This window comes from Moorena sp. SIO3I6 (assembly GCF_010672095.1).
Genome location: NZ_JAAHHU010000048.1, coordinates 1 through 43,714, shown reverse-complemented (window position 1 = coordinate 43,714; position 43,714 = coordinate 1). Strand labels below are relative to the sequence as shown.

Sequence of the window (43,714 nt, the reverse complement as noted above, 5' to 3'; positions counted from 1 at the left end):
CCTACACCCTTCCTCCTACTCCCTACTCCCTACTCCCTACTCCCTACTCCCTACTCCCTACTCCCTACTCCCTACTCCCTACTCCCTACTCCCTACTCCCTTGACTCTCCATTAACAACTGGTATAATCCTCAATAACCTACCATAATCAAGAAACCAAAACTCTTTTGCCTGGGTCTGCGATAATCAAAGGCACCGGAGTTTTTCCCATTCTTGAAGCAAAACCCGTCACCATCGATGACGAAACTAATTATTCAAATCCCCTGCTACAACGAAGAAAACAGCCTAGGGATTACCCTTTCGGTGCTTCCCCGTCAACTGAGGGGTGTAGATACCGTTGAGTGGCTAATTATCAATGATGGCAGTACAGACCGCACCGTAGACGTAGCCCGCTCTTATGGCGTAGACCACATTGTTAATTTTAAACACAATCAGGGACTAGCCAAAGCTTTCATGGCAGGAATCGAAGCTTGCTTGAAAGCAGATGCGGACATTATTGTCAATACCGATGCGGATAATCAGTACTGCGCTGATGACATTCCCAAACTCATACAACCTATTATATCAGGTCGAGCCGAAATAGTGATCGGGGCACGACCGATTCAGAAGATTAAGCACTTCTCCCCTATTAAAAAGTGTCTACAAAAATTCGGTAGTTGGGTAGTCCGAATTGCTAGCAATACTAATATCATTGATGCTCCCAGTGGATTCCGAGCCTTTAGCCGAGAAGCCGCCTTAAAGCTAAATGTCTTTAATGAATACACCTACACCCTAGAAACTATTATTCAAGCTGGACAAAAAGGCATCGCTATTACGTCTGTACCAATCCGCACCAATCGCTATTTACGCCCGTCCCGTCTAGTCAAGAGTATCAGTGCCTATGTTAAGCGATCGCTAATCACTATCCTGCGAATCTCCATGACCTACAACCCCCTGAGATTCTTTATCACCTTGGGGACAATTCCATTTACCCTAGGAACCTTACTGGGGATTCGTTGGTTAATCCTATACTTCGCTGGTACTCCCAAAGCTCACGTACCCAGCCTAGTTTTAGCTGCTATTCTGATTCTAATGGGCTTTCAACTGTGGATATTTGGTTTAGTGGCAGACCTAATGGCAGTCAATCGTCAACTTCTAGAAGACATCCAACTACGACTACGTCGATTGGAAGTTGACTCCAATCACACTCCCCATTTGCCATCAACCGGAAATCATCAACAGCGGGAAAACCGTGATGAGGGGGGAGAAGGAGAAGAATTTGTCAATAGTTTCTTGAATCGTTGACACTCCCATTGTTATAGTTGGAAGCTCTTAAGACTACTTGTTATAGTGGGAAGCTCTTAAGACTACTTTTGGCTGAAAAGAATTAATCACTCTCGGACTGAAGCACTGACACATTCAGCAGCAAATAATGACCAGAGACCTATTCGCCCGTCACGCCCTAAACCAAATCCCTAAAATCCTTACCCTCCTAGACCGAAATCCCCACAGCCCCACTTACGGGTGCTTCGACCGTAATTTCTGGCACTATAAAATCATTGATTTTCCTAGTGGGATGGCACAGGAATTTGTCTGGCCCCTAGCACTAGTTTATCATACCGACTTGCCAGATAACCCGTTCTACCAGCAACCAGTAATTCTCGATTGGGTCGAAGCAGGGATACTTTTTGCTGCATCCAGTTCCCATCCCGATGGCTCCTGTGATGATTATTTCCCTTTTGAGCGTGCTGCTGGAGCCGCCGCCTTTTCTTTATTGGCTAGCATCGAAAGTTACAAAGCCATGGGACTCCATAACCCCATTGCCTTACAATTCTTTGAAAAACGAGCAGATTGGCTAGCCCATCACATGGAAAGTGGACAGCTCAGCAACCACCAAGCCTTGATTGTCTTATGTTTAGACCTGCTATCGGAACTGTTGCATACCAATCAATGGGATAGAGCGCGATCGCAAAGACTAGAGCAAGTATTATCCTGGCAAAGTCCCGAAGGTTGGTTTATAGAATACGAAGGCTGCGACCCAGGCTACCACACCTTAACGATTTCCTGTCTAGCCAGGATTTATCTGTTGAGATTAGACCCACGCCTAAAAGAAGCTCTGATCAAAGCTGTCGAATTAGCCGCACAATTCATCCATCCCGATGGTTCCTATGGCGGAGAATACACTAGCCGTAACACTTACAACTTTTTTCCCCATGGCTTTGAATTAGTAGGACGCTGGTTTCCAGAAGCCCTAGAGATTAATGACCGCTTCTTGGTGGGATTAGCTAATGGTCTTGGTCCCTGTTACGCCGATGATCACATTATTGGTCACCATACATGGAATTATCTCCTATCTTGGCGGGATTTTGTCAGCAACCGACCCAAACCAACTCCCCGTCGCAGTGGTCGCGTATGGTTGAAAGACGCCAACATCCTAATTGAGCGCCGTCGAGGTACAGAACTTTATTTAGCTTTGAATAAAGGAGGCGTTTTTAAGATATTTCGAGACAATCAATTAATTGCTTCAGATACCCATTTTTCTATATTAGTACAAAACAGAGGTAAATTAAAAAATGCTGTTGGTCATCTGATTGATGACTATCAAGTTAAAGTCAGTGAAGATGAAATTCTGATTGAGGGAAACTTGGGATGGGCGAAACAGAAGCAAATGACTCCAATGAATTTACTAATTCTGCGGGGAGTGATGTTAACGATAGGACGCTTCTTTCCCAATTTAATTCGGAAATTATTGCAGAAATTATTAATTACTGGGAAAAAAGACGCTCCCTTCTGCTTTCGCCGATATTTTTATTGGCAAGGTGAGCGATGGTTAGTAATTGATGAATTACAAGCTAAGTCTTGGAAATCGGTACAAAGTGTCGGCATTGGTGGGGACCAGACATCGATTTATGTGGTCATGAGTCGTACTTTTCAAGCAGGACAATTACAAGCCTGGGTTGACCTCAGTGATGAGGTGCAAACCTTGGATGATTATGAATGGTTGAAGTTCGAGCAGCGTTTTTGAGATCAGATAACTGGGAAAATATTTTTGAGTGCCTCAGTGGTCAAGTGTTGTGTGATCAATGCTTATCCCAACTATAGCGCTATAAAATTTGTTGGTGATTAGATCATGTCTTATCAAAAAAATGGCGTTGCTGATTCTGGGTATGGTTTTGCCCCCCTAACCCCCCAATTCTGGGGGGAATAAGACGTTCAAAGTCCCCCGAGCGAGCAATCCCTCCCTCGGGGGATTTAGGGGGCTTTAACAAAACCAGATGATTGCGCATTCATTCCTTAATTCAGCAACGCCAAAAAAATTAGGGCTATATTTAATCCTCCCCAACCAAATTATTATACCGCTATAGTTTTGATAGGCTCCTACTCTTAAGTAAAGATAGCGCTATTTAATTAAGAGTATCCTTTGCCTCCGCCGGTCAAGTAATAGCGCTATAGTAATTGGGTTCAATTCAAGCTACTAAATATAGCGCTAATCTAATCAGCTTACTAACTTCCTAAAACTATAACGATAGCCAAGATATTAAATTATGTAACAATTACCAAAAAATACTAGCACTATTTAAAAATTTGTGTTAACCTCAGATAGAAACTATACAATAGCGCTATAGTAAAGAGGAAAAGACATGGTAGCAAAAGACATAGTGGAATTTTAGGAAGAATCTGAGGGTAATCTATATAGGCTAAGGTTTTTAGGTTAGTCTCTTTCGCGACTCAATCCGATCACAGAAACAGTTTCGATAGCAATGCCCACCTGCTGAGAGAGATGGTGTCAGCGTTTTGACAATGTCTTCAAATTGGGGCTATTTGGAATTTTATTCACAATTATAATTTAGCGCTGCCTTAGGCACTGCTTAATAGACCGGTTGTAAATCATAACATCACTAATTCTACAGAACTGCCCATAATTTTTATTAGATGATATGAACTATAAAAATTGGATGGAAAAATGGAGAAATCGAAATCTCTACTACTATAAAGACTTAGAAAAGTTTTTCCGCTTTTCAACACGTCCTGGCTATTCTGTCTTAGAGGTTGGTTCACGTTTGGGGTACTTATTAGCGGCTGTTAATCCAAGTTATGGCCTCGGAATTGATAGAAATTCCGAGGCCGTCGAAGATAGTCAGAAAAGTTTTCCAGGACTGGAGTTTCAGGTAGAGAATATAGAATATTTTCAACCCCTAGAGAAATTTGATTATATTTTATTGGCCAATACAATCAGCTACATAGAGGATATACAGAAGGCATTACATTCTATAGAAAAAGCCTGCCATAATAATAGCCGTTTGGTCATGACGTTTCAAAACCCTGTATGGGAACCTATTCTACAATTTGCCACCTTGATCGGGCAACGCATGCCCTTATCAGATCTCAACTGGTTGAGTCTGGAAGATATTCAAAATTTATTACAACTAACTGGTTTTGAAGTCCTTTATCACGGAAAAAGATTACTCTTTCCAAAGCGAGTGCCACTAATAAGCTATTTTATAAATCGGTTCCTAGCACCCTTGCCTTTTATCAACCAACTTTGTTTATGTGAGTATATTATTGCCAGATTACAGCCTAAAGATGCTGATGCTCAAACCCAAATTCAGCAAAGGACTTGTTCAGTGATTATTCCAGCACGAAACGAAGCAGGGAATATCGAAGCTTGCGTCACCCGGATGCCAAAATTGGGCCGACATACTGAAATCATCTTTGTAGAAGGAAACTCTAGAGATGACACCTGGTCAGAAATTCAACGGGTTCAGGAAAAGTACAAAGATCGATGGGATATAAAAGTTGCCCAACAATCAGGGATAGGCAAAGGAGACGCAGTTCGCCAAGGCTTTAACATGGCAACAGGAGACGTTTTTATTATCTTAGATTCCGATTTAACCGTTAAGCCAGAAGATTTAGTTTACTTTTTCGAGGCGATCGCTTCTGGATACTGTGAATTTGCTAACGGTTGCCGCCTCATCTACCCAGTAAATGCTACTACTATGCCCTGGTTGAACCGAATGGCTAACCGTTTCTTCGCCTGGCTACTATCCTATCTTCTTAATACTAAAATCAAAGACTCTCTCTGTGGAACCAAGGCAATTTCAAAAGAGAATTATTGCCGCATTGCGGAAAATCGGAGTTACTTTGGTGATTTTGACCCTTTTGGCGATTTTGATTTGTTATTCGGCGCTGCGAAGTTAGGATTAAAAATAAATGATATTCCCGTCCGTTATATGCCCAGAACCTATGGCGCTTCAAATATTCAGCACTTTAAGGAGGGGTTGGTACTTTTTAAAATGTGTGCTTATGCAGCCAAGAAGATAAAGTTTTCCTAATTATATAGCTGACTTCTGTGATTACTATGCTTAACTTATTAAGACTTCCTGAGTTATCTAAGATGACCAATCTAGATAATCCAAACAACATCCATGTATTAAGGGCAATAATTCAGCGCAAACCCTTTCTTATAAAAACTTATAATAGTTTTTATAATCAGTTATTAGTGAGAATTAAGACAATTCCACCAGATGGTAAAATTGTGGAGCTTGGTAGTGGTGCTAGTTTCTTAAAAGAATACAATTCTCAAATTATCACTTCAGATGTCTTACCCTATGATGGTGTTGATCTAGTTTTTTCTGCTTTAGATATGCCCTTTGAAGACAACGATCTTAGTGCCATCCTGATGATTGATGTATTGCACCATATTAAAGATTCGCGACAATTTTTTCGGGAAGCAGATCGTTGCCTTAAGCCTGGTGGAAAACTTGTCATGATCGAACCAGCAAATACTTGTTGGTCTAACTTTATTTATAAGAATTTTCACCATGAACCATTTAATCCACGGGGGTATTGGGGTTTTGAAGAAGGGGGACCATTGTCAGGAGCAAATATGGCTATTCCTTGGATTATTTTTAACCGAGATAGCGAACTTTTTCGGGAAGAATTTCCTCGTTTAAGAGTACGAAGTATAAAAAATCATACACCCTTAAGATATCTGATTAGTGGAGGATTGTCTATGAGACAACTTCTCCCATCAGCCCTTTTTAGTCTAGTGCAATTTATGGAATGGCTTCTATCACCCCTTAATCCTCACTTGGGAATGTTCATGACGATTGAACTAGAAAAAGTAATTTAAGTGATAGCTAATGCTTAAATTAATAATAAGGATAATTATATTAAAACAACTACGTTAATGCTTCTATGAACATCAGTCATTTCCGGCAGAAAGTATCTAAAAAAAAGCAATTTGTTTATTTATTTATTATCCCGGTTATCTTCGCTGTTATTTCTCTGATTATTAGACAGGAATTCGGTCCATATTGGCTTGGAATAAACTCTGATCCTGAGTATGCTTATCTCCTAAATTTTTTAAATATCATCCAATTCCAAACACCTGGTCATACCGATCATCCGGGCACTACTCTACAAGTTTTTGGTGCTATTGTTATTCAAATAACTTATTTTATTCAGTACCTGACGAATTCTGTTGTTTCTAATATTACAGAATCTGTACTGCAAAATCCTGAGTTTTATTTGATCACTGTCAACACCATCCTGCTTCTTATCATAACATCTTGCTTGTTGCTGGTGGGTTTAGTTGCTTTTGCATTCTCTCAGAATATTGCGTTGAGTTTACTATTACAGTTAGGACCTTTTTTGTGGACTCCCCTACAAGAATCCACCCGTGTGAGACCGGAAACCCTACTACTTTCTTTGACTCAAGTGTTGGTGATTCTGCTGCTATTTTATCTTTACTCAGAGAGAGCCCGATTGCCTAAATTTGCCCTAGCTATCGGTATAGTTTTGGGATTAGGGATATCCACAAAAGTCACATTTATCCCCATGATACTGGTGATTATGCTGCTTCCTGGTTGGTTTCAGAAAGGATTAGCAATTTTTACAACAATAGTCACGTTTTTTATTACAACATCTCCTATTTTTTCCCAATACCCTCGTCTTTTTAATTGGTTGACGTCGATTGCGACCCATACAGGACACTATGGCAGTGGTAATCCAGGTTTAGTTGATATTTCAAATTTACCAAGCACCTTTATTAACTTGATTCCCCAGGATAGATTTTTCTTTTATACTGTTGGCTTATCGGTATTAAATTTCTTCATTGTTACTGTTTGGTTTTGGTTGGCTAGACCGACCTTACAAAATTTCGATTTACAACACAAATACTCTCCTATCGTCCCCGTTCAAAAGCTTTATTTATTGTACTTATGTCTTTTGTTGATTATTGGGTTTCAAATAATGCTTACGTTAAAACACCCTGCTACTCATTATTTAATCCCATCTATGGGGTTATGTAGTCTGCTGATTTGGGTGCAAGTTACTCTATTTGAACAACAACTGACTACTCTTTTACAACCAAGTATTTATGCAAAACTAAGTCTACTTGTGTTAACGGTGTATGTGACAGCAAGTGCCGCAGTTACTTATCAGCTAATGTTACAGGATAAAAATAGTCATCAATCTTATAGGGGTGAAATTAAAACTATTAATCAGTTGATTAAGCAAAATTACAATAATTGTATTCACGTAAGATATTATCGGTCTAGCGATAGACAATATGCACTCAAGTTTGGTAACGATTTTGCTTCAAATCGGTTTTCTAAGGTCTTATAATATAGTTTTCCTGATGGATTTTTCTACAATATCTGGTCTCGTAAATATGAATCTTTTAATCAAGAATTAGATTTAAGTAATCTTATAGAGAAGAATTGCATTATTTTTCAGGGTAGCCCCTTGAACGAAGCACATTATTCACAATTCATGCCAAGCACAACAATAGAAATAATTTTTGAGGGTCAGAGCGAAAGCCTTTACAAGCTAATACAAAAGCCCAATGACGAAATAAAGTAGGTGGGCAGCTAGGGCAAACCCATCTAATCCTCATAACCCAGCTTAGAAAAGAGTTTGACTAACCCTAATTATTAATTACTGGTAAAAAAGACGCTCCCTTCTGCTTTCGCCGATATTTTTATTGGCAAGGTGAGCGATGGTTAGTAATTGATGAGTTACAAGCTAAGTCTTGGAAATCGGTACAAAGTGTCGGAATTGGTGGAGACCAGACATCGATTTATGTGGTGATGAGTCGTACCTTTCAACCAGGACAATTACAACCCTGGGTTGACCTAAGTGATGAGGTGCAAACCTTGGATGATTATGAATGGTTGAAGTTCGAGCAGCGTTTTTGAGATCAGGTAACTTGGAAAATATTTTTGAGTGCCTCAGTGGTCAAGTGTTGTGTGATCAATGCTTATCCCAACTATAGCGCTATAAAATTTGTTGGTAATTAGATCACCTTTGCTGTGAAATTAATAGCGCTATATGAATTGGAACAATAAACATAGCGCTATATAAAACCACTAACAACACTGAATAAAGCTAGCGCGCTTATTAAGCTAACGGCCAAGATACTATAACGCTACATTAATTCATTAGCTAACACTCTGATGATTAAACTATAGCGCTATTTAATTTCTTGCCAATACTGTTTAGATCACCTGTCCCACAAAGCAATAGCGCTATAGTAATTTGACTAATAAGATTAATCAAACTACATCAACGATCTAGTACTTTACTTCCCACTCTAAACTCAAACCTATAACACTATATAAACAACATGATATTAAGTTATGTAACAGATTTTTGGAAAACACTAGCGCTATTTAAAAATCTGTGTTATATTAAAATCATGATCAAACAATAGCGCTAGACTAAAAGGCAAAGACATGGCAGCACAACAGATAACTACAATTGGAACCACTCAAGCAGCTTATCTTTTAGGAATTTGTGTCCAACGAGTTCGCCAACTCCTCAAAAGCGGCAGAATTAAAGGCGCTCAAAAAGTTGGCAGATTTTGGCAAATTCCCCTATTTAACGGCATGCCCAGAGTCATTCCTGGTAAGCGTGGACCAAAAGGAACCTGGAAAAAAGTTGCTCAAAAGGTGGCGACTTACATCCACGTCAACCAGCAAATTATTAAGGAAAATAGAAAATACGATACTTACAAGCCTGTCCTGACCGTCAAACAAGGCAACCGCAACACCTACGGTCATTATGTAGAAATCAAAGGCCCATCTCGCTTAGTTTATCAACCCAATTGTCCTAAGCATTGTGGGGCTACGGTGTGGCTAGAAGTTGACCCAGCTGTTGAAATTCTGACTAAAGTTTTTGGTTAGCATCAGATGTTGAAGGTTGTTCGCCTTTGGCGTTCCCCTAGGGTAGATTGAAGGTTGACCGTTGCCGGTTGCCTTTTGCCTTTTGCCTTTTGCTGCTAATCCATGAAACGACTAATCTCCATTGCCATCAGCCTAATCATCCTAGGGGTAATTTATACCAAAATTGACTTTCCCGAACTGATCGCTGTATTTAAAGAATGCGATCGCATGTGGATGGCGATTAGTCTGGGCATGGTGATTCCGATCACCCTGTTTACGGCTTGGCGACTGCAACAACTAATGCCTACAGGTTCCCAACTCCGATTTTGGGAAGCCAATCGCCTGATTTTAGCTGCCAGTACCCTGAATATGGTCTTGCCCTCCAAAATGGGAGATATTGCTAAAGCCTACTTTATGAAGCAGCGGGGTAATTTAGCTGGGAGCTTGTCGTTAGCCATCGTGATTTTCGAAAAAGCTTGTGACATGCTGTCTCTACTGCTATGGTGTGTCTTTGGTTTATTACTATATCCGGGCAAAAATGACTTCTTTTGGCTGATGACCGCTGGGATAATTTTCGGGTTAATTCTAGGGCTATTCCTGCTAAGCTCCCGCAAATTTGCCCATTTATTTTTCTTGCTGACAAAAAAAATTGCACCCAAAAAATTCCGCTCAAAGCTAGAAAAAATGCAAACTTCTTGGGGGGAAATGCACGGCTACTTCTGGCATGACCCCAAGCAGTTATTCAAAATTACCCTAACTTCAATTTTTATCTGGTTCTTACACTTATTGCAAATTTGGTTATTTATCCTCGCCCTCAACGCCTGGACACCCTTTTTAACCAATCTCGCTCTGTCCCCCCTAGCCATTTTAGCGGGATTGTTACCACTAACCTTTGCGGGGGTTGGCACCCGTGACGCTGCGCTAATTTTCTTCTACCAACCCTATTTTCCGGCTGCTACAGCTGCCGCCTTAGGGTTGCTGTGTACTTCCCGCTACCTACTTCCCGCCATTGGTGGATTACCCTTTCTAGGACAATATTTGACTACAGTGCGTAACTTGGGAAAAAAACCTTCTTAATTTGACTGTTGTCAAGGGGAGATGTATGTTAAATTTATTTAAATTCGGAGCAGTTTAGTTAATATTTTTTTAAACAACCGCTCAGGGATGGCACAATTCCCCAACAGCAAATACTATAGTCTGTAGCGGAAACCCATCCTTCAACAGGCAGCTAAAATGCTCAATAGTAATGGTCGTGAGGGAAAAAGGTGAGGCAACAATCTATGTTAATCAGTCGCAGAACTTTACCCCCTAGCTCTGGCAAGCGGGTCAAACCTAATCCAACGGTTCATAAAAACTTCACCAAGTGGAAAACTAGTTGGCAACCTACCAATCAGACACTAGCTGAGCCAATAATTGACCGTAAAAGAGTGGAAAAATCTCTCTTAGCAGTCCAACAGAGATATCGGTCTCTATTTGAAAACTCCACTGATGGTATCTTTAAAATTACCCCTGATGGTTACTATATAGCCTGCAACCCATCACTAGCTAGACTATATGGCTATGAATCACCTAACCAATTCCTCAGTCATGTAACTGGTGTTGGGGAGTACCTTCACAAAGATCCCCAGCGACGCTATCAATTCCTTGAACTACTGCACTTGAGGGGTTTGGTAGAGGATTTTGAATCCCAGGTCTATCGCCAAGACGGCACCCTAATGTGGATTTGCGAAAGTGCTTGGGCAGTGCGTGATGCTACTGGTTACATTCTATACTACGAAGGTTTTGTAAAAGATATTACTAAACAAAAATTAACTGAAGCAGCTTTACAAGCAGCACAAGCAAAATTAGAAGCCCAAAGCCAGGAACTGGAGAATGTCTTAAAGAAGCTGCAACTGGCTCAAGAGCAGTTAAAGCAAAGTGAAACAATGTCCACCTTAGGACAGTTATGCGCTGGTGTTGTTCACGAAATCAACAATCCACTTAACTTTATCTGTGGAAATGTGACTCCAGCAAGGGACTATAGCGAAGATTTATTAAGACTGTTGGGATTATATGTCAAACACTATCCCCAGCCTGTAGCCGAAATTCAACAGTACGCCGATGCAATTGACCTAGATTTCCTAATCCAAGATTTTCCCAAAGCCCTATCATCCATGGGATTAGGTGCAGAACGCTTGCAACAGATTGTGCAGTCAGTGCGCCACTTTTCCCGACAGCAGACCGATGAAAAGCAGCGCGTGAATATTCATCAAGGGATTGATAGTACTCTGACTATCCTCCATAATCGCTTAAAGCCCAAAGGAAACAATCCCGGGATTACCGTGACCAAGGACTATGGAAAACTCCCTTTAGTGGAGTGCTACTCTGGTCCAATCAACCAAGTGTTGATGAACCTGCTGTGCAATGCCATTGATGCTCTAGAAGAGGCACAGGTTAATAGGTTCTTTGTTAGAGGTTCTTCACCTGTTCAGGTAGACAGGTTTAAGGTTCGAGTTTCCCCTCAGTCTTCTGATTCCCCGCAAGGTGTAAATCAAAAGACACCAGCACTGCCTAATATCACCATTCGGACAGAATTTATAGGCAGCAATGGTGATCTTGGGGACAGTTCTGGTGGACAGGTCGTGATCAGAATCATCGATAATGGTCCGGGAATGACAGAAGAGGTTAAACAGAAGATATTTGAACCATTCTTCACCACCAAATCAATCGACAAGGGAACTGGCTTAGGGCTAGATATCTGCCGGAAAATCGTTGTTGAACAGCATGGCGGTCAAATCCTATGTACCTCTAATCCCGGTAAGGGAACAGAATTTGCGATCGCAATTCCTGTAGGTTCATATCATAAAGGCTTGCAGGCAAAAGAGACGAACCAATCACCAATGACTAACGACCAATGACTAATGACTAATGACTAATTAAACTTTTGCCTCCAAAGACTTGAGATATTCAGTATTGACTCCCGATTCTCGGGTTAGGGCGATTTTGCCAGTCCGGGCAATTTCGCGGATACCAAACTTATTCAGCATTTGGGTCAGTGCTACCATTTTACCTGGGTCTCCCACAACTTCTAGAGTTAGTGACTCCTCAGATGTATCTACGACATGGGCACGAAACACCTGGGCTAATTCAATAATCTCGGAGCGGGTGGAACTAGTAGTGTTAACCTTGAGCAGCATCAACTCCCTTTCGACACAGGGAATTGTGGTAATATCCTGTACTTTGAGGACATTAATTAGCTTATAGAGTTGCTTAGTCAGCTGCTCAATGCTGCTGTCATCTCCAGGTACTACCATCGTAATTCGAGATATACCAACCTGCTCAGTTGGTCCAACGGCAAGACTTTCGATATTGAAGCCTCTACGGGCAAATAAACCAGCAATGCGAGTTAGAACACCGGCTTCATCTTCAACTAAAACGGAAAGGGTATGTTTCATAGTTTGACTTGGGAGTGGTGGGGGCGTGTGCTGCCTAAATTGCTATCAACGTGATTTATTGGTGAGACTGTTGAGTGGTTAAGTGTTGACTAGCCCGATACTTTTTAGCTACCAAAGTCTACCAAGATAGACTTTTGCCCGCCAATGCAAGATGCTTTCACATCCAGGGGGTATCTCCGCGCTTCTCTGACGGAATATCCCGCGAGCGCCATAAAAATGTCAAAAAAGCTGGTTCCACCGGGATAGAGAGCGCAACTATTAAACCCTTGGTTTTCGGCTTTAATTTAAGTTACATAATAATCCCTGTCGGTGTTACCCTAATTTAATTCTAACAAATAATAAGAGTTTTTGGGAGACTCTGCGACATTTTCTCTAGCTGTTTACTAACCCTTTTTTAAGGGGGGATAAGGGATGAGCAACGGTTAACTGTTAAGTTTTTTGAAGCTAAGCGTCAACGGTCAACGGTAAACCAACTACCATTTTATCCAGGTTTTGAGTAACCAAGAACTCTAGTAACAGTGTGCTGTATCTAAAGATATATTTTTTCTGAAACTAGGCAGCTAATTGCCAAATTCCTCGGTAACATAAAAATCGATAAAAACTGATTGGAGTGAAACACAATATTTATGGGTTGGTTACAACGACTTTTTGGATTTGGAAGCCCAGAGGAAGCTGCCGCAGCTAGTACCCCTTCAGAAGATGCACCAGCAGGAGATGACATTCCCCCAGAACGACTGGGGTTAAATGGAGAATACGACCAAAGCGGCCTTGCCAAGCGAGTTGTTTGGGCTTTTGACCAAGACAACGACCTGGATGACGAGGAGAGGCTCTGGGTTGCTCAAACTGGCGGTAAAGTTGTGCTGAAAGGAGAAGTAGCTAGCCAGGAGGTTCTAGATAAGATGGTTGATGTTGCCTCAGGTGTAGATGGTTGCACGGAGGTTGACACTGATCAAGTGAGCGTCGGCTAATAGGGATTTTGGGTATAATCAAACCTTAGCTCCTAGCCACTCTAACAGGATCAGATTCACCTGTTCCGGACATTCATCGTGGGGACAGTGACCAGCATGATCTAACTCCAATAGCTCTAAATTAGGATTGAGTTTAACAAACTTGCGAGCTAAGATGGGGGGAATCATTCGGTCTTTTAGTCCCCACATCAATAGCATAGGAATATCTAATGTAGGTAATAGGGATTTGACCGGTAGACTAAAGTTAGGAGCACTCATCCCTCTCAAAAGTCTACTAAAGGTTGCCGCAGCTCCGGGATCGGTGGCAGGTACACTCAGAATTTCTACTAAATCATCTGTAACTGCCTCTGGATTAGCATAAGCTAACCCTGCCCACTTACGAACAACCGTTGGACGTCGTACTACGTAAAATAGGGCTTTGAGTAGCACTGGTGATGCCACTAGATTCTCAACTGTTGAGACTATCGGTCCGAGCCAACTAGGAATGGCTTCTTCTCGGGCTTGGAAATCTGGTAAATTAATCATCACCAGACCTTTAACCATCTCTGGATGGGTTGCTGCTGCTCCTAGACCAACTAGGGAACCAATGGAGTTACCTACTAACACTACGGGTTTTTGGATAAATGTTTGCCAAAATTCATAAACCTGAGCTACCCAAAGGTCAATGGTGTAGTCAACCGCAGCTTTCCGGGATGCCCCAAAACCCAGCAGATCTAAAGCATAAACGGTATGATGTTGACCGATTACGTCTAGGTTATTACGCCAATGCCCGACCGAAGCACCAAACCCATGAAGCAGAATAACTGGTGTTGTCGGCTGGACAGTTAGGGGTTGGGGTGGGCGAAAATAGGTATAACGGATCGGCCAACCCCGCCAGACCCAATCCCTTTGACTACCAACTCGTTGCTGCCAATGCAAAGATTTGGTCACAAACTGCCTCAACTTCAAAAATATTTACAAAGCTTCTTGTGTCCATTATGCCTTCCCTATCAGGCAAAGGAGTAAGTTATAACTATTCCATCGGCCTTAGTTTCCTACGTGATGTTAATAATTTGAACAGAAACAAGAAAGGAATTAGTAAAATGGCAAGTGTATGTAGTAAGTCTATTTTTTGATTAATCCACTTAAGAAAATAAACAAACGCCTGTGAGTGATAATAGAAGACGCCAACGCGATCTACCCCAAATTAACGAAAGAATTAGGTTTCCCAAGATTAGAGCCATTGATACCGATGGGGCACAGCTGGGTATAATCACACCTCAAGATGCCCTGCGGATTGCTGAGGAAAAGGAGTTAGATCTTGTCCTGGTTAGTGACAAGGCAGATCCGCCAGTTTGTCGCATCATGGACTATGGCAAGTACAAATTTGAACAAGAGAAGAAAGCCCGTGAAGCCAAGAAGAAGCAGCACACGGCTGATGTCAAAGAAGTGAAGATGCGCTACAAAATAGAAGACCATGACTACAATGTGCGGGTCAATCAAGCGGAGCGCTTCCTGAAATCTGGCGATAAGGTCAAAGCTACCATTACCTTCCGAGGTCGAGAAATCCAACACAGTAATTTAGCTATGGCACTACTCGAGCGCATGGCTAATGATTTACAGGAATTGGCAGAAGTCCAGCAAGCCCCTAAGCGGGAAGGTCGCAACATGATGATGTTGCTCTCCCCCAAAAAATAGTGGTTATAGTGATTGGTCATCAGTGATTGGTCATTAGTGATTGGTCATTAGTGATTGGTCATTAGTCATTGGTCATTAGTCATTGGTAGCCACATGTGCAGGTGCCTGGAATTCATGTCTGAATACGTATGCACGGAGCAAGCAGCTTAAAATACCAAGGACTAGTGACGAAGGACTAGTGACGAAGGACGAAGGACTCTATGAAATTGCCATCTCCGACTCGCCTGAAGGGTGACTGGGTTAGAACAATCCTAGAGTGGGTGAATCTTCGCCCAGAAGAAGGCGAGCGGACATTGTTGATGTTCGCCTTCCATACCACCACTTCCATTGGACTGCTTTGGTTAGAGTACAGTGCCATTGCCTTGTTTCTAGAGAAATATGGCGCGAAGTGGTTACCGGTGATTTATATTGCTAGTTCCGTGATCTGCTCTGGGTTGGGAGTATTATACTCCTGGTTGCAGAGCATTTTACCCCTGAGGTCAGTCTTGGTAGCGATCGCAATCCTAGCTGCCTTACCCTTGTTAGTGTTCCGCCTAGGCTTGGAGATTGAGTATGGCTATATTACTGTAGTCACTATCTTTCTATTGCGATTGTGGATGGATGCGGTGTACATCCTCAATGACCTTAATTCCCAGGTAGCGGCTAATCAATTATTCAACATTCGGGAAATTAAGCGTACTTATCCCCTCATCTCCAGTGGACTTTTGGTAGCTGATGTCCTCTCTGGCTTCTCATTACCTCTATTATTGCTGTTAGTGGGACTCAACAATGTGGTGGCTTTTGGGTCTGGCATGATGCTCCTCGGAGCACTGATCTTGGTTTATCTATGTCAGCACTACCAGCAAGCCTTTCCTAACTCCCCAGCACGACAGTGGGAAGAAATGGAGCCAGACTTTGCTGTGCGTCAGCCGAGTCAATCCCTCAGACAGTATGTCATCCCTTTATTTGCCTTTTTTATCTTAGGGGAAGCCCTGTACCTCCTAATTGAATTTCAGTATATGGGTCAATTGGAGGACAAACTGGATAGTTCAGCCATTGCTGGTTTTCTGGGTATATTCAGTGGCACTTTGGGACTTTTTGAACTGGTGACCCAATGGTTTATCTCTAGTCGGGTGATTGATCGCTTTGGTCTTTTCCTAAGCGCTATGGTATTACCTGGTTCTTTATCTGTGATTGGCTTAGTTACCCTAGCTAACATGGCAAGTTGGCTAAATTTTAATATTGGGTTGTTGCCTAGCTGGATAACAGGGCTATTTATTAGTGTAGTCTTACTCCGATTCGTTGATGAACTATTGCGCTTTACTTTAATTGCTAGTGTTCAACCGGTACTCTTCCAAGCCTTACCATCAGGGTTACGCTCTGTGGTGCAGACTACTGTACAAGGGATTGCCAAACCCATGACTACTGGCATTACTGGTCTTGGGATTTTAGCTACCATTGGGCTGCTGGATTGGGCTTTCCCCAATTTTGAGCCATTGCGGCATTGGGTGTTTATTCTAATGGTAGTGATTTTTGCCCTATTATGGCTGCTGAGTACCTGGTTGATGCGGGCTAATTATGGTTCATTGCTGCTGATCAATGCTGAGCAAGGACGTTTGGGTTCTGCCAATACCAATTTGCTGGATACTAAGACCGTCTTTGAGGAAGCGGTAAAGCGACTGAAAACTGAGCCGAAGAACCGCTCTGCTTACATTCAACTGTTGTATCAAATGGCTCCGGAAAAAGCGAGTAAGGTTCTTTCTCCCTTGCTGGGAGAAATGTCTACAGATTTGCAGCGCCAGAGTTTAGAGGTGATGTTGCCCTATCCCAACCCAGATTGTCTAAAAGATGTGTCTGGGTTGATTGATCAAAGACCACCAGTAGAAGTCCTGGCCTTAGCATTGCGCTATCTTTGGCTGGCTCAGGAAGACCTGAATATTCGGACAATTAAGCCTTATCTACAACCGGCTGTTGACCCAACTGTAAGAGCTACAGCAGCTGCATTAATTATGGGTCGGGGTACACCAAAAGAGAAATTTGAAGCCGTCAAAACCCTGCGGCGGATGCTCACCTCAAAAAAAGAGCAAGAACGGTTGATGGGTACCCGAGCTTTGGCAGAGATGGATTACTTGGAATCCTTGGTGGTTTATATTGATGACCTGTTAAGGGATAAGTCATTAAAGGTACGCTGTGCTTGTTTAGAGGTGATTGCTGCTAAAAGATTTGAAAAGTACTATCCGTCTTTAGTCAAGGCACTCTACTACACCTCTACCCGCAATGCTGCTCGTATGGCTTTGGTCAAGCAAGGGGATGAAGCCATTCCTTTATTGAGGGTTTTGTCTGAAGATATTCACAAGCCAGACCCAGTCAGGCGGCAAGCTTGGATGGCTCTCGGTGAGATTGGCAGACTCCAGGCTATAACTCAGAAGGGTACTCCTGAAGCTATGAAGCATTTGGTACAACAGTTGATGAGTAGTTGGGGGACAACCCGTCGTAATATTCTCACGATCCTGCTGAAGATTCCAGGGGAAGTTGGGATTGAAGCGGTGATGAACGAGTTAGGGCGTAGGGTCGTAGAAGCCTTAATTGAGCAAGAATTGATGTTTTTGGGTCAAATTTATGGCGCACTGCTGGATTTGACCTCAAAGAAAATAGCTGGACTGGAGGCAGATTTGCTGCGGCAGGGGCTTAATGATCTTCAACAAGATCTGGTGGATGTGTGTTTCTTACTCATGAAGTTTCTTTATCCATCGAGTGCCATCAAAGCAGCTGAGTTTAATCTAGCATCCCATTCTCGGTCAAACATTGCCCTAGGGTTAGAAATTTTGGATAATACCCTAGATATTCCTAATAAGAAAGTATTTTTGTCAATTTTAGACCGGCGTTCTCTGAAAGAAAAATTAGCTGCCCTAGTGGATTTAGTGCCTTATCAACCCATGAGTGTAAGCGATCGCTTACGTCGGTTAATCGAGTTACGACATTTCTTGTCAGATTGGCCCCTAGCCTGTTGTTTTCATGTGGCCAGAGCAGCACACTGCTCCCTAGCACCAGCAGCGGCTCTGAGTTGCCTACGTCATCCTACCGGTTTTGTGCGGGAAGCGGTTGTGGCTTATCTCAAAGAGATGTCACCTCGTGCTTGTGCAGAGTTGTTGCCAGTGCTTAGGAATGACCCAGATCCCTTGGTAGCTGCTCAAGCACAAGAGATTATCGGATAGTTTGATCAGTATAGTTGCCTATTGTTTGTACACTTTGCTGGCATCATCTCTAATCTCTGATGGCAGTGGACAGTAGACCTAGGGGTGAAATAATGTCTGAAATTACCACAGTACAGTGGTTGAATCTTAATTCCACGTCTAGGTCTAGTTAACCATTAACTATCAACAATTAGCGGTATGGGTTAAACTTGTATTTTACTACACAACGGCTAATCCCTAGCAGCCAACCGCTAACCTAACCGCTAACCAATGTTATCTAGCATTGATCGTTTAATTTTTATCAGGGGTGTCCCAATTTTTCACGAATTGCGGGACGATTTTCTGATGCGACTAGCCTCTGTGATGGACGAGCTAGACTTTCCTTCTAACCATACCATCTTTGCTCAAGGGGAAGAGGGTAGGGAACTTTATATTGTAGTCTCAGGTTTGGTAAGAGTTCACATTGGTGAGCGGAATTTGGCACAGTTCAAGCAAGGAGCCTGCTTTGGGGAGATGTCCTTGTTTGATGCAGAACCTCGTTCCGCTTCTGTGACCACCATCGAACCTTGCCATTGTTTGATGTTGACACAGCTACAACTCTATGATGCCATTGATGAGACACCAGAATTTGCAATTAAGATTATTCGTATGCTGTCCCGCCGTATTCGCGAACTTAACAGAAATTTGAATGCTGATCAGGTTAAAAAAGCACCATCGGATTTGAGAAGGGTCGGAAGTCGTTTAACTGATTTCCGTGCTTAAGATAAGTCCTAGTTTTTTGATACTAGTTTTTTTGGGTACTAGACGTGGCTCGTAGGTCCGTTAATCATTAACTTAATCAGCAACATCGGTTTATAATTAACAGTAACTATGTCTTTTGTTGGTCTACACATTCACAGTGATTATAGCCTACTAGATGGAGCATCTCAGCTACCAGCACTGGTGGATCGAGCTGTTGAGTTGGGAATGCCTGCGATCGCACTGACAGATCATGGTGTGATGTATGGTGCTATTGAACTGATTAAAGTTTGCCTAAAAAAGGGCATTAAGCCGATAATCGGTAACGAAATGTATGTGATTAATGGGGATATTGAGGTCAAGAAGCGTTACCGAAAATATCATCAAGTAGTCTTAGCTAAAGATACCCAAGGCTACAAAAATTTAGTAAAAATAACAACTATTTCTAACCTGAAAGGGATGCAAGGAAAAGGAATTTTTGCTCGTCCCTGTATTAATAAAGAATTACTGGAGCAATATCACGAAGGGTTAATTGTTACTAGTGCTTGTTTGGGGGGTGAAGTTCCCCAAGCTATCCTAAAAGGTGACTTAGATCAAGCCCGTAAAGTAGCTAAGTGGTACCAAGATGTTTTTGGGGATGATTACTATTTAGAGATTCAAGACCACGGCTCTGTAGAAGACCGAGTGGTTAATGTTGCTATTGTCAAAATCGCTAATGAGTTAGGTATTAAAATTATTGCGACTAATGACTCCCACTTTATCTCCTGCTATGACGTAGAAGCTCATGACGCTTTGCTGTGTATTCAAACCGCTAAACTGGTTACGGAAGAGAAACGGATGCGCTATAGTGGCACGGAGTATCTCAAGTCAGCAGAGGAAATGAAACGGCTGTTTCGAGATCATTTACCGTCGCAGGTGATAGAGGATGCGATCGCAAATACCTTAGAAGTGGCAGATAAAGTCAAGCACTACAATATTATGGGGGAACCTCGCATCCCACACTACAAGGTATCCAAGGATTATACCCCTGACACCTATTTAGAAGAAATTACCTGGAACGGACTGATGAAGCGGCTAAAGTGTCGCTCTCGTAGTGAAATTGATCCAGTGTATAAAGCCCGGCTGGAGTATGAGTTAAAAATGCTCCAGCAGATGGGATTCTCTACCTACTTTTTAGTGGTTTGGGACTACATCAAATATGCCAGAGACAATGATATTCCCGTTGGTCCGGGTCGTGGTTCAGCAGCAGGTTCTCTAGTGGCTTATGCCTTAGAAATTACCAACATTGACCCCGTACATCATGGGCTACTGTTCGAGCGCTTTCTCAATCCAGAGCGGAAATCAATGCCAGATATTGACACAGATTTCTGCATTGAAAGACGGGATGAGGTGATTAAATATGTCACTCATCTTTATGGTGAAGACCGAGTAGCCCAGATTATTACATTTAACCGCATGACCTCTAAAGCGGTATTAAAAGATGTAGCGAGAGTGTTAGGAATTGCTTACCAAGACTCTAATCGTATGGCTAAGATGATTCCAGTGGCGCGAGGTAAGCCAGCCAAACTCTCAGTGATGATTTCTGATCAGACACCAACACCAGAGTTTAAAGAGGCTTACGATCAAGATCCGGAAGTTCGTCGCTGGGTGGATATGGCGATTCGGATTGAAGGGACAAATAAAACCTCTGGTGTCCATGCTGCTGGTGTGGTTATTTCAGCAGACCCTTTAGATGAAATTGTGCCATTACAGCTGAATAATGATGGTGCAGTGATCACCCAGTATTTTATGGAAGACCTGGAAGCTCTGGGACTCCTGAAAATGGATTTTTTGGGACTGAAGAACCTAACGACTATTCAGAAAACCAAAGAGTTAGTTAAAAAGACTAAAAATATTGAACTCGATTTAGATGAGATTCCCCTAGAAGAAATTAAATCTAGGAAAATTTTAGCCAAAGGTGAACAGAAGAAAAAACCCCCATATGTTCAAAAAACTTACGACCTTCTAGAAAAAGGCCAGTTAGAAGGAGTATTCCAATTAGAATCTTCGGGAATGCGTCAGGTGGTGCGAGACCTGAAACCTGACAGTATTGAAGATATTTCTTCAATTCTAGCTCTTTATCGCCCTGGTCCTCTGGATGCTGGTCTGATTCCTCAGTTTATTAATCGTAAACATGGTCGAGAAAAAGTAGAGTATCAACATCCTCTATTAGAGCCTATTTTAAGGGAGACTTATGGAATTCTATGTTTACCGAAAGGTACGTTAATTGATCAGCCCGATGGGTCTTATGTGCCCATTGAGGAAATTAAATCTGGCGACCTAGTATTAACCTCTGATGGTAAACAAGTTTGGCCAGCAAGGGTAGCCAAACAATGGCGCAGTGGTATCAAAGACATCCTGAAAATTACGTTATCTAGTGGTACAGTTATCTATTCCAGTAAAAACCATCGCTTTTTAACACCAGATGGAGACAAATTTGCCTATGAGCTGAAACCAGTAAACCCAGTCGTCAAGAATGCTAATGGTTTGGCTTCTCAAGTTTATGAAAAATTCCCTGGAGCTAGCAAGAGTTTAGACCCGGTGGTGCGTTACGGGACGGGCTGTTCCAAAGCTGGCTACGAGGCGGAAAATCAGGGCGACCCCGTCCCTAACGCACCCTACGGAACTCTACAGGCAACGCTAGCCAGACCGAAAGAGTCACATTACAAGACTTGGGATGTTCGGATAGTTTATGTTACTGCTGTTGAAGAGAGTGGGCAACAGGAGTGTTTTGATCTACAAATGGAGGAACAATCTTCCCCATACTTTCTGGCTCATGGCGTAGTAGTTCATAACTGCTTTCAGGAAAGCATCATGCGGATGGCCCAGGATTTGGCCGGTTATTCTCTAGGTCAAGCGGATTTACTGAGGCGGTGTTTGAGTGGATCAACTGAGATCGTGGATCCAGCAACCGGTCGTTTAGTTTCCCTGAGGGAGATTGCTTCTAAATCTAGTTACTGGTTGGGACGAAAGGTTTTTTCCCTGGATTTAAAGACCAAAAAAATTACCCAACGACCAATTATCGAAATTCATCCTAATGGGATTCGTGATGTTTGGGAGATTACTACCAAAACTAACCGCCACATTCGCGCAACGGATGATCATCTTTTCTACACCACTCTAGGATGGAAGCCTCTGAAGGAGTTTACCATAGGAAGCCCGATCGGTTTAGCGAAAACATTACCAATTAGCTATACTCGTGAACTATCGAATAGTAAAGGTAAGCTAACTGATAATATCATTAGACTTCTTTCAGAAGTTGGTAACAGGGAAAGGGTAACAGGGAACAGTGGACAAGAATTAACGCAAACAGTTGCGACTCGGAGTTTAGCACGTCACCAAGGCATTGCTGACTCAGATATTTTATGGGATGAGATTGTTGAACTGAAGTATCTTGGCCAAGAGGAGGTTTTTGATTTAAGTATTGCTGAAACTCATAACTTTATTGCCAATGACTTTATTGCTCACAATTGTATGGGTAAGAAGAAAGTGGCTGAGATGCAGAAGCATCGGGAAATTTTTATTGATGGTTCAACCAAAAATGGCGTGACTCAAGACATAGCTGAAGAGTTATTTGACCAAATGATTAAATTTGCTGAATATTGTCTCAGCTATGATACCGAAATTATAACAGTAGAGTATGGGCCGATGGCGATTGGTGAGATTGTCGAAAAAGGTATCCTATGTACTGTTTATAGCGTTGATAGTAATGGCTATGTTTATACCCAACCTATTGCTCAGTGGCATAACCGGGGAGAGCAAGAGGTGTTTGAATATATTCTCGAAGATGGCTCAGTGATTCGAGCCACAAACGATCATAAATTTATGACGATTGATGGTCAAATGTTGGCAATTGATCAGATATTTGAGGGAGGATTGGAGTTGAAACAGTTAGGGGAGTTGCCTTTAGGGTTAGTTGAGAAAGTTAGTTAATGTTTATGTAGTTTTGTGTAAGCATTCAGCTTATGCGCATTGCGCATTGGCGCACGCTACGCGAACGGCGCACCCTAGGCAAACGGGAACAGTCTACATAGGTAAGCATTCGTTTAATCTCTATTACAGAAAGCTGATGGCTGATAGCTGAATGCTTAGATAACTACTAACTATTAATACTGAAAATCACATCGTTACCGCCACCACCAAGAATATCATCACCATCTCCGCCATCTAGATAATTATTACCTTCTGTTGTCGAGGAAGACGAAAATGCAATGGCGATCATATCATTTTTAGGGTTGATAGTAATAGCTAATTCTCCGTAAAGGCTATCATCGCCACTACCACCAATTAGTCTATCATCTCCACGCTCACCAGCGATCGCATCATTACCTGCGTTGCCGTTAAGCAAATCATTGCCATTTTTGCCATCAATTAGATCATTACCATCCCCACCGTTAATAGTATCGTTACTATCCCCACCGGTCAGAGTATCAGTAACCGTTGAGGGAATCGTGGAAGCAGAAAAAGACGATTAAAAATCGATAGAAAAATCTCTAGAAAACAAAAAAAAGTATTCTCTGGGGTAGCATACTCCGGTAAAATGAAAAGTATAATACCAAAACTGAAGAATTGTAAACTAATATTAAGTAAAGCCATACATCGATTGAGTGTTTTTTCCTCTATGACCACCCAGTTTTTTGCTTCCCAGTGTGTGGAAATGACTGTGCCACAGGAATCTGTGCCGATTCAGCACTACTTGCGTCAGCCGGAACGGATAGTTTATGCGATCGCAGACCTGAATCGCATCCAACAACTGACTCAGAAGCGTTTTCGCCTGAAAATGAATCCATTACACTTTATGTCCTTGACATTTCAGCCCACGGTAGATCTAGAAGTGTGGGCAGAATCTGACGCTACTGTTCATCTGAGGTCTGTCGGTTGTGAAATTATAGGATTGGACTACATCAATCAACGCTTTGCACTGCAATTAACCGGAAAACTGCATCCTTGGGAAGATGACGGAGTGACTAAGCTCACCGGCAGAGCGGATTTAACTGTCAAGGTTGATGTGCCCTTACCTTTTTCCCTTACTCCCAAGCCAATCTTAGAAACCACTGGCAATGGTTTGCTCAAAAGCGTTTTGGTCAGGATTAAGCAAACGTTGATGAACCAGCTGTTATTGGATTATCGTCAATGGGCTCGCAATGGCACCCAAACCAATATTTATACTCAGCACCAACCACCAGGAGCTCCCGCCATCTGATCTAGCAATCGCTGTGGGAGTGGTGAGGGTGGGGAGATGGGAAGATGGGGAGATGGGGAGATGGGGAGATGGGGAGATGGGGAGATGGGGAGATGGGGAGATGGGGAGATGGGGAGATGGGGAGATGGGGAGTTTCTCGGTAATTTTTGCCTATTGCCTATTGCCTATTGCCTTTCCTTAAGGGAGTATGTTCAAAATAACCCTTAACCCTTCATCCTTGATAATTCCTTGTGACAAAGAGTATTACTAATCTCCCAATTAAAGCTGGTATAGTTGGTACTGGGTTTGCGGCTAAGCTACGAGCGCAGACATTGCAAACGGATTCGCGATCGCATTTAGTGGCTGTCTGTGGTCATACCCCTGCCAAAACCCAAGAGTTTGCTGAAACCCACGGCACTACAGTGGTTGATTCTTGGCAGCAATTGGTAGAACACCCGGAGCTTGATCTAGTATTTATTAGCACGATTAATCGGGATCATGGCAAAATTGCCCGTGCTGCTCTTAATGCTGGGAAACATGTTGTCACTGAATATCCCCTTTCCCTTGACCCCAAAGATGCCGAATCCCTGATTACCCTTGCCAACGCTAAGGGTAAGCTCCTCCATGTAGAACATATTGAGCTTTTAGGGGGCTTGCATCAAGCCTTGCGCCAATCCTTGCCCAAAATTGGTCAACCGGTTTATGCCCGTTACGTAACTATTGCGCCCAAACACCCTGCACCCCGCAGCTGGACATACAATCTGGAACTATTTGGCTTTCCCTTCATTGGTGCTCTTTCTCGCATTCACCGCTTTACAGACTTGTTTGGTGAGGTCGCTTCTGTGTACTGTCAATCCCAGTTTTGGGATGCTGGTGATCAGTACTTTACTGCCTGTCTATGTAATGCCCAACTGCGCTTTACTAGTGGTCTAATCGCAGATATTACTTATGGTAAAGGGGAAATGTTCTGGCAGAGGTTACGGAATTTTGAGGTCCATGGAGACCAAGGCACACTGCTGTTTGAGGGAGACCAAGGTAATCTGATTAAGGGAGAGGAAAGCAAACCAATTGAAGTAGCAGGGCGACGGGGTTTGTTTCTGAAAGATACCGCTATGGTAATTGACCATCTAGTTAAAGGAACACCCCTGTATGTCTCGACCGTAGATAGTTGTTATACTCTCAAAGTGGCAGATGCATTACGTCAGTCCGCAGCTACAGGTAATGCGATCGCGTAGCGTGGCCTACGGCCAATCGCTTTATTGTAGTGCTAAGTAATCAGCGATCAGCTATCAGCTTATAGATCACAGGCTAGAAGCCTGTGCCGCTAGAAGCCTGTGCCACAGTACTTGAGGTGCTTTTGAATCAAATCAGCTGACGGCTTACACTTATCATTTTAAATAATTTATACCTAAAGATATATACCATAAAATTTAACTCAATCTTGTATAAATTACCTAAACTATATAAAACTTAACAAATATTTTAAACTTCATTACAAAATCAGATATGCCGTTGGGATACCATGATATCTTCTGTAACATACATCGAGTCGCGGTTCCTATGGGCTGATTGGACACGCAGCTTTCCCGCTCTCGAACTACCTAATGGTTAAGTTAGACAAGGAGGACACTTTGGATTTGCATTCTACTCAACCCCACAATGATCATGCTTGTGAAGGCATTAGCGATTATGTCGCGGAGCTTCAGTTTCACATGGCACTCCACGCCCGCAAATTAGTTCCTAACCTCACTAAAGCAGCAGATAGTAGAGAGCAACTATTGCAGCAAACCCAAGCTAATTTTGAAAAACTAGTTTCCCGACAATCCCGTTCACAGTGATAAAGCCTTAGCTCGATTTGCAGCAATCAACGATTCTGTATACTGTAGCGCCTCTTGCCAAACCTGATAGCCAAGAGGCGTTAAGTGTATGCCATCGGTTGTCAAGTTGTGCTGCATCTGACCTTTACTATCAGTAAATAACTTGTGAAGATTGAGATAAGCTGCTCCTTCTTGTTGAGCAATCTTAGCAATTTGTTGATTAAGATTACGAATGCGCTGATTAGAAATAGCAGTAGCTCGTGTCGGTAAAATCGATTGGATAATCAGTTGAGCTTGTGGGTGATTTTGCCGCAATTGACGAGTAATCTGGCGCAGGTTGTTGAGAATAACTTGATCGGTTTTCCCCTGACGCAAATCATTGATACCTGCCATCACATAAATTGTATCAGGACGAGTCTGGGAAAATGCCGATAATCGACTCAAAATTTGACTGGTATTCTCACCAGAAATGCCTTGATTGAGCCACAGTTGATATTTAGGTAATCCCTGTGCCGGTAACCACAAACTTAGGGAATCTCCCACTACCATAGACAGACGATTGTTACCCTGTCCGTAGGTAACAGCTCTGGCTTCCTGTGCCAAGAGTTGTTTCCATTGCTGATAGGTAGGTTTTGTGAGAGGGACTCCTTTGTGATTTAATCCCTTTGCCCAAAACGATGAGAAACTATGAGCAGGTAAGCGAGTATAAAGTTTGCCAGCTCTGAGGGCAGCTAATCGTTGGTAATATAGTTCCGTTCCCGATTTTGGTGAAGGAGTAGCAGGTCGATAGTTGGGTAAACGTTGCTGATACTTTATTTGCTGATACTTTAATACTTTAGCAGGGCTACGTTTCTGCCATTGACTACTAAATTGAGGAGAGGAGTTTTCTACAGTGGTTTCTACAGTAGGGACAATCTTATGACTAACCCCAGCCTGCAATGCTTTATTAGCTGTTGAAACTAACAGGCTTGAGAGGCTATCTGAGGGATTGGCAGGTAGGGGTGGTGGTGGTGGAGCAGACATTGCTCCTCCAGTCAATAGACTTGTTGTTAACAGATATAAATTGCTCATAATTTGCCCACTTTCCTCTCTATACTCTTTTCACATCAAGCAATGGAGGAAATCCGGACAAATTTAAAGCGTTTCTAATATTGTGTCAGGATAATGGCGTTGCTGAATGTTTGAATGAATATGAGTAGAGTGGGCATCCTGCCCGCCCGGAAATATATTGAAACTGGCAAGATGCCAGTTCCACGCAAGATGCCCATTCCACAAAACTCTTAAAATCATTCCATTATTCAGCAACGCCAACATAATTACCCTTAATCAAATCTCCCCATCTCCCCATCTCCCCATCTCCCCATCTCCCCATCTCCCCATCTTCCCATCTCCCCATCTCCCCATCTCCCCATCTCCCCATCTCCCCATCTCCTTAATGATGGGTATTCAAAGAAATCCCCATCATTCATTAAGGAAGGGATAGCTTAACGGGCACCGATCCGAATCACGTCTCCATCGAAGGTTGGCAGAGACAGCACAAAGGGATCAGTGGAATAGGTCAATGCTTGTTCTTCTAACATACCGATGGCAATTTCTTCACCCATGCGCAAACTATCATAGTAGTCAGTAAAATAGTGAACGCCAGCCATATTGCGACCAATGGAAATATTGGCAGCCAGCTTGTTCAACTCACCCTCCAGAGTCAAAAAATCCCTCGTACGCTCTGAAACAAGTGTCGCCTCACCTTTCTTATAGGCAGACAGATCAGGGGCACGGAACACAATTCCCTGATCTTTGGGGCTATAGCGTTTAAATCTGATCTGTGTCCTTGGTTGTCCCGGTTTTGAGTTTTTGACTGGTGTTTCTACTAAAACTGCACTGGTATCAAAGAATGCCTTAAGCATGGTCACACATGCCCCAGCAACAGCGGCATGTCCTGCACCATAGGCAGGGTGCATGGGAGACCCTTCAGGAAATGCCATTGGTAGTAGATAAGTCTGTGATCTAGAGCGATTTTGATTGGCTAGTTCCAAAATCGACTTGAGAGTACCGTTACTTTCTAGTTCACGTTCAAACCTTCTAATGTACTTGATTAATGCTCTGGGTACACTAGCTTTAGCTTCATTAGGTAGCTCTTGAAATCGCCGTAATAGTTCAATCCGGGCTGCCAATGCCTCTGGTCGCAGGCGAATATGGTTATTGAACTTCTGGAAGCGAACAGCTTTGAGTGCTCGTGTGGCTACTTCAGTAACCAAAGTTAAGATGTGTGGACCGCCGTAGAGGGCAAAACCAGCGGCATTGCGACGGGTTGCTGGATTACCTGCTGCCACACCACCCCCAGAAAGATGATCAAAACCAGGATCGAAGGGTGTTTGCATCCCCAGGAGAATGATGCAAGCGTTGAGATACGCTTCATAGAGAGCATCGTAATGAACATAAGTAGCTAAATCTCGGGGAGTGGAGATAAACCGACGAGCTGGACGATCTGGTAGCTTAGGGTTTTGATCATTCTCTAAAACATAGCTTTCTCTGTCTTGCTTAATCCCACGCTGAACCAAGACATAGTCTTCCATGTTGGTCATGTAATCTAGGTTAGGTGTTGCAATGGGAACCTTTTGATCAATTTGCAAAGCACCATAGGTAATTTTCCCTTCTGCAACGTTGCCACCACCATTGAGATCAACATTACCTATCAGTAGAAACTGAGAGAGATAGGGACCGACTTCCACTCCTGGAGAAGAGCCTCGGAATACGGTTTGCTCATCAAGCCTGCCTTTGGAATTCACCTTCCGAGGTCGTCCAGTTTGGTTGCGAATATAGTCGAGGGCATTGAGACGATTGATTGAACTCTCGATTTTGCTATTCGCTCCTCTTTTCTCAAAGTCATTGAGGGGCTGATCCCGCAGTATGGCTAATTCGTAGACTTCTGCTATCTCAAAAATTAGCTCTGGGTTAGCCTTACCGTTAGCATCGATTAACGGTGGTGCCGGAGGCATGGTAACTGCTTGTGGATCTGGTCCGTTTAGCTCAAAGACAACCCCTGCAGTTGGTGCTTCCCATTGTCTAAATTGCTCAAGCAGATCAGGGTCAGTCTCAGGCTTAATAGTGTAGTCTTGACCTGTAAATACTACCTCAAATTTGGCACCATGACGTACCCGATCAGAGAAGGGATCAATAAAGCCATCATCCACTGCACGGCGAAACTTGACAAAATCCAGTGGGTCTTGTAGTAGCCCTGTATCAGGGTTGTGAGGTAGCCCTTTGGTAAAGGACATAAAATACTGATCATCAGCGTGTCGCTGTTCATCCCCATTGGCTTTATGGGTAGGATAGTCTCGACTTCTGGCTAATTTTGCAGCGTCGAGGCGAACGTCAAAAGACTTCTCTGAACGATTTGCCATGGGAACTCCTTAGGAAAAAGAATTTTGATATGTTTTGAAGATGTCTATTCAAATGTACAAAGTAATTTATGACTCTGGCAGTACCCACAAGGGTACTTTTTTCACCAAAAAAAATGGGTTGGTTTGTAAGTATTTAGCCCTTAGCTGACAGCATGATAGCTGACAGCTAAGGGCTGAAAATAAACCTCTTGCGAGAGAATTTTATACTTCGAGATTTTATAGAATTGAAAGTCTAGAGAAAAGCCCAAGGCCAACGGCTGAGGGGTGACTGCACCTCAAGTAGCGTGCGTGGCACAGGCTTCTAGCCTGTGAAGTAGGGCATATGCTTACGCAGAATATAGGCAGTAAAAGGCTTTGAAGAGTATGTTGAATGGGTTTTCCCTGACCTTAGGATAAATGTTATAACGGGCTTATTTGACAGAATTTACGATAAACTAACCTGGGCGATCGCAATATTTCCTGACAAACACACATCAACGTCTGTTCCTGAATCAGATTTGCGGTTGATGTCATCTCCCACATAAAGATATCCGTCCTCTTGCTTTACAAATTCTGTCAGTAGAGGACGGGTACAGAGGGAACAAAAGACTATCTCTGGCTCGGGTGCGTCTGGTTCTAGGTGGGGAAAGTTGACGCTCCAGAAGGTGCCAGGGTCAGACGGTTGGTCTAATAACTTGTGCAATACCTGCACCGTCCATGGTGTTGCTCTTTCCCAGTCAAGTTCCCAGTCAGTTCTCTTAAAATGAGAAAAGGCAATCGCCCGAAGGCCGTGTATTGTCGCCTCTCTAGCCGCCGCTATGGTTCCTGAGGGATAAATGTCTGAGCCCAGATTGCAGCCCCCATTAATCCCAGAGACAACAAACTCGATATCGTCGTAGAGATAGTTGACCCCCAAACGCACACAATCAGCGGGCGTACTGTCTACACTCACCTCAGTCTGCGATCGCCATTCCACTGGAATCACTGTGCGAATATTGACCTGATGGCCACAGCCGGACTGGTGGTGTTTAGGCGCAACCACCGCTATGCGATCGCTTGTTACTTGGAATAATGCTTTGTGCAATGCGTGAATGCCGGGAGCATCAATCCCATCATCATTGGTTACTAAAAAAGCCATAATCCCAGCTCCACCGATAAACAAAATGAGGATAGCAGATCAGTGAGAGCAAATACCATCTCTACTGACCTACTAACCACTTAAAGTATCAAGAAGCTACAAAAGCTAGAGTCTGGTTGCGTCTAACCACATCACCCCAAATAGGTCATGACCCACACCATAGCCTGGTTGCTGAGTTGCCTCCAATTTCCGCAACACTTGAGCTAGCATAGACTCGACCTTCTGTCGGTACAGGTGTTTGTCAGAAATCTGTTGTAATTCTTGCTGGGCGGCTGCCTTAAATCCTTGAACTTCAGGGGGCAACTCAACGGTCGCGACCGCCAAAGGCTCACCCAATAGCTCTGTGGCGTCACTCACCAAACGGTTCCACCAACTAGAGAATTTCCTGAAGAAATCTAAGATGTGCTCTGGTGCCGCTCCTAACTCGACTTGGAAGATCAGTTGGCTCAAGTCTGTCTGTTGTGAGGGTGAGAGCAAACTATTGACTAGGTCGCGATAGTTGGGCAACCCTGGGTTAAACTGCCTTGTTGAGGTATGGCGACCAACCATAATCGAGCGATCGAAAAACTGAAACTTCTCAACAGGACAGCCTACGGCATTCGCTGCCTGCTGCATAATTTCTTGCAAGTGTTGATGGGAGTAAAAACTCATCCATGTTGGTTCTGTATCCCCTTCGGTCTGGAAAAAGCTCATCGAGTAATTCCAACGGCTGTTCTGCCATTGGGCTGTCCACTCGATACTGTAGCGCCCCAAAACATCCACAATCACAGCACACCGGGAGCGATTCTCGCAAACATTGGTCACAATCATCTTTAAGGCTTGGTCAAGCTCCTTGTGAGTCAGATGAGAGTAGGGAACGCCGCAAGAAAGATATAAATCGAAGGGTCGAGCCAGCTTGCTAGTCCGAATATCCGCACATTCAAACCCAACGTTACTGTGGTTACCATATAAATTTATGGCAGTTTCCACCATTTGGGTACTAATATCAACTCCCAAGTACTCTAGCTCATAGCTACCACTTAGTTCTGGGTCTTTTAACAATAGCGTTGACAGCAAAACATATCCATCACCTGTGCCTGCACCAATATCAACAACCCGTAGTTTCTCCCCCTTATTTTTGCTCACTGGGGCGATTGCTTGCTTAAACACTGAACGAGAGAACGGCTCCTCCCAATCAACTTTTACACCGTCACGGCGACTTTTAGATAAGTAATGTTGAACAGCATTGCTTTGGTCGTATACAGTCTTAATCTGCTCTGGAGTTACTTTCATAACCAATGTAGGTTTCTACTAGAACTTCAAACGTCTATCGACTCAACTCTGTCACTTCAATCAACTGCTAAGTCTCTCTGGAGCAGGCTTGTAATGAATTTAAAATTCGTTCCTAAAGCATTGTATCATAAAAAATCGTAACAACAAAAAAATGTATCAAAAGAAAGCGCGACAGCTATAGCAATCCTCAATTATTTGTAAAATATTTAAAATCGTAAATCATTGCTGGGCAAGGGTTATAGCGATATATTTCGCCACTATTCGGCTACTAGATTTGACGAATCAGATAGGATTGCTATAATCTTCAACAAAATACCAGTAGCTCAATTCTTCCAAAGAAATATCATTTTCTGGCTGTGGATCATGGAAATAGGAATGGAGCGGAAGTAACTCAGCAGCAGGATTTGCTGATGGTTTAGAAACAATTTGTTTGATTCGGCTCAAGTAGTTTAAAGCGGTGCTATCCCAGGTGTAATATTCCAAAACATACTGCTGACAACGTTTCTGTAACCTTTGCCACAAGTGTTGATCACAAAGTATTTCCCTGATGCCTCTAGCAATATCTGCTGGATCACTGGGATCGACTAACATACCATAGTCTTCATCTCCTACTTTTAGACTTTCACCAACACCACTATTTTTTGTTACCACTATCGGTAATCCAGCTGCTGCTGCTTCTAAAGGAGCAAGACCAAAGGGTTCAAACAAAGAGGTAAGAGTAAACACGGAACCACGCTGAGCAAAATAGCGATAGGAAGCGGCTAGTGCTGGTTGATCGGGTACTGAAAAAGCGCTAATTTTACCCCACAAATTTTTTTCTCGTACTATTTCCCGGATGGGACCGATTACTAGTTTTTCGGTCTGTTGATCGTGGACTTTTTCTTGCAAAGGGTTATCCAAGCCACCAGTAATCAGCACCACATTGGCTTTCTGTTGGACGATCACATCGTCAGCAAATCCTTGCACTAAACCTAGGAGGTTTTTCTTGGGATCTAAACGGCTGGATGCCAAGATAGCCGGTAGACTCCGCCTTGACTCACTGATGTCCCGCTGCAATCGCTCTTCAATCAGTTGATAAGTCGCTTCTTCATTATGAGCGATCGCATCGGAACCAAACACAGAGGCATTGACTCCCGGTGCAATCACGGCAAATCGATGATCAGCTTCTACATCTACTGCTCCACGATAAGCATGATGACTGTACTGTTGGAACCGCTCTTGTGCCGTATTAGTAATATTGAGGGCTGAGTGATTCATGCTCAACCGTTCCGCTAGGATCCGGTATCGGAAATTGTAATACTGATCAATTTCAGCCAGATTCTCAGGAGTGACGTGGAGTTTATCCATTTTTTGAGCCCCCAGGGAATGACCTGTGAATGTAAAGGGTATCCCTGTCTGTTGCTCAATCAGCACTCCACACACTCCCCCATCACTGTAGTGGGTAGTCATGATATCAGGGAATTTACCTTCCTCTCGATAAAATTCCAGGATGTTTGGTACCCAGTCTTGGACGAGATAGGGCCACAACAATTCTTTGCGCAGGAACTGTTTTGGTCCGGCTGGCAATCGGATAATCCGGAGGTTGTCTACACTCCCATAGCAATCAAATGTCTCGGCAAATTCTGGCCAATCCGGATCAATGATGTGGCGGGTGAGAATATCTATTTGGTGACCTTGTTTTGCGATCGCATCTGCGACTTGCCTGACATAGACCAACTGACCACCGAAATCGGGATGTTCGCTAATGTAGCTATTTTTATGGTCAAAATTACCGTGAGGGTTGAGAAATCCAATGTGCATCACACTGACTCGAATAACAACCAACTGTTACCAAACCCTTACAATTCCTAGGATTTACAATCCAGGTTTAGCTTGTTTTGGGGATCTTATGTTAGTTAAAAATTAAACTTATCATTATATTATGAAATTGGGTGGTTTTTACGACACAGTTAATAGTTTTTAATGTTAAATTATATTAAGAAGCCTCGGGAAAGACGAGACCTCTTGCGTAAATAGACAACAACAGCGTGATAACTACGATAGTTACCTCCTAATAAATGACTTTTGCAAAAGGTCTACGGTTAAGGCAGGGACGTTATTCGTAATCAATCGTAAACAAAATCAATCGTAAATAAATTCAGGAGAGGTAAGACGTTCTATGGTTAGTTCTACGGTTAGTTCTATAGTTAGTGAAGCAAAGACCACTACTCCTCACCATGTGGTCATTGTTGGTGGCGGATTTGGTGGACTCTATGCTGCTCAGGCTCTGAGAAAGGCACCAGTGAAAGTAACTCTAATCGATAAACGGAACTTTCATTTGTTCCAGCCCCTACTCTACCAAGTTGCTACAGGGGGCTTATCCGCTGGTGATATTTCCTCACCCCTGCGGGCAATCCTGAGTCACCAGAAAAATACTCAAGTGCTGATGGGGAAAGTAATTGGTCTTGACCCGAACCAGAAAACCGTTCAACTAGCAGACAAAGAACTATCTTACGACTCCCTGATCGTGGCCACTGGCGTTAGCCACCACTACTTCGGTAATGATCAATGGGCAAAAGACGCTCCTGGTTTGAAAACCATTGAAGATGCCCTAGACATTAGACGTCGCATTTATTCTGCCTTTGAAGCCGCAGAAAAAGAAACTGACCCCGAGAAACGTCGCGCTTGGTTGACCTTTGTGTTGGTAGGAGGCGGACCAACTGGAGTGGAATTAGCAGGGGCCATGGCAGAATTGGCTTACGACACCTTAAAAGATGACTTCCGCGACATTGATACTTCCGAGGCGAGGATTTTGCTCTTGGAAGGGATGGATCGGATTTTGCCTCCTTACCCACCGGAGTTATCAGTAAAAGCCCAAAATTCTCTGGAACGGTTAGGAGTAACAGTACAGACAAAGACTCTAGTTACTAATATTGATGACGATATAGTTACCATGCGTCGAGGGGAGCAGGTAGAGGAAATTAACGCCAAAACTGTTCTGTGGGCAGCAGGGATGAAAGCGTCTGCTATGGGCAAGGCGCTAGCAAACGCTACTGGTGTGGAGTTAGACCGGGCTGGACGGGTGATAGTACAACCGGATATGAGCTTGGCAGGACATCCCGATATTTTTGTGATTGGTGATTTGGCGAATTTCTCTCATCAAACTGGTAAACCCCTACCAGGAGTTGCGCCAGTGGCGATGCAACAAGGCAAGTATGTCTCTACTCTGATTCAGAAGCGCCTCAAGGAGGAGACAGTAGCGGATTTCCATTATCAGGATTATGGCAATTTAGCGGTGATTGGACGGAATGCCGCAGTAGTGGATTTGGGGTTTGTTAAGTTCTCTGGTTTCCCCGCTTGGCTAGCCTGGATTTTTATCCACATCTTCTTCCTGATTGAGTTTGATAATAAGTTGCTGGTCATGATTCAGTGGGCATGGCATTACCTTACCTTTAAGCGCGGGGTTCGTTTAATTACTAACCTTGAGGAAGAACCAGCAGGCAATTTCGAGGAGAGAAGAGATTATCGGACGCCGGTACAGGTGTAGGGCTTTAGGGATTAGGGATAGTGTGGGGAGGGTGGGAAGTGTGGGGAGGGTGGGGAGATGGGGAGATGGGGAGATTTTTAGTAAGGGTAATTATCCTGAGATGATATAAGTACTGAAACCATTAACCATTACTCTAACCCCTAATCCCTAATACTATTAACCTGATCTATGAGTCAGATTTCCTCTAAAGCATCTACTCCTTCCTCGATTAATCTATTGGAGCAACCAGCCGCTTGGCTGTACAGTTTCTGGAAATTTTCTCGTCCCCATACGATTATTGGGACGAGTTTTAGTGTTTTTGCCCTCTATGTCATTGCCGTGTCCATGACTAACAGTGGTTGGACTTGGCAAGGGTTCGGTCAACTGCTGGGAGCTTGGATTGCTTGTTTGTGCGGTAATGTCTATATCGTAGGACTAAATCAAGTCCACGATGTGGAGATTGACCGGATTAATAAACCCCATCTTCCCATCGCTGCAGGGGAGTTTTCTCTGCAACTAGGTCAGGGGATTGTGGCGGTAACTGGTATCCTAGCGCTACTGTTGGCTTGGTTATTCGGGCCGTGGTTGTTGTTGATGGTCAGTATTAGTTTGGCAATTGGTACATGCTATTCCTTGCCACCGGTCCGGCTGAAGCGGTTTCCCTTTTGGGCAGCACTATGTATTTTTTCAGTACGGGGAGCAATCGTTAATGTAGGTCTGTTTTTACACTTTAGTTGGGCATTGCAACAGGGACAAGTGATGATGCCTACCGCAGCAGTGTGGGCATTGACCTGGTTTATCTTAGTGTTTTCCGTTGCGATCGCAATATTCAAAGATGTCCCAGATATCAATGGGGATAAGCTTTTCAATATCACTACCTTTACCATCCGCCTCGGTAAATTAGCGGTATTTAATATAGCACGGGGAGTGATTACTGCTTGCTATCTCGCCATGGTGCTAGCTAGTGTGCTGCTCCTCGGTTCAGTAAATATCCTCTTCTTGGTAGGAACCCATCTGGTAGCATTGGCAGTAATGTGGTGGCGCTCTTACCAGGTAGACTTGGAGGATAAAAATGCGATCGCTAGTTTTTATCAGTTTATCTGGAAACTGTTTTTCCTGGAATATTTGATTTTCCCAGCAGCTTGTCTTTTTAGACTATAGGGTTTCTCAATTAATCGAATCAACAGCACTACCAAAACTAAAAAAAATAGCCGTGGATAGTATTTCCACGGCTATTTAAACTCCACAATAAGTCCGTTGAAATTGTTGTTAGGTGCGCTGCATCGCTATGTCACTCAGTTACCAAACCTAACCTGATGTGATCCTATGTTAGCAGACCGGAACCTTTGACTGGGGGGAAACCCCCCAGAAATTTAAGGTGTTATGGCAACAGCCAATACTTGTTTAGTGTAGTCATCACTTCGCCTGGAACGTCAGTCGGCTCCAGAGGAGTCCATTCGCAAATCTCCGCATACCCTAGGGCATACATCCTCTGCATACTATAAATTACTGCTTCCCGAGACCCTTTCAGAGTGTGCTGAGCAGGTTGTTTTTTGAAGTTTTGAGTAAATCCTTGTCGCATAATTTAACAATTGAACTCATTGTGTTGATTTAATGATTATTGTAATGATTATAATCATACTTGTCAAGGGTTTTTTAAAAGTTTTTTTGGGGAGTTTTAGGATTAATAAAAAACAGCGATATTCTGAAATAGATGCTATATACACGCTAATTAATTATTAACTAGTATTTATTAAAATAATTCGCTCCTAAAACGTAAGTATTAAACTATCCTATAAATTTAGATTTGCTATAATAACTACTATAGTTACAGCGGTTTGCATAACTATCAGGTACACAAGATTGTCTTCCCTGCTCCCTGCTCCCTGCTCCCTGCTCCCTGCTCCCTGCTCCCTATTCCCTATTCCCTATTCCCTATTCCCTATTCCCTTTGCTCATGACACAATCAATCTTGAGGATGCCAGAAAATGCCAGACTAACATCCCAACAGTTTTACGACCTGTGTTGTGCTAATCCCGACTGGAAAGTAGAGCGAACCGTACAAGGAGATTTGGGAATTATCGCTCCAACCGGTGGAGAAACAGGAGCAAGAAATGCTAATCTCCTGATTCGTTTGGGAATCTGGAATGAACAATCTCAACTGGGAATAGTGTTTGATTCATCCACAGGATTTCATCTACCTAACGGAGCTGATCGTTCACCAGATGTAGCTTGGGTTAAGCGGGAAAGATGGGAGGCTCTGACACTGGCACAACGGGAAAAATTTCCACCCCTAGCACCAGATTTTGTGATCGAATTAATGTCTCCCACCGCCTGAAACAAGCCCAACTAAAAATGCAGGAATACTTAGATAATGGGGTAAAATTGGGTTGGTTATTCAACCGATTAGCCAAGCAAGTGGAGATTTATCAGTGTGGGAAAACTAAAGTAGTATTAGAGCAGCCTAATAAATTATTGGGAGAACCAATTTTGCCTAATTTTATTCTAACACTTGATGGTTTTTGGTAATAAATTGGTAAGCTATCAGCGAACAGCGATTAGCGCTACGCGCACGCTACGCGAACAACTATCAGCTAATGCGCTATCACAGGCTAGAAGCCTGTGCCACGCACGGGTTTTGAATAACAAAAGCTGTTCGCGCAGCGTGAGCGAAAAGCTCACGGCTGACCACTGATGGCTGAATACTGACAGAAAAACACCCCGACCAGACCTAAATTACTAGAATCTACCGGGGCTTTGATATTTTAGGTTATTACCTTGTACTCCTTGGCTAACAGATAGCGTGGAGTGGTTAAGCGTTGTAACATATTGAGCGGCGATACCTTAGATAATCAATTTCTAAGGGTTTGGTTATTTCAGGTAAAAATTAGCTGAAATAATTGATTACCTCGTGTACCGGCTTGCTGCTTTTATCATTCGCACTCAAAGTCCACTGGTCCGTCTCCTTCCTTTAGAGAGAAGACACCAGACTCAGGCAGGGGCAGGACTATATACTCATTTGGTAATATGACGGTTGGGTGGCCTGTAGCTGAGTCTCGTACTTTTACTTGCTTGGAAGATTCGTTATGTAGTTTAGCAAGCTGATAGTCATAATCAGAAGTAACTTCGACATCGCATTGCATCTCATCTGGATACCTCAGGTAAGTGACATCTCCTCCACAGCAATACCCGGCAAGTGCTTCCCCGGGATTAAGCGCGAAGGTGATGATTACTGTTAGTGCTACTACGGCTAAAGTTAACACTTTGCTGAGGCTAGTTTTGATTGTATTCATGTTTTTTTTGATTGCTGTTTATTGTTGCTATTTTATGCAAGTTAAAGTTGGTGGGTTTGTCTGGAAATCCTATTATACCATTGGTTTGAGCGATCGCGTTTTTACCCAATCCATCGGGCAAGTATTGCTATCGGTGAGCGTAATTGATGGGGGATTAGGAGCTTTTTTAATAGAGATTACCTTTGCTGCAACAGATTCTTGCTCTACCAGTGACGTTATTTCCTCTGCCGTTGTCTGTAATTTGATCTCCGAATAATTACCCTCTTTTCTACAAGCTTTTCTGGGGTATCGAATTCAGTAACTAAGCCATTCCCTTCTGCCACTGCGATCGCCTTTGGCGGAAGCTTCGCTTCATCGCTTCCAGGTTTTCTACTCCTATTGCCCCAGAGTAATTTTCTCGATGGCAGTCTATACAGCAGTTATGGGCAAATTTAGTCAGCCATCCCTTGAGATTGGTAATCTTTGCGGCAAATTTGGGCAATTTTTCCCAAGCCTTGAGCATAATCTCAGAAAGAGCATCTTGGGCTTGAGACCGATTACCCCCCATCCAGGTGCAGCAGCGATGGTAAAGATAGTCTTGATACTGTTCCCATAGCGGCCAAAAGGCCGTGCGGTCTCCAGTAGACAGTTTTTCCAGGAGGGGCTCCACCGAAGCAGCGGTAGATTCGTTTTCGGCATTTTCGCGCCATTGGCCATGAAAACCTTGGTTTGTTGCCTGCATAAGTCCTGTTGATCCACCGAAAACCAGTTTGACCTATTCGCCCAAGTTATACAAGTGACGTTCGTTAACTTAAGCCGTCAAGTCCAGTCAGCCCTTGAGTTAGGATTTTTGTAAATTTTATTGAAGCCTTTTCTTTATCTTTTTTTAACTTTATTTAAGGTAATAATTAATTATACCACATCCGCTGGTAATAAGCAAAATGTATTGGATGCAAGGCAAAAGGCAAAAGGCAGAAGGCAGAAGGCAAAAGGCAGAAGTAAAAAGGCAACAGTATAAAATGTAAAATGCAAAAGGTAACAGGATAAAATGTAAAAAAGTCAAAAAAACATATCAGATAATGAAATATTATATCTAGAGCATATAAAAGTATTTAAAATCCTCTCAATAAAAATTAACTTGGTATCGAATAAAGCCTGATAAAAACCTCTATTTTAGGCATCAAACTATCTTATTTAGTTTTAATAGCGCTACTGAAATATATAATATAAGCTTTCATAAGCTCTAAAAGTAACAGAATCTTTATTTGTGACGTTTGTCAGCTAAGCACAGTCAACCCTAGAGGTCAACCATAAAACTACCTAAAAACAGCAATACTTTCAGGTCGAGATTATTAGTATTTTTTCCTTACAGTTGGGAACTCTTATAGATAAGCCTTAGGTTTATTTAAATGTTATGACAAATCTCAACAGTGTTCTTCAACGAGACCCATTTGCCGACAGCACATTAGTTGTAAACGATGAAGGGATTACCATTCGCCTGATCGACGGCAGTAGGAATAATTTAGACCAAGTCTCTTTGGGTATCCCTAATACGCCTTTGCTGCGTTTGAGTCCAATTGAGTATGAAGACGGAATCCAGTCACCGGCGGGTATAGCATTTGATGCAGAAGGCAATGCTCTGATCGGTATAGATGGCAATACTGTTACGCGCCAACCCATTCCCATATTTACCCAAGCCGAAGCAGACCGATTAAATGGATTGGGATTGAATGTCATATCCAATACAGAGGGCTTAAGCAATGTATCTGATGCGCCCTTTGTATTGCTTAACCCACCCGATCGCCCTAGTACCCGAGTGATCAGCAATGCTACCTCTAACTTAGAAGAAGGAGAGTCTGATCCCAATGGTAATGGCTTAAGCGCTTTCATTTGGGCTTTTGGTCAGTTCGTCAACCACGACACTGATTTAGCAGCGAATGGGTCAAAAGAACAGAACCAAAACCGGTTAGAATTGCTCAATTTCCCCATTGACATTCCCGCCGATGACCCTAATTTTCCACCAAACACTCCTCCCACTCAAGAAATTTCTACACAGGCAGATGGTGGCTTGGAGTTTGACTTTGAACGGGATGCGTTTTTCAGCGGTACTGGAGTCTCTGGGAGCCCAGGAAAAGCAATTAATATTGTTACCTCTTGGCTTGATCTTTCTGTAGTTTATGGGTCTACTGAAGAAGAATATCAAGCAATTCGTGCTTTTTCAGAAGGTCGCCTCAACGTCTTCTCGGATGAAACAGTTACCACTAATGACGACTTGTTACCCCTTAACATCACAGGTGCTGATGGAGAACTGATCAGTGGTAAAGGCGCTTTTATGGATGTGGGTTTTCTAGCGGGGGATACACGGGTTAACGAGAATGATAGTTTGGCATCCCAGCATACCCTCTGGATGCGTAACCATAACCGCCTTGCCCAAGAACTTTATCGGTTTCATCCTGACTGGACAGATGAGCAGATATTTCAACGCTCTCGCCAGATTAATATTGCCCAATATCAAGCTATTGTTCTCTACGAGTGGCTCCCCCTGATGGTGGGTAATGTGATCACTGACTACAGCAGCTATAACTCTAATCAAACTCCAGAAATCACTAGTGAGTTTGCTGCTGCTGGTCTTCGTGTTGGTCATACCCAAACTAATAACCGTATAGACACTATTGATGCTGATGGTAATCTCACAAGTTTGCAATTATTAAGGACATTTAGTTCACCCAATATTAATGATAGTAGCGATATAGATAATATCTTGCGCGGTGCGAGTCAAACGATTACTGAAGACGTTGATACTAATGTAGTCTTTGACCTGCGCAACGCTTTAATACCAGGAGCTATCGGATTTGACCTTTACTCTGCTAATCAGCAACGGGGAAGGGATCATGGCTTGGCTGACTATAACCAAGTGCGAGCAAGTCTCGGTCTACCACGGGTAACGACTTTTGCGGAAATTACTTCTAATTCAGAGTTGGCAAATACTCTCGAAAACCTCTACCAGACTGTAGAAGATATCGACTTATTGATTGGGCTGTTTGCAGAAGATGCTGTTGCTCCATCGAGTGCGGGAGAAACTATTCAAGCAATGCTATGGGAGCAATACGAGCGCATAAGGGATGCTGACCGCTTCTGGTTCGAGAGACCGATTGAGGATGGCGGTTTCTTTACCCAAGAGGAAATTGCAGCCATTAAGGAAGTGACTTTTGCTGACATTATCAAGCTCAACACTGAAATTACTACAATTCAAGACAATGCCTTCGTGATCAGCTCTGATAACAATCCCTCCTCTGATGGACTGCTAGATTTAACCGGCTTTTCGGGACAAGCTACAGCAACTGTGACTAGAGAGGCGGATTATGACAATTTAATTGGCTTTTATCTAATTGCTGATCAACAGGGAACGATAATTGATCCAATCACGGGTCAATCTCTTACTCCTGGCCAAGACGGTTATGCAGAAGCTGCTATTAATGCCAGCGTGGCTGAATTCAAGGTAGAAGAAAACTTGACCACGGTGAATTTTGATGTTACTCTTCCAGGAGGCTCTATCCTAGCTCCCTACTTAGTTACAGATGGGGATTTGGATGATTTTGAAAATGGTGATGCTGAGGTATTCTTTGCTTTCACAGCTGCTAACAGTGATGGCATGAGCCACATCCTTGAACTTGGAAATAGCAGTGACAACAAATTCACATTCGCCTTTGAAGATTTAAGTGGTAATGACAGTGAAAATAGCGATGCTCTAACAGAGCCGCTACGCGATCGCGACTTTAACGATCTAGTGATTGATCTTACTCTTTTATAATAGTTCATCTTCCAGTAGGGTGGGCAAAGTAATCTAATCATGAATACTCATTTAAACCAAACGGTTTTTGCCCACCCTACAAGCTGGCGTGAAAAAAAATCCCAATTAAAGTAGGGTGGGCAAAGTAATCTAATCATGAATACTGATTTGAACCAAACGCTTTTTGCCCACCCTACAAGCTCCCCATCTCCCTATCTCCCCATCTCCCCCTCTCCCCACCCTCCCCACACTTCCTCTAGTTATAGATTTACAACAAAAAGATGCACCACTGATCTACTGAGCAGCTAAGCTAAAACTCCTCTGTACAACAGCACCACGTTCCCCGAGGGATTTTGGTTGCTGTTGATCCACAGTATACAAAACACCTCCCGCATTCCCTGACCTCACAGTCAGTTTTTGTTTAGCAATCCAGGTTTTCTGATATCCCTTGGGTAAGGTTTCTTCCAACTCGATTTTGCCATCAACTACCACTCGTACCCAAGTTTGCTCTGTAATACTCAAGCGTACTTTAATTAATGGATTAGATGGGACAGGTTTGGGTTTGGGGGGTGGTTTAGGTTCGGGCTTAGGGGCTGGTGCTGGTTGTTCTGGTTTATCGGGGATTGTCTGGTCCTGGGCAACTGATGAGTTTTCGATCTGTCGATTAGTGATATAGGTGAACACGGTGTTGAGTAGATAAATTAGTCCACCAGCAACACTGACCAAGCTTACTATTATGATGTAAGGATAATAGGGTTGTATGCTTTTGGCTACAGTTTTAACAGTCTTGCTTTTGGCTACAATCCTAGGAATCTTTTGAGGAGAGGTTGGAGTCTCAGAGTTCTCTTCTGAGGAGATATTGGTATACAAGACTAACCCACCAGACTCGGTGTTCTCGGTGTTCTCGGTTTTCTCAGTTTTCTCGGTGTTCTCGGTTTTCAAGGACAATCCAGAATTAACTGGAAACGTTTTGGCTATTCCTGGACCATCTAGACCGAGAAACTCTGCATAGCGACGAATAAAGCCTTGAATATAAACTGGCTCGGGCAACGGCTCGGATTGCCCTGCTTCAAGGGCTTGCAATATATGCAATCGAATAAAGGTGTTGTTAGCGACTTCCTCAATAGGTATAGATTTCTCCTGCCTGACTTGGCTGAGATAGGTCCCTATTTTCTGGAGTTGCT

The 43,714-nt window shown here is 43.1% G+C and carries 37 protein-coding genes and 1 pseudogene; 24 read left to right on the top strand and 14 right to left on the bottom strand.

Features of this window, described 5'->3' with window-relative positions:
• The first annotated feature begins 236 nt into the window (after window positions 1–236).
• The 8 genes from F6K49_RS16010 (at window position 237) to F6K49_RS15975 (ending at window position 12,042) form a co-directional block, all read left to right on the top strand.
• Window positions 237–1,283: a glycosyltransferase family 2 protein gene (locus F6K49_RS16010; RefSeq protein ID WP_293023494.1), complete on the top strand. Its 1,047-nt coding sequence runs from the start codon at window positions 237–239 to the stop codon at window positions 1,281–1,283.
• A gap of 127 nt (window positions 1,284–1,410) precedes the next feature.
• Entirely contained in the window at window positions 1,411–3,003 is a 1,593-nt protein-coding gene (locus F6K49_RS16005; RefSeq protein WP_293098201.1) for a hypothetical protein, read from the top strand.
• Window positions 3,004–3,916: 913 nt separating this feature from the next.
• Window positions 3,917–5,311, top strand: a complete 1,395-nt coding sequence (locus F6K49_RS16000; RefSeq protein ID WP_075901089.1) for a glycosyltransferase — start codon at window positions 3,917–3,919, stop codon at window positions 5,309–5,311.
• Window positions 5,312–5,373: 62 nt separating this feature from the next.
• Window positions 5,374–6,111: a class I SAM-dependent methyltransferase gene (locus F6K49_RS15995; protein ID WP_081431501.1), complete on the top strand. Its 738-nt coding sequence runs from the start codon at window positions 5,374–5,376 to the stop codon at window positions 6,109–6,111.
• A gap of 65 nt (window positions 6,112–6,176) precedes the next feature.
• Window positions 6,177–7,607, top strand: a complete 1,431-nt coding sequence (locus F6K49_RS15990) for a hypothetical protein (protein WP_293098197.1) — start codon at window positions 6,177–6,179, stop codon at window positions 7,605–7,607.
• A 1,109-nt stretch (window positions 7,608–8,716) separates the two neighbouring features.
• Complete coding sequence (locus F6K49_RS15985; protein WP_075901083.1) at window positions 8,717–9,166, top strand: helix-turn-helix domain-containing protein; 450 nt, start codon at window positions 8,717–8,719, stop codon at window positions 9,164–9,166.
• Window positions 9,167–9,268: 102 nt separating this feature from the next.
• On the top strand, window positions 9,269–10,222 hold the full coding sequence (locus F6K49_RS15980) for a lysylphosphatidylglycerol synthase transmembrane domain-containing protein (protein WP_075901081.1): 954 nt from the start codon (window positions 9,269–9,271) through the stop codon (window positions 10,220–10,222).
• A gap of 203 nt (window positions 10,223–10,425) precedes the next feature.
• Window positions 10,426–12,042: an ATP-binding protein gene (locus tag F6K49_RS15975; RefSeq protein ID WP_075901079.1), complete on the top strand. Its 1,617-nt coding sequence runs from the start codon at window positions 10,426–10,428 to the stop codon at window positions 12,040–12,042.
• 18 nt (window positions 12,043–12,060) lie between these two features.
• Here the strand turns inward: F6K49_RS15975 and ilvN are convergent, their stop codons facing one another.
• Window positions 12,061–12,579 carry an acetolactate synthase small subunit gene (gene ilvN, locus F6K49_RS15970; protein WP_293058011.1) on the bottom strand — a complete coding sequence of 173 codons (519 nt, stop codon included), beginning with the start codon at window positions 12,577–12,579 and terminating at the stop codon, window positions 12,061–12,063.
• Window positions 12,580–13,205: 626 nt separating this feature from the next.
• On the opposite strand from ilvN, the gene F6K49_RS15965 reads away from it, so the two are divergent.
• Window positions 13,206–13,547, top strand: a complete 342-nt coding sequence (locus tag F6K49_RS15965; RefSeq protein ID WP_075901075.1) for a BON domain-containing protein — start codon at window positions 13,206–13,208, stop codon at window positions 13,545–13,547.
• Window positions 13,548–13,565: 18 nt separating this feature from the next.
• On the opposite strand, the gene F6K49_RS15960 is transcribed toward F6K49_RS15965, so the two are convergent.
• Entirely contained in the window at window positions 13,566–14,477 is a 912-nt protein-coding gene (locus F6K49_RS15960; protein ID WP_075901073.1) for an alpha/beta fold hydrolase, read from the bottom strand.
• Between the two features lie 216 nt (window positions 14,478–14,693).
• Between F6K49_RS15960 and infC the strand changes: the two genes are divergently transcribed.
• The 4 genes from infC (at window position 14,694) to dnaE (ending at window position 23,107) form a co-directional block, all read left to right on the top strand.
• Window positions 14,694–15,224, top strand: coding sequence for a translation initiation factor IF-3 (infC, locus tag F6K49_RS15955; protein ID WP_075901071.1), 531 nt, complete (start codon window positions 14,694–14,696; stop codon window positions 15,222–15,224).
• A 200-nt stretch (window positions 15,225–15,424) separates the two neighbouring features.
• A complete protein-coding gene (locus F6K49_RS15950) occupies window positions 15,425–18,418 on the top strand; it encodes an MFS transporter (RefSeq protein ID WP_293098194.1) in 2,994 nt (997 codons plus the stop codon).
• Window positions 18,419–18,667: 249 nt separating this feature from the next.
• Window positions 18,668–19,159, top strand: coding sequence for a cyclic nucleotide-binding domain-containing protein (locus F6K49_RS15945; protein WP_293023467.1), 492 nt, complete (start codon window positions 18,668–18,670; stop codon window positions 19,157–19,159).
• Between the two features lie 108 nt (window positions 19,160–19,267).
• Window positions 19,268–23,107 (top strand): DNA polymerase III subunit alpha, encoded by a 3,840-nt coding sequence (dnaE, locus tag F6K49_RS15940; protein ID WP_293098192.1) that lies wholly within the window; start codon window positions 19,268–19,270, stop codon window positions 23,105–23,107.
• 166 nt (window positions 23,108–23,273) lie between these two features.
• Here dnaE and F6K49_RS15935 read toward each other — a convergent pair whose 3' ends face one another.
• Together F6K49_RS15935 and F6K49_RS53405 are read right to left on the bottom strand one after the other, a co-directional pair.
• Complete coding sequence (locus F6K49_RS15935; RefSeq protein ID WP_293037844.1) at window positions 23,274–23,522, bottom strand: hypothetical protein; 249 nt, start codon at window positions 23,520–23,522, stop codon at window positions 23,274–23,276.
• Between the two features lie 6 nt (window positions 23,523–23,528).
• Window positions 23,529–23,600 (bottom strand): annotated as a pseudogene (locus tag F6K49_RS53405) (calcium-binding protein); the annotation flags it as partial.
• A 195-nt stretch (window positions 23,601–23,795) separates the two neighbouring features.
• Between F6K49_RS53405 and F6K49_RS15930 the strand changes: the two are divergent.
• From F6K49_RS15930 to F6K49_RS15915, 4 genes are all read left to right on the top strand, one after another.
• Window positions 23,796–24,377 (top strand): DUF1997 domain-containing protein, encoded by a 582-nt coding sequence (locus F6K49_RS15930; RefSeq protein WP_293098204.1) that lies wholly within the window; start codon window positions 23,796–23,798, stop codon window positions 24,375–24,377.
• 60 nt (window positions 24,378–24,437) lie between these two features.
• Window positions 24,438–24,584: a hypothetical protein gene (locus F6K49_RS15925; RefSeq protein WP_293098190.1), complete on the top strand. Its 147-nt coding sequence runs from the start codon at window positions 24,438–24,440 to the stop codon at window positions 24,582–24,584.
• A 23-nt stretch (window positions 24,585–24,607) separates the two neighbouring features.
• Window positions 24,608–25,591, top strand: a complete 984-nt coding sequence (locus F6K49_RS15920; protein ID WP_293098188.1) for a Gfo/Idh/MocA family oxidoreductase — start codon at window positions 24,608–24,610, stop codon at window positions 25,589–25,591.
• A gap of 396 nt (window positions 25,592–25,987) precedes the next feature.
• Window positions 25,988–26,194, top strand: coding sequence for a hypothetical protein (locus F6K49_RS15915; protein WP_293037829.1), 207 nt, complete (start codon window positions 25,988–25,990; stop codon window positions 26,192–26,194).
• Here the strand turns inward: F6K49_RS15915 and F6K49_RS15910 are convergent.
• The 6 genes from F6K49_RS15910 to F6K49_RS15885 form a co-directional block, all read right to left on the bottom strand.
• Complete coding sequence (locus tag F6K49_RS15910) at window positions 26,186–27,244, bottom strand: GDSL-type esterase/lipase family protein (protein ID WP_293023453.1); 1,059 nt, start codon at window positions 27,242–27,244, stop codon at window positions 26,186–26,188. The two genes, F6K49_RS15915 and F6K49_RS15910, sit on opposite strands and share 9 nt — an antisense overlap.
• 223 nt (window positions 27,245–27,467) lie before the next feature.
• A complete protein-coding gene (locus tag F6K49_RS15905) occupies window positions 27,468–27,593 on the bottom strand; it encodes a hypothetical protein (protein WP_269087049.1) in 126 nt (41 codons plus the stop codon).
• Window positions 27,594–27,657: 64 nt separating this feature from the next.
• Window positions 27,658–29,574, bottom strand: a complete 1,917-nt coding sequence (locus F6K49_RS15900) for a bromoperoxidase (protein ID WP_293098186.1) — start codon at window positions 29,572–29,574, stop codon at window positions 27,658–27,660.
• A 424-nt stretch (window positions 29,575–29,998) separates the two neighbouring features.
• Window positions 29,999–30,691, bottom strand: a complete 693-nt coding sequence (surE, locus tag F6K49_RS15895; RefSeq protein WP_293098184.1) for a 5'/3'-nucleotidase SurE — start codon at window positions 30,689–30,691, stop codon at window positions 29,999–30,001.
• A gap of 105 nt (window positions 30,692–30,796) precedes the next feature.
• Complete coding sequence (locus tag F6K49_RS15890; RefSeq protein WP_293028138.1) at window positions 30,797–31,963, bottom strand: class I SAM-dependent methyltransferase; 1,167 nt, start codon at window positions 31,961–31,963, stop codon at window positions 30,797–30,799.
• Window positions 31,964–32,245: 282 nt separating this feature from the next.
• Entirely contained in the window at window positions 32,246–33,787 is a 1,542-nt protein-coding gene (locus F6K49_RS15885; protein WP_293098182.1) for a glycosyltransferase, read from the bottom strand.
• A gap of 334 nt (window positions 33,788–34,121) precedes the next feature.
• On the opposite strand from F6K49_RS15885, the gene F6K49_RS15880 reads away from it, so the two are divergent.
• Both F6K49_RS15880 and F6K49_RS15875 read left to right on the top strand, forming a co-directional pair.
• Window positions 34,122–35,489, top strand: coding sequence for an NAD(P)/FAD-dependent oxidoreductase (locus F6K49_RS15880; RefSeq protein ID WP_293098180.1), 1,368 nt, complete (start codon window positions 34,122–34,124; stop codon window positions 35,487–35,489).
• Window positions 35,490–35,657: 168 nt separating this feature from the next.
• A complete protein-coding gene (locus F6K49_RS15875; protein WP_293028130.1) occupies window positions 35,658–36,629 on the top strand; it encodes a homogentisate phytyltransferase in 972 nt (323 codons plus the stop codon).
• Between the two features lie 220 nt (window positions 36,630–36,849).
• On the opposite strand, the gene F6K49_RS15870 is transcribed toward F6K49_RS15875, so the two are convergent.
• Window positions 36,850–37,050 (bottom strand): hypothetical protein, encoded by a 201-nt coding sequence (locus F6K49_RS15870; RefSeq protein WP_293028127.1) that lies wholly within the window; start codon window positions 37,048–37,050, stop codon window positions 36,850–36,852.
• Window positions 37,051–37,306: 256 nt separating this feature from the next.
• Here F6K49_RS15870 and F6K49_RS53400 point away from each other — a divergent pair, with 256 nt between their 5' ends.
• From F6K49_RS53400 to F6K49_RS53390, 3 genes are read left to right on the top strand one after another with little or no spacing between them, the layout of a single operon-like run.
• Complete coding sequence (locus F6K49_RS53400; protein ID WP_293028124.1) at window positions 37,307–37,429, top strand: hypothetical protein; 123 nt, start codon at window positions 37,307–37,309, stop codon at window positions 37,427–37,429.
• The gene (locus tag F6K49_RS53395) at window positions 37,426–37,806 is read left to right on the top strand and encodes a Uma2 family endonuclease (protein WP_366514193.1); all 381 of its coding nucleotides are present in this window, start codon (window positions 37,426–37,428) and stop codon (window positions 37,804–37,806) included. Before F6K49_RS53400 ends, F6K49_RS53395 begins: the two co-directional genes overlap by 4 nt.
• Before the next feature lie 17 nt (window positions 37,807–37,823).
• Window positions 37,824–37,997, top strand: coding sequence for a Uma2 family endonuclease (locus tag F6K49_RS53390; protein WP_364304820.1), 174 nt, complete (start codon window positions 37,824–37,826; stop codon window positions 37,995–37,997).
• A 404-nt stretch (window positions 37,998–38,401) separates the two neighbouring features.
• On the opposite strand, the gene F6K49_RS15855 is transcribed toward F6K49_RS53390, so the two are convergent.
• On the bottom strand, window positions 38,402–38,761 hold the full coding sequence (locus tag F6K49_RS15855; RefSeq protein ID WP_293098176.1) for a hypothetical protein: 360 nt from the start codon (window positions 38,759–38,761) through the stop codon (window positions 38,402–38,404).
• A gap of 34 nt (window positions 38,762–38,795) precedes the next feature.
• Here F6K49_RS15855 and F6K49_RS15850 point away from each other — a divergent pair, with 34 nt between their 5' ends.
• A complete protein-coding gene (locus F6K49_RS15850) occupies window positions 38,796–39,017 on the top strand; it encodes a hypothetical protein (protein WP_293098174.1) in 222 nt (73 codons plus the stop codon).
• Window positions 39,018–39,062: 45 nt separating this feature from the next.
• On the opposite strand, the gene F6K49_RS15845 is transcribed toward F6K49_RS15850, so the two are convergent.
• Window positions 39,063–39,482 (bottom strand): RNA polymerase sigma factor, encoded by a 420-nt coding sequence (locus tag F6K49_RS15845; RefSeq protein WP_293098172.1) that lies wholly within the window; start codon window positions 39,480–39,482, stop codon window positions 39,063–39,065.
• Window positions 39,483–40,154: 672 nt separating this feature from the next.
• On the opposite strand from F6K49_RS15845, the gene F6K49_RS15840 reads away from it, so the two are divergent.
• The gene (locus F6K49_RS15840; protein ID WP_293098170.1) at window positions 40,155–42,551 is read left to right on the top strand and encodes a peroxidase family protein; all 2,397 of its coding nucleotides are present in this window, start codon (window positions 40,155–40,157) and stop codon (window positions 42,549–42,551) included.
• A gap of 273 nt (window positions 42,552–42,824) precedes the next feature.
• Here F6K49_RS15840 and F6K49_RS15835 read toward each other — a convergent pair.
• Window positions 42,825–43,714: helix-turn-helix domain-containing protein (locus F6K49_RS15835; RefSeq protein ID WP_293098168.1), on the bottom strand; the 890-nt coding region annotated here is incomplete at its 5' end.

Coding starts and splice junctions, on each gene's coding strand:
- surE (WP_293098184.1), bottom strand. CDS start 30,691: ATGGCTTTTTTAGTAACCAATGATGATGGGATTGATGCTCCCGGCATT.
- F6K49_RS15875 (WP_293028130.1), top strand. CDS start 35,658: ATGAGTCAGATTTCCTCTAAAGCATCTACTCCTTCCTCGATTAATCTA.
- F6K49_RS16010 (WP_293023494.1), top strand. CDS start 237: ATGACGAAACTAATTATTCAAATCCCCTGCTACAACGAAGAAAACAGC.
- F6K49_RS16000 (WP_075901089.1), top strand. CDS start 3,917: ATGAACTATAAAAATTGGATGGAAAAATGGAGAAATCGAAATCTCTAC.
- F6K49_RS15900 (WP_293098186.1), bottom strand. CDS start 29,574: ATGGCAAATCGTTCAGAGAAGTCTTTTGACGTTCGCCTCGACGCTGCA.
- F6K49_RS15870 (WP_293028127.1), bottom strand. CDS start 37,050: ATGCGACAAGGATTTACTCAAAACTTCAAAAAACAACCTGCTCAGCAC.
- F6K49_RS15840 (WP_293098170.1), top strand. CDS start 40,155: ATGACAAATCTCAACAGTGTTCTTCAACGAGACCCATTTGCCGACAGC.
- F6K49_RS15985 (WP_075901083.1), top strand. CDS start 8,717: ATGGCAGCACAACAGATAACTACAATTGGAACCACTCAAGCAGCTTAT.
- F6K49_RS15975 (WP_075901079.1), top strand. CDS start 10,426: ATGTTAATCAGTCGCAGAACTTTACCCCCTAGCTCTGGCAAGCGGGTC.
- F6K49_RS15995 (WP_081431501.1), top strand. CDS start 5,374: ATGACCAATCTAGATAATCCAAACAACATCCATGTATTAAGGGCAATA.
- F6K49_RS15965 (WP_075901075.1), top strand. CDS start 13,206: ATGGGTTGGTTACAACGACTTTTTGGATTTGGAAGCCCAGAGGAAGCT.
- F6K49_RS15890 (WP_293028138.1), bottom strand. CDS start 31,963: ATGAAAGTAACTCCAGAGCAGATTAAGACTGTATACGACCAAAGCAAT.
- F6K49_RS53390 (WP_364304820.1), top strand. CDS start 37,824: ATGCAGGAATACTTAGATAATGGGGTAAAATTGGGTTGGTTATTCAAC.
- F6K49_RS15880 (WP_293098180.1), top strand. CDS start 34,122: ATGGTTAGTTCTACGGTTAGTTCTATAGTTAGTGAAGCAAAGACCACT.
- F6K49_RS15945 (WP_293023467.1), top strand. CDS start 18,668: ATGTTATCTAGCATTGATCGTTTAATTTTTATCAGGGGTGTCCCAATT.
- F6K49_RS53395 (WP_366514193.1), top strand. CDS start 37,426: ATGACACAATCAATCTTGAGGATGCCAGAAAATGCCAGACTAACATCC.
- F6K49_RS15990 (WP_293098197.1), top strand. CDS start 6,177: ATGAACATCAGTCATTTCCGGCAGAAAGTATCTAAAAAAAAGCAATTT.
- ilvN (WP_293058011.1), bottom strand. CDS start 12,579: ATGAAACATACCCTTTCCGTTTTAGTTGAAGATGAAGCCGGTGTTCTA.
- dnaE (WP_293098192.1), top strand. CDS start 19,268: ATGTCTTTTGTTGGTCTACACATTCACAGTGATTATAGCCTACTAGAT.
- F6K49_RS15850 (WP_293098174.1), top strand. CDS start 38,796: ATGCAAGTTAAAGTTGGTGGGTTTGTCTGGAAATCCTATTATACCATT.
- F6K49_RS15925 (WP_293098190.1), top strand. CDS start 24,438: ATGGGGAGATGGGGAGATGGGGAGATGGGGAGATGGGGAGATGGGGAG.
- F6K49_RS15930 (WP_293098204.1), top strand. CDS start 23,796: ATGACCACCCAGTTTTTTGCTTCCCAGTGTGTGGAAATGACTGTGCCA.
- F6K49_RS15980 (WP_075901081.1), top strand. CDS start 9,269: ATGAAACGACTAATCTCCATTGCCATCAGCCTAATCATCCTAGGGGTA.
- F6K49_RS15950 (WP_293098194.1), top strand. CDS start 15,425: ATGAAATTGCCATCTCCGACTCGCCTGAAGGGTGACTGGGTTAGAACA.
- F6K49_RS15905 (WP_269087049.1), bottom strand. CDS start 27,593: ATGGGGAGATGGGGAGATGGGGAGATGGGGAGATGGGAAGATGGGGAG.
- F6K49_RS15910 (WP_293023453.1), bottom strand. CDS start 27,244: ATGAGCAATTTATATCTGTTAACAACAAGTCTATTGACTGGAGGAGCA.
- F6K49_RS15845 (WP_293098172.1), bottom strand. CDS start 39,482: ATGCAGGCAACAAACCAAGGTTTTCATGGCCAATGGCGCGAAAATGCC.
- F6K49_RS15855 (WP_293098176.1), bottom strand. CDS start 38,761: ATGAATACAATCAAAACTAGCCTCAGCAAAGTGTTAACTTTAGCCGTA.
- F6K49_RS16005 (WP_293098201.1), top strand. CDS start 1,411: ATGACCAGAGACCTATTCGCCCGTCACGCCCTAAACCAAATCCCTAAA.